Source organism: Lysobacter sp. H23M47 (genome assembly GCF_015209765.1).
GTDB classification, from domain to species: Bacteria; Pseudomonadota; Gammaproteobacteria; order Xanthomonadales; family Xanthomonadaceae; genus Novilysobacter; species Novilysobacter avium.
The window spans coordinates 230,001-287,292 of the sequence record NZ_CP063658.1; the positions used below are offsets into that span (position 1 = coordinate 230,001).

The following is a 57,292-nucleotide window of genomic DNA, read 5'->3' on the forward strand; positions in this document are numbered from 1 at the left end:
ACTTGATCCCCTAATATTTGAAGTGAGACGTTGTGTTCGCGCAACGTATGACTCTGAGGCGACTTGGGGTTATATGGTCAAGCGAATAAGCGCACACGGTGGATGCCTTGGCGGTCAGAGGCGATGAAGGACGTGACAGCCTGCGAAAAGCACGGGGGAGCTGGCAATAAGCATTGATCCCGTGATGTCCGAATGGGGAAACCCACTGCGCAAGCAGTATTGCATGGTGAATACATAGCCATGCAAGGCGAACCCGGTGAACTGAAATATCTAAGTAACCGGAGGAAAAGAAATCAACCGAGATTCCCTGAGTAGTGACGAGCGAACGGGGAACAGCCCTTAAGTTGATTGAGTTTTAGCAGAACAGCCTGGAAAGGTTGGCCATAGACGGTGACAGCCCGGTACGCGAAAAGGCTCTTTCAATGAAAACGAGTAGGGCGGGGCACGAGAAACCCTGTCTGAACATGGGGGGACCATCCTCCAAGGCTAAATACTACTGACCGACCGATAGTGAACCAGTACCGTGAGGGAAAGGCGAAAAGAACCCTGGTGAAGGGAGTGAAATAGACCCTGAAACCGTGTGCGTACAAGCAGTAGGAGCTCCTTCGTGGAGTGACTGCGTACCTTTTGTATAATGGGTCAGCGACTTACAGTTCGTGGCAAGCTTAACCGTATAGGGGAGGCGAAGGGAAACCGAGTCTGAATAGGGCGCATAGTCGCGGGCTGTAGACCCGAAACCGGGTGATCTAGTCATGCCCAGGGTGAAGGTACCGTAACAGGTACTGGAGGCCCGAACCCACTCCCGTTGCAAAGGTAGGGGATGAGGTGTGATTAGGAGTGAAAAGCTAATCGAACCCGGAGATAGCTGGTTCTCCTCGAAAGCTATTTAGGTAGCGCCTCGGACGAATACTGCTGGGGGTAGAGCACTGTTATGGCTAGGGGGTCATTGCGACTTACCAACCCATGGCAAACTCCGAATACCAGCACGTACTATCCGGGAGACACACGGCGGGTGCTAACGTCCGTCGTGAAAAGGGAAACAACCCAGACCCACAGCTAAGGTCCCCAATCAGTGCTGAGTGGAAAACGATGTGGAAAGGCACAGACAGCCAGGAGGTTGGCTTAGAAGCAGCCATCCTTTAAAGAAAGCGTAATAGCTCACTGGTCGAGTCGGTCTGCGCGGAAGATTTAACGGGGCTAAGCATTGAACCGAAGCTTGGGGTGCATACTTTGTATGCGCGGTAGAGGAGCGTTCCGTAAGCCGTTGAAGGTGGATTGAGAAGTCTGCTGGAGGTATCGGAAGTGCGAATGCTGACATGAGTAACGATAATGCGGGTGAAAAACCCGCACGCCGAAAGCCCAAGGTTTCCTTGCGCAATGTTAATCAACGCAGGGTGAGTCGGCCCCTAAGGCGAGGCAGAAATGCGTAGTCGATGGGAAGCAGGTTAATATTCCTGCACCTCGCGTAAGTGCGATGGAGGGACGGAGAAGGTTAGGTATACCGGGCGTTGGTTGTCCCGGGGAAAGCAGGTAGGCGGATCCCTTAGGCAAATCCGGGGGGTCATCAACGCCGAGCAGCGAGACCAGTCCATTAGGACGAAGTTACCGATACCACGCTTCCAGGAAAAGCTCCTAAGCTTCAGCTTACGCAGACCGTACCGTAAACCGACACAGGTGGGCAGGATGAGAATTCTCAGGCGCTTGAGAGAACTCGGGTGAAGGAACTAGGCAACATGGCACCGTAACTTCGGGAGAAGGTGCACCCCTGATGGTGGCTCATGCGAGCTATAGCTGTCGGGGGTCGCAGTAACCAGGCCGCTGCGACTGTTTATCAAAAACACAGCACTCTGCAAACACGAAAGTGGACGTATAGGGTGTGACGCCTGCCCGGTGCTGGAAGGTTAATTGATGGGGTCAGCCGCAAGGCGAAGCTCTTGATCGAAGCCCCAGTAAACGGCGGCCGTAACTATAACGGTCCTAAGGTAGCGAAATTCCTTGTCGGGTAAGTTCCGACCTGCACGAATGGCGTAACGATGGCGGCGCTGTCTCCACCCGAGACTCAGTGAAATTGAAATCGCTGTGAAGATGCAGCGTTCCCGTGGCAAGACGGAAAGACCCCGTGAACCTTTACTATAGCTTTACACTGAACGTTGAGTTCGTCTGTGTAGGATAGGTGGGAGGCTGTGAAACCAGGACGCTAGTTCTGGTGGAGCCAACCTTGAAATACCACCCTGACGTGCTTGACGTTCTAACCTAGGTCCGTTATCCGGATCGGGGACCGTGTATGGTGGGTAGTTTGACTGGGGCGGTCTCCTCCTAAAGTGTAACGGAGGAGCTCGAAGGTACGCTCAGCGCGGTCGGACATCGCGCACTGTGTGCAAAGGCATAAGCGTGCTTGACTGCAAGATCGACGGATCAAGCAGGTAGGAAACTAGGACTTAGTGATCCGGTGGTTCTGTATGGAAGGGCCATCGCTCAACGGATAAAAGGTACTCCGGGGATAACAGGCTGATACCGCCCAAGAGTTCATATCGACGGCGGTGTTTGGCACCTCGATGTCGGCTCATCACATCCTGGGGCTGTAGTCGGTCCCAAGGGTATGGCTGTTCGCCATTTAAAGTGGTACGCGAGCTGGGTTCAGAACGTCGTGAGACAGTTCGGTCCCTATCTGCCATGGGCGTTGGAGATTTGAGAGGGGCTGCTCCTAGTACGAGAGGACCGGAGTGGACGAACCTCTGGTGTTCCGGTTGTCACGCCAGTGGCATTGCCGGGTAGCTATGTTCGGAAGCGATAACCGCTGAAAGCATCTAAGCGGGAAGCGCGCCTCAAGATGAGATCTCCCGGGAGCTTGACTCCCCTGAAGGAACCATCAAGACCAGGTGGTTGATAGGCAGGGTGTGTAAGTGCAGCAATGTATTGAGCTAACCTGTACTAATGATCCGTGTGGCTTGACCATATAACCTCAAGTGGCCTTGGACTCGACGACGCGTCGACGACATTCCAGACCAGAACAATCACTCGCTACGTCCCACCCTCTGCAAGCTGGCGCACCCGTGCGCTGCTTCACCCCCTTGCCCAGTGACAATAGCTGTGTGGCACCACCCGATCCCATCCCGAACTCGGAAGTGAAACGCACACGCGCCGATGGTAGTGTGGCTTAAGCCATGCAAGAGTAGGTCATCGCTGGGCATTTACACCAAACGCCGGATCCTGCAAGGGTCCGGCGTTTTTCTTTGTGCCCCAAACGGGCGAAACACCTGACGGGTCTTCTGCAAGCACACGCCGGGAGTCTTATGGCGAAGTTGCATTGATTCAAACAGGGGATCAGGCAAACAGTAGATCAGGCGTTCACCGCAGCTTGCACGAGCAGCACGATTACACAGACCAGCCCGGTGAACCAGACAGCGGTGCGCAGACTCGCTTTGTCGGTGACGTAGAAGATTCCGTGAAGAATCCTCGCAACGACAAAGATGAGCGCCAGCAGCGCGATTCGCGGATGTTCAACTCCGGCGAGCTGGGCAAGAATCACTGCCGCCGCAAATGCGGGGAAAGCTTCAAACGCATTCATTTGTGCCGCATTGGCACGCGAGCTGCGCGGATTATCCTGCCGGGCCAGCCACGCGCGGGGGTCGTTGTTGTCGAATCTTCCCCTGCCGGAAAGTTTGGCAACCACCGTCCAGACATAGGGCAGGATCGCTACAACGAGTACGCACCAATAGGCGGTGGAAAGGGTCATCGGCAGGTCTCTGGGGATGCTGGTGGCCAGCGTGGGTTTCAGACTATCGGAAATGACAACGGCACCGTGAGGCGCCGTTGTCATCGACTGATCTGGAGCGTTGCGACCGCGTGGGTGGTGCAGGGTTCTGCTATGCCGGACCCTCTTATCGAGCGTTCTTCTGCATCATGGCTTCACGCGCGGCGCCAAACGCATTGCCCTCGTACCAGTTGGGCCACTGGTCATTGCTCGCCAGGTCGCGGCCAACGCCATACAGCGCTTGCAGATCCTGGACCACGCCTTCCAGATTCCACGCCGGGTCGAACTCGTCGGCCGGCTGGTGGTAGCGGTTGAGCCCGTAATCCCGTGCGGCCGCCTTGCCCGCTTCCACGCCGCCATCGACCAGATCGTCGCCGCCGCTGGCATACAGCGCCGGCACACCCGCCTTGGCGAAGTTGAAGTGGTCGGAGCGGAAGTAGAAGCCGCTTTCCGGAGTCGCCTCGGCGGTCAGGGTCCGACCCTGGGCGTCGGCGTGCCGGCCGAGGATGTCCTCCAGCTCAGAACTGCCCTTGCCTACCACAGTCATGTCCCGCGAGGGTCCGGCGACCGACATCGCGTCGATATTGATGACAGCGACCGTCTTCTCCAGCGGGACGCTTGGATGGGCAACGTAGTACTTGGAGCCCAGCAGACCGGACTCCTCCAGGGTGACGGCCAGGAACAACACGGAGCGCTCTGGTGCAGGCTCCTGGGCGACGAAGGCCTGGGCAATGCCGAGAATGCCAGCCACCCCGGTGGCATTGTCGATCGCCCCGTTGTAGATCGTGTCCACTGCCGGGTCGGTGCCCTCCTCACGGTGGTCGCCCAGGTGGTCCCAGTGCGCCATGTAGACGATGGCCTCGTCTGGTCGGCTGCTCCCGGGGAGCAGGGCCATGACGTTTTTCGACGATTTCCTGGTCACCGTGCTGGTCAGGTCCACCGTCATCGACGCATCCAGCGGGATCGCCTTGAAGCCGGGCGTGTTCGCCGCGGTGTAGAGCGCTTCCAGATCCTGCCCGGTGTCGGCCAGCAGGCTGCGCGCGATGTCCGCGGTGATCCAGCCCTGCGCCGGCAGGCGCGGCTCGGGATCGTCGGCCGCAGCCAGGTCGAACTGCGGGCCGGACCAGGAGTTCTTGACCACGTCCCAGCCGTAGGAGGCGCCATCGCTGTCGTGGATGATCAGCGCCGCCGCGGCACCTTGGCGTGCGGCCTCTTCGTACTTGTAGGTCCAGCGGCCGTAATAGGTCATCCGCTTGCCTTCAAACAGCGCCGGATCGTCGGTATGGAAACCGGGGTCGTTGATGAACATGACCACGGTCTTGCCCTTTACGTCGACTCCCGCGTAGTCGTTCCAGCCAAGCTCGGGCGCGTTGACGCCGTAACCGACAAACACCAGATCGCTGTCGTTGATCTCCACCCGGGTTTCGCCGCTGCGGGTGCCGATCACCATGTCGCTGCCAAACGCCAGCTCACGTGCCTTGCCGGCGACCTGCAGTTCCAGCTTGGTGGACTCGTCAGCGGTGGTCTCCACCATTGGCACGTCCTGGAAGTAGCTCTCGCCGTTGCCCGGCTTCAGGCCCAGGCTGCGGAACTGCTCTTCCAGCCATGCGACGGTCTTCTCCTCACCGGCGCTGCCGGGCGCACGACCGCCGAATTCATCCGAGGACAACACCTTGACCCGCTCGGCGAAGTCCGCAGCAGAGATGGCGCCGGCATCGGCCTGGACGACCGTTTGCCCGGTGGTGGCGGGCGCTGGCGTGTCGTCGGCTTTGTTGCATGCCGCCAGGACCAGCGCGGCGGCGACCAGCGAGGTCGCTGGCAGGAGTGGGATACGGGACATGCGGACTCCGGATCGAACGGGACACCCGATACTATCAGCCCGGTTCCGGTGCATTCCCACGCCCATCACGGACCTCAATGTCCGTCGCGGCTTAGTCCTTCGGCGGCGGTTCGCTTCCCGACCAGGCCTTCGCAGTCGCCCCGGTCACCTTGCCGATGCGCGCACTCGCGTGGACGTACAGTTCCACCTCGCGCTCGAACACCATGGCACCTTCCACCTGCGCTGCCGGACCCACGACGACACGTGGCGCCTTGTTGCCCAGGCTGAACCACTGGAAGCCGGGCTTGTCGTAGTGGATACCGCCAATCACGTGCGAGTCGGCGCCCACGGTCAGGTCGCCGTTGACCATTTCTATCCCGCCTTCGACCCGCGTCCCGACCAGGCCGATCGCCCCGTTGACGGTACTGACGTTGCCCCCGACGTCGCTGCCGCGGTCAATGAAGATCTGTCCGTTCACCGTCGAGACCGAGCCAGTGCGGGTCTCGCGGCCGGCACGGATGGAGCCGTTGACGGTCGAGAGCTGGCCAGCGTGCACGCCATTGGCCAGCTTGATGCTGCCATTCACGGTCGCCACGTTGCCGACGTTCGCGTCGGCGCTGATATCCACATTTCCGTTTACGGTGTTGATGCTGCCCATGTGGGCGCCCGCTTCCACCTTGATACTGCCAGTGACCTTGCTGAGGTTGTCTTGCGCCGCCTGGGCAGGCAGAGGCGAGCCGTTGCCGACAGCGACGGACAGGCCAAGGGCGAGGACGATGGTCAAGGAACGGGATTGCATGGCGTTCTCCCAGAGGGGATGAAGGATTCTGAAAAGCGGGTGGTGCGGCAATGCCTGTGAACCCCGATGCGGCCGTGAGCAGGCCAGGCGCGGCGCAGTCCCTTCGCTACAATCGTCCACTGCCCATCGTAACCGGACCGAACCCGTGCCCGTAACCGCGCCCAACGCACTCCGCCCCGTCGTGCTGCTGATCCTGGATGGCTGGGGGCATCGGGAGGAGCGTGAAGACAACGCGCTGGCCCAGGCGCACCTGCCGCATTGGCATGCGTTGCTGGCCGATTCGCCGCACACGCTGATCCACACCGAGGGTCGGCACGTGGGCTTGCCCGATGGTCAGATGGGCAACTCCGAGGTGGGCCACATGAACCTGGGCGCCGGCCGGGTGGTGTACCAGGACCTGACCCGGATCGACGCCGCGATCGAGGATGGCAGCTTTTTCCGCAACGCCGAACTGCTGGCCGCCTGCGCCGCGGCGCGCGACAACGCGACCACGCTGCATTTGCTGGGCCTGCTGTCGCCGGGGGGCGTCCACAGCCACGAGGATCACCTGTTTGCAATGATCGACCTGGCCCGTCGTGAGGGCGTGGCTCGGGTGGCAGTGCACGCCTTTCTGGACGGGCGCGACATGCCGCCGCGCTCGGCCGGTCCAAGCCTCGCGAGGCTGCAGAACGCGTGCGACCAGGCGGGCAATGCGCGCATAGCGAGTGTCTCGGGCCGCTACTACGCAATGGACCGGGATCGCCGCTGGGACCGCATGCGCAAGGCGTGGGACGCGATCGTCGAAGGTCAGGCGACCCAGCATGCCGACGACGCCGAAGCGGCGCTCGCCGCAGCCTACGCGCGTGGCGAGAACGACGAGTTTGTCGAGCCGACCGTCATCGGGCCGCCATCGCCGATCATGGATGGCGATGCGGTGGTGTTCATGAACTACCGCGCCGACCGTGCACGGCAGCTGACGGCGGCATTCGTGGACCCGGATTTCGACGGCTTTCCGGTTCGCCGGCCCGCGCTGTCGCGTTTCGTCTGCCTGACCGAGTACGACGCCAGCCTGCCCGCGAAGGTGGCCTTCGGACCGGAGGAGCTGAACAACACGCTGGGCGAGGTGCTCGCCCATAACGGCCTGCGCCAGTTGCGCATCGCCGAGACCGAGAAGTACGCGCACGTCACCTTCTTCTTCAGCGGCGGCCGCGAGGCGCCCTACCCGGGCGAAAGCCGCATCCTGATTCCCAGCCCGGACGTGGCCACCTACGACCTGCAGCCGGAGATGAGCTGCCCCGAGGTGACCCGCGAATTGGTTGCCGCGATTCGTTCCGGCGAGATCGACGTGGCCATCTGCAATATCGCCAACCCGGACATGGTCGGCCACAGCGGCAAGCTGGAGGCGGCGATCAAGGCGGTGGAGGCGGTGGACGTGGCAATCGGGGCGATCGTGGCGGCGGTGCGCGAGGTCGGCGGGGCACTCCTGGTGACGGCTGATCACGGCAACGTGGAGATGATGCGCGACGCGGCCACCGGTCAGCCGCACACCTCGCACACCGTCGGGCCGGTTCCGCTGGTGTATGTCGGCGCGCGACCCGCGGGCCTGCGCTCGGGCGGCTCGCTGCGAGATATCGCTCCGACCCTGCTCGACCTGCTGGGCTTGCCACGACCGGCGGAGATGACCGGTCGCAGCCTGCTGACGGACGGGCGCGCGGACTGATGCGCAACGCGTGCGCGAGCACCACCTTCGCACTGGCGTTGGCGCTGCTGTGCCTGCTGCCGGCGCCGGGACATGCGCAGGATCGCAACGAGGCCGAGCGCAAACTGCAATCGGCGAAGAAGGAGCTGAAGGCGGTCGCCAGTGAACGCCGGGAAGTCGAAGCCCGGCGGGGCGCCGCGACGCGCGAGCTGCGCCAGGCCGACGAACGGGTCGCGGCCGCCAACCGCCGCCTGGTGGAAACCCGCCAGTCGCTGCAGGCGAGCAACCAACGGATGGAAGAACTGCAGACCCGGCGCGCCCACATGCAGGAGAAGCTGGCGGGCCGCCGGGACGAACTCGCTCGCCTGCTGCGCGCCGCGTACGCGCAGGGCGACGCCGCGCCGCTGAAGGTGCTGCTGGCCCAGGACCGGGTCGCCGATGCCAACCGGCTGCTCGCCTACCACCGCTATCTGCAGGCGGACCGTGCGGCCCGGATCAAGGAACTGGGCGATCAAATGGCCGGGCTGGATGAGGTGGAGCGCGAGATTGTCCAGCGGCGCGCCGAGCTGGACGCGCAGATCGCCCAGCAGGCGCAGCAGGTCGCCGAACTGGAAAAGGAGCGCAAGGATCGCGGCACCCTGGTCGCGACCCTGGACAAGACCTACAAGGATCGTCAGAGCCGCGAAAAGGCTCTGGGTCGCGATGTGCAGGGGCTGGAGCACGTGCTCAAGCAGCTGCGGGCCGCCGCCGCGCGCGCCGAAGCCCAACGCAAGGCCGCCGCGGCGAAGGCCGAACGCGAAGCCCGTGAAGCGCGCGAGCAGGCCAAACGGGCCGGCCAACCGGCGCCGCCCAGAGCGCCCACGCGACCGGTCGCCACCGCCAGCGGTCCCAGCGTGGGCGGCGCCGGATGGCCGCTGAGCGGCAGCCTCCTCGCCGGCTACGGCGGCAAGCTTCCCGACGGCCGCCCCAGCCAGGGCATGCTGATCGGAGCCAACGCCGGCACCTCGGTGCAGGCGGTAGCGGACGGCACCGTGGTGTATGCCGAATGGATGAGCGGCTTCGGCCTGATCCTGATCATCGACCACGGCAACGGTTACATGAGCCTGTACGCGCACAATGACGCGGTGTTGCGCGACGCCGGGGATGCGGTGCGCCGCGGCGACCCGGTATCCACCGTGGGCACATCGGGCGGCCACGGCCGGCCGGCCCTGTATTTCGAACTGCGGCGGAACGGCGATCCTGTCAACCCCGATGTCTGGCTGAAGCGCTGAGCGCGGCGGCTCGCCCCTTAACCGAATCCAGGCACCCACGGACTACCGTGTTCTCCATTGGCCAGTCGCATCGTTGCTAGCAACCAAGCGTTTTTTCCGGAGTTTGTTCATGTCCAAGCGCCACCTGAGTCCGCTCGTCCTTGCCATCGCCCTGGCGCTGTTCCATATCGCAGCCGCTGCTCCGGTTGGCGTGCCCCAGGATCCGGCACTTGAGCGGAGCCCGCCCGACACGGTTGCGCAACCGGCGACGAAGGACGCGCGCACCGACCAGAGCAGCGATTCCAAGGTGCCGCTGGATGAGATCCGCCGCTACGTCGCTGTGTACAAGGCGGTTAAGGCCGCCTACGTCGAGCCGGTGGATGACCACGAGCTGATGCAGTCCGCGATCCGCGGCCTGTTGCTGGACCTGGACCCGCACAGCGCCTATCTGGAAGGCGACGCGGCGGAGAATTTCAACGAGCAGTCGCGTGGCAATTACGAGGGTATCGGTGTCGAGATCCAGCGCCAGCCCGACGGCACCCTGCGCGTGATCGCACCGATCGACGACACGCCTGCCGCTCGCGCCGGCATCAAGTCCGGCGACCTGATCGTGGCCGTGGATGGCGCTCCGCTGACGCCTTCCGACGAGGCGGCCAGTTCCCTGCGCGGCGAGGCCGGCACCACCCTGGAGCTGACAGTCATCCGCGACGGTGAAACCGAGCCGCTGAGCATCAAGGTCGAACGCCAGGTGATCCGCATCGCCAGCGTGCGCACCCGGATGCTCGAGCCGGGATACGGCTATGTGCGGGTGAGCGCGTTCCAGGCCGACACCGCGGCGGAGTTCGAGCGCCAGCTCGAAGAGCTCAAGCAGCGGGCGGGCGGCAAACTGCGCGGCCTTGTGCTGGACCTGCGCAGCAATCCCGGCGGTCTGCTGACTGCCGCGGTACAGATTGCCGACTCGCTGCTGGACGAGGGCACGATCGTCAGCACCCGGGGCCGGATCGCCATCAGTGATGCGGTGTTCGGCGCCACTCCGGGCGACCGCCTGGGCGGCGCCCCTGTGGTGGTCCTGGTGGATGCGGGCTCTGCCAGCGCATCGGAGGTATTGGCCGGCGCGCTGGCCGACAACCGCCGCGCGCTGGTGATGGGCAGCCGCACCTTCGGCAAGGGCTCGGTGCAAACACTCCTGCCGCTGGACAACGGCGACTCGGTCAAGCTCACCACCGCCCGGTATTACACGCCCAGCGGCAAGTCGATCCAGGCGCTGGGCATCGTTCCCGACATTCTGCTGAAACCGGATGTGGACGCAGGCGACGGCGGCCGCAAGGGCTACACAGAAGCCAGCCTGCCGGGTCACCTGGGCGGCGAAGGAGAGGCCTCAGAGGAAGCGTTGGAAGGCGAGGTGCTCGAAGGCGACGGTTACATCGACCTGGCGCTGGCGGAGCTCAGGAAACTTCCCGCTGAGCCGGTGCCGAAGCCGGCGGCGAAGAGCGCCAAGGGCGCTAAAGTTCCCGCTCAGTAGCCGCGGCGGCGGCGCAGACGGCGGGCAATACCCGCCCTGGCAATCAACGCGAACGCACCGCCGAAGGCGAAGCCGGCGACGTGCGCCGACCACGCGACGGCGCCGAAGGCCGGACCGATATAGGTGAACACGATCTGCAGCAGTGCCCACACGCTGATCAGCAGGGGCGCTGGCATCTTCACGAACTGCAGGAACAGACCCAGCGGTACGACCACGCCCAGGCGTGCTCCCGGGAACAGCGCGAGATACGCGCCAATCAGCGCCGACACCGCTCCGCTGGCGCCGATGATCAGGCGGTCGGGGGTGGAAATCGCCAGCACTGCCGCCAGATTCGCCACCGCGCCCCCCAGCAGGAACAGCAGCATGAAACGCCACGGACCCATGGCCCGCTCCGCAGGCAGGCCGAAGATCAGCAGGAACACCAGGTTGCCCAGCAGGTGGGCCCAGTCGGCGTGCAGGAAGAGCGCGCTCACCAGACGAACGAGGTTGCCGTCGGCCAATGCCTCGCGCCACGCCAGTGGCGTGGTCAGCCCACCCGAAAGTGCTCCCCACTCCAGCAGCAACGCGTGCTGCTCGCTTGCCGGCAGCAGGGTGCCCCAGGTGAAGCACAGCCACAGACCCGCGAACAGCAACGGGGTGGCCCATCGCAGCGGAGGCTTCTGGCGTGAGGGAATGGCAATGAACACGGGCGGCTCCGGCACCGGGAGGCTGGATGATACGGGTCACCCGCCCGCACCCTCGGAGGTGAATGCGCGGCGGCGACATACCGTGACGTACGTCATTGTTAGCGTAAGGTTAATTGCCACGTTATAGTGCGGACGGCGCCGTATGGCGGCAACCCCGGCGCCTGCCGGAAACCGGCCCCCGCCGGCGGTCCAGGCGGGCGCGAAAACCATGGTTCTGGAGAGAAATCGCATGCAGCACGTACACAGCATCACCCGCCTTTCGGCACTGGTTATCGGCATCGCCGGGGCCCTGGCGATGGGTCACGCACACGGCGCCGCGTTCCAACTCAAGGAGAACAGTGCCAAGGGTCTGGGCCGCGCTTTCGCCGGTTCCACCAGCGCCGCCGGCGACGCGTCGGTCGTTGCGACCAACCCGGCCGCGATGCGCCAATTGGACGGCCGCCAGATCCAGGCCGACCTGAGCGCGATCAGCTTCTCGGCCGATTTTGACGGTAGTGGCCGTCACGTCGGTCCCACCGGACCGGGCACCGGGATGCCGGTTTCGGGTGGCAACGGCGGCGACGCGGGCATGATCGCTCCGGTTCCGGCGGCGTATTTCCATATGCCGATGGGCGAGAGCGCACACTTCGGTGTGTCGCTGACCGCACCTTTCGGCTTCAAGACCGACTACGACCGCAACTGGGTCGGTCGTTACCACGCCGTCACCACCGACCTGAAGGCTATCGATCTTGGGCTGTCGGCCTCCTACGACATCAACCCGTACCTGTCCTTCGGCGCGTCGGTGTTCGTTGAGCACCTGACGATCGAGTTGAGCAACGCAATCGACTTCGGCACTGCCATTTACGCCCAGGGCGGCGGCGCGGCGGGCTTTGCCCCGGGCAATGCCGACGGTTTCGTGACCATCGAAGGCGACAACAACGCCGTGGGTTACACCATCGGCGGCCTGTTCAGCCCGAGCGAGAACACCCATATTGCCCTGAGCTACCGCTCCAAGGTCAAGCACAAGATCACCGGCGGCGACGCCGACTTCACCGTGCCGGCCAATGCCGCGGCGTTCCTCTCGGTCTATGCACCCGGTCAGTATGTCGACACCAAGGGCCGCGCGGAGCTCACCCTGCCGGCATCCGCCACCCTCAGCGTCACCCACAACGTCAACGACCGCTGGTCGGTGATGGGCGACGTGTCGCGCACCGCGTGGAAGACCTCGTTTGACAGCGTGACGGTTGACTTTGATTCGGCCCAGGCCGACAACGTCCTCGCGTTCCGCTATGACGACACCACGTTCGTCTCGCTTGGCACCGAGTACCGTTTGAACGACACCGTGACCCTGCGTGGCGGTGTTGCCTACGACGAGACCCCGACCAGCGATGCGCACCGCGATGTCCGCGTGCCGGACGTGACCCGCAAGTGGCTGTCGCTGGGCGTGGGCTGGACCCCGTCGGAGCGGATGGAGTTCAACGTCGGCTACACGCACCTGTTCACCAAGGACCCGACCATCAACAGCGTCTCGGCTACCGCCAGTACCCTGTCCGGCAGCTATGACGTCGGTGGGGACATCCTTGCCGCGTCGATCAACTACAAGTTCTGATCGAGCTACCCGTTGGATGAAAACCCCGCTCCGGCGGGGTTTTTTTTCGCCATCCAGAAATCAGCATTCGATTGCCGACGCGTTGCCGGCAAGCTGGCCGCGCGCTAGGCTGATCACCCGGTTTCATGGACGAGAATAGGATTATGCGGATACCAGCGGCAGTGCTGGCCATCGCGATGATGTGCCTCGGTCCTGTGGCGGCGAAGGAAAAGCCGGCGCCTGTCTACGAACTGCAGGCGACGGGGACAATCGAGATTGGGGCCGATGGGAAGGTCGCCGACTACCATCTGGACAAGGGGCAGCCGGCGGCGATCGAAAACGCACTGGGCCGCAACATCGCCCAGTGGCGTTTCGAGCCCATCGTGGTGGACGGCAAGCCGGTGATTGCTAAAACCCGGATGCGGCTTTCCCTTGAGGCGCTGCCGACGCCGGGCGAGGACTACCAGTTGCGCGTGAGCGGGGTGTCGTTTGGCGAGCCCACCCGCGACCGCCACCATGTGGCTCCCCCACGATATCCGGAAGGGCTGGCGAGGGCCGGCATCGGAGCCAAGGCGGTACTGGTGTTGAAGCTGAACGCCGACGGCAGCGTGCAACAGGTCCATGCCCAGCAGGTCAGCCTGAGCCAGAATTCCGGTACCGACTCGCAGGCGGACCGTTGGCGCGACGTGTTTGCAAAGGCGAGCGTTGCCGCTGCCAGGAAATGGAAGTTCGACATCAGCGAGACCGTTGCCGGGGCGCCCATCGGAACCACGATCAAGGTACCCGTCGAGTACTTTTTGAACGGATCCGCCGCGCGGACGAAAGAACCTGGCGCCAACGAGTGGCGCCGTTACATCCCGGGCCCGGTGATCCGTGCGCCCTGGCTCGATGCGGCGCCCATCGCCGACCACGATGCAGATCAGCTCAAGGATGGCGAGGTGCGATCGCTCGCGTCCCGGTTCAAGTTGAGGGACGAGGTGGTCGGACGTCTTCTCTAGTCGGGCGCCTGAAGTCGCATCGGGAGGCGCAAGTTCCGGAGCTGCGCACCTGATGCCATTTGCTCACAGAATCCAATAAAAAACGCCCCGCAATGCGGGGCGTTTTTGTATCCGCGACGCGCCTGGATCAGCGCTTCATCGAGGAGAAGAACTCGTCATTGGACTTGGAGCTCTTCATCTTGTCGAGCAGGAACTCCATCGCGCCGATCTCGTCCATGCCGTGCAGCAGCTTGCGCAGAATCCAGATCTTCTGCAGCAGCTCGGGCTCGATCAGATAATCCTCGCGGCGGGTGCCGGAGCGGTTGATGTCGATCGCGGGGTACACGCGCTTCTCGGCGATGCGGCGGCTCAGGTGCACCTCGGAGTTGCCGGTGCCCTTGAACTCCTCGTAAATCACCTCGTCCATCTTGCTGCCGGTATCGACCAGCGCGGTGGCGATGATCGTCAGGCTGCCGCCTTCCTCGACGTTGCGCGCCGCGCCGAAGAACCGCTTCGGGCGGTGCAGGGCGTTGGCGTCGACGCCGCCGGACAGCACCTTGCCCGAGCTGGGCAGGACGTTGTTGTACGCACGGGCCAGACGGGTGATGGAGTCGAGCAGGATCACCACGTCCTTCTTGTGCTCGACCAGGCGCTTGGCCCGCTCGATCACCATCTCGGCGACCTGCACGTGGCGCGCCGCCGGCTCGTCGAAGGTCGAGGAGATGACCTCGCCGCGCACGGTGCGCTGCATCTCGGTAACTTCCTCGGGCCGCTCATCGATCAGCAGCACGATCATGTGCACGTCGGGATGGTTGTGGCTGATCGCGGTGGCGATCTGCTGCATCATCATCGTCTTGCCGGCCTTGGGCGGGCTGACGATCAGCGCGCGCTGGCCCTTGCCCTGCGGCGCCATCAGGTCGAGGATCCGGCCGGTGATGTCCTCGGTGGAACCGTCGCCGCGCTCCAGCTGGAACTTGCGGCGCGGGAACAGCGCCGTCAGGTTCTCGAACAGGACCTTGTTCTTGGACGCTTCCAGCGGCTCGCCGTTGATCGTGTCCACGATCGAGAGGGCGAAATAGCGCTCACCGTCCTTCGGGAACCGGATCCGGCCCGATAGATGGTCGCCGGTGCGCAGGTTGAAGCGGCGGATCTGGCTGGGCGAGATGTAGGTATCGTCGGGGCCGGCCAGATAAGAGGCTTCGGCGGCTCGCAGGAAACCGAACCCGTCGGGCAGGATCTCCAGCACGCCATCGGCGGCGACGCCCTCGCCGTGGCGCGTGAGCACCTTGAGCACGGCGAAGATGACGTCCTGCTTGCGGGCGCGGGCGACACCTTCGGAGATGTTCAGCTGCTCGGCGATTTCCAGCAACTTGTGCGCCGGCATGCGCTTGAGGTCGCCCAGCGAATAGGTGGGGAAGCCCTCGGGCACCTGCGGGTTGGAGCGAGGAATGAACGGCTCGTTGCCGCCGTCGTCGCTGGGCAGGCCATCGCGCGGGCCGCCCCTGCCACCGCCGCCGCCACCACCACCGCCGCGCTCGCGCTTGCTGCGGAACCGCTCGCGGCGGTTGTTGCTGCGGCCGCCGTCCTGGTCACGGTGCTGGCCGTCACGGGGCGGGCGCGGGTTGCCGTCGCCGCCGGAACCGCCGTTCTCCTGGCCCTTGCCGTGCTGCTCGCCGCTGTCCTGGCGGGCAGCATCGCCGCCGCCGGAGGCGTGTGCCGCAGCGGGGGCCGCATCCCTGGGCTTGCTGGCCGGCGTGGTGTCACCGCTTGGCGCCGCCGATTCCGGCTTCGCAGCGGGCTTGGGAGCCGGTTTGTCTGCCTGCGCCGCGGGGGCCGCGTCGGCCTTGGGTGCGGTCGGCGCGGACGCGGGAGCGGCCGGGGCCGCAGGCGCGGGTTTCGCGACCTCGGGCTTGGCGGCCGGCGCCACCGGCTTATCGCTCTGCGGCGAATCGGCCTTGGCGGCCGTGGTTTTGCTCACGCGCGTCTTGCGCACGCGCTTTTCGGCGATGTCGCCGGCGTCGGGGGTGTTTTCGGACAAGCGGGTATTCCTCGCTAAGCGGCGAGCGCCCGCGAAAGGCGGGCGAAGCGTCAGGGACGTTGGATTCGGTAAACAGGTGCGGCGGGGAACCGACTTCAGCAGGCCGTTATGGCTGGCAGGCGGAGGTCGTTCAGGCACCGGGTCCTGCGAAACTAGCACTGCCACGGGCCCGGCTGCAAGCCTTGCGGGCAAATGCCGCGGCTCATTGGTTCAGCTGCGGGCGGCCCCTGGCGGAGCCCGCCCGCGAAAAGGCGCTCAGAGCGCCTTGTCGATCATCTGCGCCAGCTGTCCCTTGCCGACCGCACCGATCTGCGTCTCCTGGATCTGGCCGTCCTTGAACAGCAGCAGCATCGGGATGGATCGCACGTGGTACTTGAGCGCGGTGGCCTGGTTGTGGTCGACGTTGATCTTGGCGATCTTGACCCGGCCGGCATAGGTCTCGGCCAACTCGTCCAGCGCCGGAGCGATCATCTTGCACGGGCCGCACCACTCCGCCCAGAAGTCGACCAGGACCGGCTCGGTGGATTGCAGCACGACGGATTCGAAGTCGGCGTCGCCGACCTGGATGGTTTTCTCGCTCACGGATGACTCCTGGGTGGGGTGGGTGCCGGCGCATGGGCGGCCGGGCTGGTGATGGCGTGTGATGGAAGCACGTCCGGCAAGCGTAGCGCGGCGTGCGCGACGCTGTTGTCAGCGTGCATGCGTTAAACTGGGGTGTTTGGCGGGCGCTATCAAGCCCGCACGCTGCGGTCAGGGATGAAACTGGCCGACCCCGGCAGTCTGCAAGCCAGCTGCCATCCACGCAAGCGCAGCTCCCTGCGCGCGATCTCCCGGACCCCTATGACCGACCGCCCGAGCGACAAGCCACTTACCGACATCACCTTTGACTCATTCGACCTGCATCCGCGCCTGCTCGCCGGACTGGAGCTGGCCGGATTCACCCGCTGCACCCCGATCCAGGCGATGAGCCTGCCCGTCGCGCTCAAGGGCGGGGACGTTGCCGGCCAGGCGCAGACCGGCACCGGCAAGACCCTGGCGTTCCTGGTCGCCACCATCAACCGCCTGCTGACCAAGCCGGCCCTTGCCGACCGCAAGCCCGGCGACCCGCGCGCGCTGATCCTTGCGCCGACCCGCGAGCTGGCGATCCAGATCCACAAAGATGCCGTCAAGCTGGGCCCCGAGGTCGGACTGACCTTCGCCCTGGTCTATGGCGGCGTGGATTACGACAAGCAGCGCGAACTGCTGCAGCAGGGCGTGGACGTGATCATCGCCACCCCGGGCCGGCTGATCGACTACGTCAAGCAGCACAAGGTGGTGAGCCTGCACGCCTGCGAGGTGTGCGTGCTGGACGAGGCCGACCGGATGTTCGACCTGGGCTTCATCAAGGACATCCGCTTCCTGCTGCGGCGGATGCCGGCCTGCACCGAGCGCCAGACCCTGCTGTTCTCGGCCACGCTCAGCCACCGCGTGCTGGAGCTGGCCTACGAGCACATGAACGAGCCGGAAAAGCTGGTGGTGGAGTCGGAATACATCACCGCCTCGCAGGTCCGCCAGCTGCTGTATTTTCCCGCCGACGAGGAGAAGATCCCGCTGCTGCTGGGCCTGCTGTCGCGCAGCGAAGGCGCGCGCACGATGGTGTTCGTCAACACCAAGGTGTGGGTCGAGCGCGTTGCGCGCGCGCTGGAGAAGGGCGGTTACCGGGTCGGCGTGCTCTCGGGCGACGTGCCGCAGAAGAAGCGCGAGTCGCTGCTGGCCAAGTTCCAGAAGGGCCAGCTCGAAGTCCTGGTCGCCACCGACGTGGCCGCGCGTGGCCTGCATATCGACGGCATCAAGTACGTCTACAACTACGACCTGCCCTTCGACGCCGAGGACTACGTCCACCGCATCGGCCGTACCGCACGGCTGGGCGAGGAGGGCGACGCGATCAGCTTCGCCTGTGAGCGCTACGCGATCGGCCTGCCGGATATCGAGGCCTACATCGAACAGAAGATCCCCAGCGCCCGCGTCGAGCCGGAGCTCCTGATACCGCTGCCGCGGCCGGTGCGTGAAAAGGTCGCCGGTGAGGAAGAGGAGAGTGTCGGCGCGATCTTCAAGGAAGCGCGCGAGGCGCGTGCGGCCGAGGAAGAGCGTCGTGGCGGCGGTCGCAGCCGCAGCGGCGAGGGCGGAGGGCGCGGAAGTGCCGGGCGTCGCGAAGGCGGCCCGGCGACGCCGCGACGTCCGCGCAGGGAGCATCCGCAGGGCAGCGGTGCGGCGCCGGCTCCAGCCGCTGGCGACAACGTCGCGGCCGCCGCTGCCACCGTGCCGGCACAGGCCGCTGCCGTCACCGCCGCTTCGAGCAGCGGGACGGCAGCGCCAGGCACCGAAGCGGGTGCCGGCACCGGCAGCGAACCTGCGCGTGCGCCGCGCAAGCGTCGCCGGCGTCGGGGTGGCCGCAAGATCGAGGGGCAGCCGGGCGAGGCTGGCCAGCAGGCGCAAGGATCGACCGGCCCGGCCAAGGCGCCGCGCGCGCAGTCGCAACCCTCGCAGCGATCAGACCGATCGCAGCCATCCGTCGCTGCTGCCACTGCCGCCCGGCCGGCTGGCTCGGCCCCGCCGGCACAGCCCAAGCCGGCAGTGCCCAACGGCGAGCGCAAGCTGCACCAGGTGCCGGCCAACAAGGCTGTACCGAGGCCGGGCGCCGCCGCAGGCAGTGCGCCCAAGCCGGGCCTGCTGGGTCGCATCGGAAAGCGCCTGAAGTCGCTGGTCGGCGGCGACTCCTGAGCCGGAACTGATCACCGGACTGCGCGCGGCGTTTGCACGCGCGTGCAGATCCGGGTGCGGACACCGCGCGGTGCTGGCCATCGCGGGGTGCGGCGTCGATACTTGCCAACGATGAACCGGATGGGGCCGCGATGAGCGTTCTGCGCTTCGACAATGTCAGCAAGCACTACGACGGCGGCCGCAAGGCGCTGGAGGATGTCAGCTTCGAGGTTGCCGCAGGCGAGATGCTGTTCCTCACCGGCCACTCCGGCGCCGGCAAGAGCACGCTGCTGAAACTGATCCATCTGGCCGAGCGGCCCACCCGCGGGACGGTGCTGTTTGGCGAGCGCAACCTGCAGCGCGTGCGCGGACGCAAGGTCGCGCTGCATCGTCGCGGCGTCGGCGTGGTCTTCCAGGACCACCGGCTGCTCGCCGATCGCAGCGTGGCCGACAACGTCGCCCTGCCGCTCCTGCTGCAGGGCCTGCGCCGGCAGGAAATCGTCAAGCGCGTGCGCGCCGTGCTCGACCGGGTGAGCCTGGGCGCCCGGGCGCAGGCGCTGCCCTCGCAACTGTCCGCCGGAGAGCAGCAGCGTGTCGGCATCGCGCGTGCCATCGTCGGCGAGCCGCCGCTGCTGGTGGCCGACGAGCCGACCGGCAACCTGGATCCGACCCTGTCGGCGGAAATCATGACTTTGTTCGAATCGCTGCCCGAGCGCGGCACCAGCGTGCTGGTCGCCAGTCACGACCTGGCCCTGGTCAAGCGGATGCGCAAGCGCGTGCTGGTGCTCAACCAGGGCCAGCTGGTGGACGACATCGATCCGGAGGACCTGGCCGAATGAGCACATCGATCGCCAGCCCGATGCCGGTGCGCCGCAGCGGCCCGGGCGCCTGGTTTGACCATCACGTCTACAGCCTGCTGGCCAGCCTCGGCCGGATGGCGCGCAAGCCATGGTCGACCGCGTTGACCATCGGCGTGATGGCGTTGGCCCTCGCCCTGCCGCTGGGGCTGTGGTCGGCCTTGGCCAACGTCGAGCGCTTCGCCGGTGACGTGCAGGAAGCCCGGCAGATCAGCGTTTTCCTCAAGACCGGTACCAGCGAGGCGGATGCCGGCGCGCTGGCCGAATCCCTGCGCTCGCGCGCCGACGTGGCGGCGCTGGACTGGCGCAGCCCCGATCAGGGCCTGACGGAGCTGCGTGGCGTGCCCGGCCTGGGCGAGACCATCGATGCACTGGACGCCAACCCGCTGCCGCACCTGCTGGTGATCACCCCGGCGCAGGACGAAGTCGCGCTGGCCGCGGCGCTGGCGCAGATGCCACAGACCGACCTGGTCCAGCACGACGCCGCCTGGCGCGAGCGACTGGACGGCTGGCTGCGCTTTGGCGGGCGGCTGGCGTTGGTGCTGGCGGCCATGCTCGGGCTGGGCGCGCTGCTGGTGGTCGGCAACACCGTGCGGCTGGACATTCAGCAGCGCACCGGCGAGATCGGCATCCTGCAACTGCTCGGCGCGACCGATGGCTTCATCCGCCGTCCATTCCTCTACCTCGGGCTGGGCTACGGATTGCTGGCCGGCGCGTTCGCCCTGGCAATGCTGACCGCCGCCGACGCCGCCCTGCGCCCCCCGCTGGCGGAACTGGCACGCAGCTACGGCAGCGACTTCGCCCTGCGCGGCTTCACGGCCCTCGAGGCCGGCGGAGTGCTGGTCTGCGCCGCGATCCTGGGTTGGCTCGGCGCGTGGCTGGTGACCGGTCACTACCTGCGCCAGACCCGGCCGACCGACACATGAGCGTCCCAGGCGCCCCGGCCGATGTGGACAAGCTGCGGCACATGGCGGGAACCGCGCCGCGGGTCATGGTGGTCGACGGCTCGCGGGTCGTGCGCCGCCTGATCGGCGATGTCCTGAGCCGCGAGTTGCCCGATGTCCGCGTGGTGCCTTGCGCGGGTATCGCCGAGGCGACCCGGGCGCTGGCCGAAGGTCCGGTGGACCTGGTCACCACCTCGCTCGCGCTGCCCGATGGCGACGGCATCGACCTGGCGCGCGCGGTCCGCGACGCGGCCGGGCAGAGCTACGTTCCGGTGATCGTGGTGTCCGGCGACGCCCAGTCGCACCTGGAATCGCGCCAGTTCACCGAGGACGTCACCGACTACTTCGACAAGTCGCTCGGTCACGCCGCGCTGGCGACTTTCATCCGCGGCTACGTGCAGCCCGAACCGGTACCCGGCGCCCGCGTCCTCTACGTCGAGGACAGCCGCGTGGTCGCGTTGGCGACCAAGCGAATGCTTGAGCGCCAGCAGCTGGAAGTGACCCATTTCACCGGGGTGGAGGAGGCGCTGGAGTATTTGGAGGCGCACCGCGGCCACGCCGATCCGGGCACCAACCTAGTGCTGACCGACGTCTACCTGAAAGGCGAGCTGGAGGGCAGCGACCTGCTTGACCGGATCCGCAACGACTTCGGCTACGGCAAGCGCCGGCTGCCGGTGCTGGTGATGACCGGCGATGCAAACGCCGACAACCAGAGCGCGCTGCTACGCGCGGGTGCGAACGACCTGGTGCTCAAGCCCATCGAGGAGCGCCTGCTGATCACCAAGACCCTGTTCCAGCTGCGGTTGGCGAAACTGGCCTGAGGCTTCGGCTGTGGTTCAGCGAAATCACGATCGACTCATGCCGGCGATGCAAAGATTTCCGGCATGCAGAAAGCCAATTCCGCACAGCCAAAATTCGTCCAGCGCGAACGCCTGACGACCCACCAATCACACCCGAACTGGGACATCCTCATCGGCGACGGCCCGGTGATTGCCACCGCGATCCATGACGGCCATGCGATGCGTCCCTCGCTGGAGCCGCACCTGGCCCTGGGCGCCGAGGACCGGCGGCGCGAAGAAGACCCGCTCACCGGCGTACTGACCTCGGTCGGCGACGTGCGCATCCGGGTGGACACCTCGCGCTTCCAGGTCGACCTCAACCGCCCGCGCGACAAGGCGGTGTCGAATGATCCGGCCGATACCTGGGGCCTGCAGGTCTGGCACGCGCCCTTGCCCGCGCACGAAATGCAACGTTCGCTGGCCGGCCACGATGAGTTCTACGCCACCGTGACCGAGCTGATCGACCGCATGCTGGAGCGCTGGGACGCGCTGCTGCTGATCGACATCCACAGCTACAACCACCGCCGCGACGGCGCCGACGCGCCGCCCGCGCCGCAGGCCGGCAATCCCGACATCGAGCTGGGCGTGACCACCCTGGACCCCGACCGCTGGGGCCACGTGGCCGACCGATTCGCCGAAGTGCTGCGCCAGCACCCGATCGCCGGGCGCGAGCCGGACGTGCGCGAGAACGTGCGCTTCCCCACCGGCGGGCATTTCCCCGAATGGGTGTATGCCACCTGGGGCGAACGGGTCTGCACCATCTCGCCGGAATACAAGAAGCACTACATGGACGAGTGGACCGGCCTGGCCGACATCGCCGTGTTGGAGCAGTGCCGCCGCGGCTTGGCCAAGGCCGTCGCCGCGGTGCGGCCGGAGTTCCTAGCATGCCGGTGAGCGCAGCAGCCAAGCGACCCGAGCCGGTCCCGATGCGACCCCTGCCGCCGATCGCCGCCCGGGTCGATGCCGCGCTGGCGCGTATGGACGGCGAGGTCGACTGGCTTCTGGCGCTGTCGCCGATCGGCAACGACGCGCTATGGGAGGCGTTCCAGGACAGCGGTCGCACGCAGATACCCCCGCTTCAGTACATCGATCTGGAAACCGACCTCGCCGCCGCGCGCGCGCGGCTGCAGGCGCTGCCGGTGCAGGACATCGAGTCGCCACTGCTGTCGGGCCTGCTGGCGGAGAAGCAACGCGAACTGGAGCGCCAGATCGAGCTGGTTCGGCTGCGCGGCACCGACGGTTTCATCAACGCCAGCCTGGACCTGTTCGGCGGCGTGGAGCCGCGGCTGCTGAAGCTGGCCAACCAGATCCTCGAGGAGGTCGAGCTGGGCGAGGGCCTGCAGGCGGATGCCGGCATCGACGAGGTCATGGCGGCGGTCGAGGACGAGCTGGCCTGGTATGCCGGACAGTCGTCCGATTTCCACGCCGACGTGGTGGTGGATACCGACCTCAACTCGCTGATGATGGTGTCCCACGGCACGTTCTACATCGACGGCAACCTGCGCATCCCGCGCGCGCGCATCCAGCCGCTGATCCAGCACGAGATCGGCACCCATGTGGTGACGCGACACAACGGTCGTCGCCAGCCCCTGAAGCAGCTGGAGGTCGGCCTGGCCCAGTACGACCCGCTGCAGGAAGGCCTGGGCGTGCTGGCCGAATACATGGCCGGCTACCTGCCCGCCGAGCGCCTGCGGGTGCTCGCCGCGCGCGTGGTCGCGACCGACATGGCGATCCACGGCGAAGGCGTGCCGGCGATCTTCGACCTGCTCCACAACACCCACGGCATGCCCACCGACGACGCCTTCGACGTCGCCGTGCGTGCGCTGCGTGGCGGTGGCCTGACCAAGGACGCGGTGTACCTGGGCGGGCTGCGCGACCTTCTCGATTACCTGCACGACGGCGGCGCCTTCGAGCCCCTTTTCATCGGCAAGTTCGCCCTGTCGCACCGCGTGGTGCTGGACCAGCTGGTCGAGGCGGGATGGGCGTGCGCGCCGGACCTGCTGCCGCGTTACACCACGTGGCCGGACGCCGAAGCGCGCCTGGTGCGTTGCCGCAAACTTCCCGTAAACCAGCTTTTCCAGAAGGAACCCGCCGCATGACTCCCCCGCTCAACCAGATCAAGCTCGGCTTCGTGGTCAACGACGTGGCTACCGAACAGAACAACTACACGACCATCCGCCTGGCCCGCACCGCGATCAATCGCGGCCACGAGGTCGCCCTGATCGGGCTGGGCAATTTCATCTACGACGCCAACGGCACCATCCGCGCGATCGCCCACGTGCCGCAGCACAAGCACTACGAAGACGACGACGCGCTGCTGGCCGACCTGCAGGGTCCGGATGCGCAGACCGAGCGCATCTCGGTGGAGGAGCTCGACGTCCTGCTGCTGCGCAGCGATCCGGCCGAGGAGCTCACCGACCGCCCGTGGGCCCCCAACAGCGGCCTGCTGTTCGCCCAGCTGGTCACCCTGCGCCACGTGATCGTGCTCAACGACCCGGCCCACCTCACCGATGCGTCCAACAAGACCTATTTCCAGCACTTTCCCGAAGAGGTCCGCCCGGTGACCTGCATCACCCTGGACGCCGACGAGGTCAAGGCCTTCATCGCAGCCCACGACGGCTACGGCGTGATCAAGCCGCTGCAGGGCTCCGGTGGCCAGAGCGTGTTCGTGGTGACGCCCGAGAGCGCCGGCAACCTCAACCAGATGATCGACGCGGTGACCCGCGACGGCTACGCGATCGTGCAGGAGTATCTGCCCAAGGCGGTCGACGGCGATCTGCGCCTGCTGACGCTCAACGGCCGGCCGCTGCAGGTTGACGGCCACTACGCCTGCTTCCGCCGCTTCAACGACAGCGGCGACGCGCGCAGCAACATCAGCGCCGGCGGCAAGATCGAGATGGCCGTGCCGGACGCCGATGCCCTGCGCCTGGCCGAGATCGTCGGCCCCAAGCTGATGCGCGATGGCATGTACCTGGCCGGCCTGGACATCGTCGGCGACAAGATGATGGAAGTGAACGTGGACACCCCCGGCGGCATCAACATGGCCGAGGAACTGACCGGCGCGGACTTCAGCGGCTTTATCATCGAGGATCTCGAACGCAAGGTCCGGCTGCGCGACCAGTACAAGCGCACCCTGACCAACACCGAACTGGCGATGATGTAACTCACCCAAGGCATGGAAAAGGACAATCCGATCCGGCTGGAGACCTCGTGGCGCGAGCGCGTCGGCGAGTACCTGTCGCGCGAGGACATGCAGGCGCTGGCGGCCTTCCTGCGTGAGCGGCAGGACGCGGGGGCACGGATCCATCCGCCGCCGCGGGAGATGTTCGCCGGCTTCGATGCCACGCCGTTCGACGACGTCCGCGTGGTCATTCTCGGCCAGGATCCGTACCACGGTCCCGACCAGGCCCATGGCCTGAGCTTCTCCGTCCGCCCGGGCGTGGCGGTGCCGCCCTCGCTGCGCAACATCTACAAGGAGCTGGAGCGTGACCTGGGCTTGGCGATGCCGGCCCACGGCTGCCTGTTGCCGTGGGCGAAGCGCGGCGTTCTGCTGCTCAACGCGGTATTGAGTGTGGAGGAGGCGAGCGCCGGTGCGCATGTGGGCAAGGGCTGGGAGGGCTTTACTGATCACGTCGTTGCCACGCTGGACCGCGAGCGCGACGGCCTGGTGTTCCTGCTGTGGGGTGCCTACGCGCAGAAGAAGGGTGCGATCATCGACCGTCAGCGGCACAAGATCCTGCGCGCACCGCATCCCTCGCCGCTGTCGGCCCATCGTGGATTCATCGGCTGCGGCCACTTCTCGGCAGCCAACGAGTACCTGGTCCGCCGCGGCGGGGCGCCGATCGACTGGTCGCTGCCCGACGTCGTGTCATTCGGTGCATCCGAACGCGGGGATTAAACGTATAAAGCTGTATCAAGCAGCCGCTCACCGTCCTGCCAGCAGGATGCTGCGAACTTAACGGCGGTTTAGTTGTCCTACCTTGCAACTGCTAAAATAGGCGCCATGACCCAGATGACCACTGCCAACGCACTTATTCCCAACAGCCTGCCGGTTCCCAGCGCGCTGGGATCGCTTGATGCCTATATCGGGGCGGTCTACCGCATCCCGGTGCTCAGCGTGGAAGATGAGCAGGCTCTGGCACGCCGTTTTCTCGCCGAGGAAGACCTCAACGCCGCCCGCGAGCTGGTGCATTCTCACCTGCGCTTCGTGGTGCACGTGGCCCGCGGTTACAACGGTTACGGGCTGCCGCTGGGTGATCTGATCCAGGAAGGCAACATCGGCCTGATGAAGGCGGTCAAGCGTTTCGACCCCGACCAGGGCGTGCGCCTGGTCAGCTTCGCCGTGCACTGGATCCGTGCCGAGATGCACGAGTTCATCCTCAAGAACTGGCGGATCGTCAAGGTCGCCACGACCAAGGCGCAGCGCAAGCTGTTCTTCAACCTGCGCCGCAGCAAGAAGCGCCTGGGCTGGATGAACGCCGAAGAGGTCCGCGTGGTCGCCAACGACCTGAACGTCTCCGAGCGTGAGGTGCTGGAGATGGAGTCGCGCCTGTCCGGTCGCGATATCGGCTTCGACGCCCCCGAGGGCGATGACGACGATCGCGCGCCGCCGTCGCCGGTCGCCTACCTGCGCACGCACGACGAGGACCCCTCGCAGATCTACGAGCGCGAGAGCGTGGAAGACCATCAGGTTGGGCTGCTGCACGAAGGCCTGGCCAAGCTGGACGAGCGCTCACGCGACATCGTTGCCCGCCGCTGGCTCGGCAACGAGAACAAGGTCACGCTGCAGGAGTTGGCCAACGAATACGGCGTGTCGGCCGAGCGCATCCGCCAGATCGAGGCCAACGCGCTGAAGAAGATGCGGGTGCTGTTCGCCGCATAACGCGTCGCAGCCGTTTGCTTGCCCTATCGCCACGGCCCGGGAAACCGGGCCGTTCGCGTTGCATTCCACTGATTGGTGACAGACGCATGGCACGTATGGGCGGCGCTGGCGCGCGGAAGCCGCCCGGACCGAAGCTGCGCTACGCTTGCAACAGACTTTCCTGGAGCAAGCCATGGCGATGATTTCCGATGAGCGGCGCATCGCGCTGCTGGTGGACGCCGACAACGCGCCGGCGGCGAAAATCGACGTCATCCTGGCCGAGGTCGCCCGCCACGGCGCGGCCAACGTGCGTCGCGCCTACGGCAACTGGAAGAGCCCGCACCTGAAGGGCTGGGAAGCGTGCCTGCACGAGTACGCGATCCGGCCGATCCAGCAGTTCGCCTATTCCACCGGCAAGAACGCGTCCGACATGGCGATGGTGATCGACGCCATGGACCTGCTGTATGCCGGCACCCTGGACGGCTTCGCGATCGTCTCCTCGGATGCCGACTTCACCCCGCTGGTGATGCGCCTGCTGACCGACGGCGTGAAGGTCTATGGTTTCGGCGAGAAGAAGACCCCGCTGCCCTTCGTCAACGCCTGCTCGGTGTTCACCTACGTCGAAGCGCTGGGGCCGCAGGACGATGCCGCCGATGCCGACGACCAGCCCGTGCGCGCGCGCAAGGACCGCGCCGAGTTGCGCCAGGACACCCGTCTGGTGCAGATGCTGCGCAGTGCTGTCAGCGCGGTCGCGGGTGACGACGGCTGGGCGCACCTGGGCCCGGTGGGGAGCCAGATCAACAACCAGGCCTCGTTTGACCCGCGCAACTATGGTTACTCCAAGTTGAGCGAGCTGGTGGCGGCGACCGACCTGTTCGAGGTCAAAAAGGAAGGGCTGACCCTGTATGTGCGCGCGCTGCCCAGCGGCGGTGGCGGCGGCAACGGCAACGGCAACAAGCCGGGCGCGGGCAAGGGTTGAATCACCGGTTGGCCGCGCGGTCCCCGCAGCGGCCATCGATCAATGCGGTGGCGGCTCAGTAAAGGTCCACTGGATCCACGTCCAGTGACCAGCGCACCTTGCGCGCTGCGGGGCTCGCGCGGATGACCGGCAGGGCCGCCTGCAGAACCCGGTGCAGCCGAGCTCGCGCGGTCGCTGACAGCAGCAACTGGCTGCGCTGGTAGCCCGCACGCCGCGGCATCGGCGCCGGCAAGGGGCCGCTGAGTTCCAGCGCCGGTGCGTCGGCGCGCGAAGCGCGGTCCGCATCCTCCAGTGCGCGGCGCACCACCAACAGGAAGGCATCGGCCACCTCCACCTGTTTGGCTTCGGCACGGAACATGGCCAGATGCGCGAACGGCGGAAACACCGCGGCCTCGCGCTGCTCCAGCTCGATGGCGGCGAAGGCGCCGTAGCCGCCGTTCAAAAGGCTGTCCAGCAGCGGGTGCTCCGGGTGGTGGGTCTGCAACACGACCTGGCCGGCACGGTCGGCGCGGCCGGCCCGGCCGGCGACCTGGATCAACAACTGGGCGAGTTTCTCCGGCGCGCGGAAATCGGCACTGAACAGGCCCTCATCGATGCCCACCACCGCGACCAGGGTCAGGTTGGGGAGGTCGTGGCCCTTGGCCAGCATCTGGGTACCGACCAGGATGCCGCGGGTATCACCGAACTGTGCCAAATGCGTTTCCAGCGCGTCGCGCCGGCTGGTGGTGCCACGGTCGATGCGCAGCACAGGGACGTCGGGGAACCGCTCGCGCAGGAGCTCCTCGATGCGCTCGGTGCCCGCGCCCTGGGACTGCAGGGCCAGCCCGCCGCAGTCGGGGCAGGCGTTGGGCGTCGGCCGGCGCGCGCCGCAGTGGTGGCACTGGAGACGCCGACCGCCGGCGTGGACGGTCATCGCGGCATCGCACTGGCGGCACTGCGCGCTCCACCCACAGTCGTGGCACAGCAGTACGGGCGCGTAACCGCGGCGGTTCTTGAACACCAGGACCTGGCCATCCTTGGCCAGCGCCGCGGCCACGGCGTCGAGCAACTCCGGTGACAGCCCCGCCTGCAGCGGTCGCTTGCGCACGTCCAGCACGCGCACCGCGGGCGGCTGCGCGTTGCCGGCACGGCGCGTCAGGCGCAGGTGCGCGTAGCGGCCGCAGACCGCGTTCTGCAGTGACTCCAGTGACGGCGTGGCGCTGCCCAGCAGGATCGGCACGTCCAGCGCCCGGGCGCGCACCAGGGCGAAATCGCGGGCGTGGTAGCGGATGCCGTCCAGCTGCTTGAAGCTGCCGTCGTGCTCCTCGTCGATGACGATCAGGCCGGCGTCGGGCAGCGGCAGGAACACCGCCGAGCGTGTCCCGACCACGACGCGCGCCTCGCCGCGCAGGCACGCCGCCCATGTCCTCGCGCGCTCGCCGTCCGACAGGACGGAATGCAGCGCGTGCACGGGCACACCGAGGCGGGCGCGGAAACGCGCGAGCAGCTGCGGTGTCAGTCCGATTTCCGGCACCAGCACGAGCGCCTGCTTGCCGCGGGCCAGACAGTCCGCGATCGCGTGCAGGTAGACCTCGGTCTTGCCGCTGCCGGTCACGCCGTTCAGCAGGAACGGCGCGAAGTGCTCCCGCGCGGCGAGGACCGCATCCACCGCGAACTGCTGTTCTGCGTTCAGTTCGGGTCCCTGGCGGGGCGCCGGGGCGGATTGCGACGGCGGCACCGCGATCCGCTCCGCCAGACCACGCTGGACGAGGGTTCGCGCCGCAGCGCGCCAGACGCCCGCCCCGGTGGCCGTGGCTTCCGCCTCGTCCGGATCGAGCTCCGCCTCGTTCACCGCGCCATCCTGCAGCCGCTCGGCCAACATGCGCGGCCGGCCCGCGCGCATGTCGGCTAGCCCGGCGTGGCCGGCGCGGGTCAGCCGCCACGCCCAGTCGTGGGTGGCGGGCAGGGGCTCGCCGCGACGCAGCGGTCCCGGCAGCGCCGTCGCGAAGATCTCTCCCAGTGGCGCATGGGTATAGCGGCCCAGCCACTGCAGCGATTCGAACAGTTCCCCTGCAAACAGCGGCTGATCATCAAGGATCTGCAGCGCCGGCTTCAGGCTCGCGGTATCGATATTGGCGATCGCCGGGAGTTCCACCACCACTCCCACCACCTCCCGCGAGCCGAATGGCACCCTGACCCGGCTCCCGACCTGGACCACTTCGCCGTCATCGGCTGGCAGGTAGTCGAACAGGCGCGGCAGCGGCACGGGTACGGCGACGCGCAAAATACGGTTTTCGGGACGGCGATCGGGCATCGCGCCAGTCTATCGGGCGACCCCGACCTTGGTGCCGGAAAGCTGGGGTCGAGTTGCAGGCCATTGCTGCCCGGAAAATCACGAAGTGTGCGCAAGTCACGGTTTTTGCAGGAGATTGATCCTTATCCACATCTGCTGTGGATAAGTCTGTGCATGGACGCTTGGCAAACGTGCGTGAGGCTGAGCCCACAAGCCCTCGCCTTGCGTTGGCCAAAAAAGTACCAAACGACAAAAATCGATAGAAATCAAACTCTTGGCCGTGAAACATTGCAATGCCGACGCTGGATATGGCAGCCAAATCCTGTCTCTGGCCCGCCATCGCGCTGCTGTGCACAACCGATTCGCCCCGCAACCCGCGTCACGCTTTGTTCACGGGCTGTTTATCGAATTGTCAAGCGTCCGGGGAGGGGTCTTGGATCGTTATCATGGCGCCATGCCAAGGCCCTTTCGATGACAGATCCAAGCGCCGTGCCGGGTGCCCGTTCAGTCTCCGCAGTGACGCCGGGCGCCCGTGCTCCGGCGGCGCTGGCCGCCTTCCTGCGCGGTGTCGAGCGGCGCGGCGCTGTGCTGGCCGAGTTGCAGTGCGGCGATGCCACCACCGGCGATGCCGCGCTGGCCGACGCGATGCGCCAGTTCCGCCACCAGGCCGGGGCGACCGTCATGGACGACTGGCCACGCCAGTTCTGGGCGGTGCTGTTGGCCCAGCCGGCGCTGAAGCAACGCACCCCCGTCGCCATCGCGGTGGACGCCACCGATCGCCTCGGTGAGCTGGGCAGTGGGCCACGGGCGGCACTGCTGTTGCGACTGGCGGCCGGGCTGGACGAGGCGGGCGCAGCTGCGGTCCTGGGCGTTCGCACCCAGACCTACCGGCTGGCCCTGCAGCGCAGCCTCCCTCATCACCCCGATGGTCGCGCCGATCCGCACGCCTGGCAGGCGCTGCGGGAGCAGGTGCACCGCCGCATCAAGACGCTTCCGGGCGGACGGCTGGATCGTCTTGCCAAGGCACGCGAGGCCGCGCTGAGCGGCGGTTCGACTGCGACCGCCGCCGCTGTCGGCAGCCACAGGCCAGCAGCAATGCACGCGCGTCCCGCCTGGCTGATGCCGTTGCTGTGGTCGCTGCTTGCCTTGTGTGTTCTTGCGATGGCGCTGAGCTTTCTACCGTCGTCGCTGAAGCCAGGCGGCGCAGCGCGCTCCACCGATGCGAGTGGCGCACTGGACGAGCAGCCACCCGCGTCGCGCTACAGCGAGGAAGCCGCGGCGGTAATGCATCGGGATTTTGACCTGCTGGCCGATCCGCAGGGTGTGGCGGCGGCGGTCGACCTTCCGTTCCACGCCTGGCTTGCCGCCCACGCGGAGGAAATGCCGGCTTCCTATCCGGTGCAAGCCGAAGCCGAAGCCGGCGCTGAGGCGATGGTCGACGACGTGATCGAAACGGCTGGCGGGGAGACTTCCGATGAGATCGACTAGCCGTCTTGCGTGGTGGGGCCGTCTGGCCATGGCGGCATTCACCGTGCAGGCTGCGAACCCGGCACTGGATGAGGTTTCCGGCGTGCTGCCACGGCTGCAACCCGATGCGCGCGCCGCACTGGAGCGGCGCGCTGCACAATGGGCCGAATGGAACCCCGGCCAGCGCGAGTCGTTCCAGCAACGCATGCAGGCGTGGGACGACCTCGCCCGCGGCGAGCGCGACGCCATCCGCGAGGGCTACCTGGCGTGGCAGGCGCTCCCGGCCAGCGAACGCGCCAGCATCGCGGCCGCGGCGAGCCGCTACCAGGCGTTGCCGGCCGGGGAACGCCTGGCCCTGCGCGATACCTACGAGGCGCTGGATGGCAGCGAGCGTCGCGGATGGATGTTGGGACCCGTACTGGGAAGCGACTATCCGGCCCTGCAGCCGTTGCTGGCGCAGGTGCCGGTCGAAGAGCACGCCGCGCTGCTGACGGCGTTGCGCGCGATGACCGCGCAGCAACGCCGTGACCTGGCCGTGTTGGTGCAGCGCAGTTCGCCGCAGGAGCGCGAGCGCCTGCGCAGTGAGCTGGCGACGCTGGAACCGGGTGGCATCGCCGCCTGGCTGTGGGAGCGGCTCGACCGCTGAGGCCCGCAGATCGTGTCGTTATCTCCCGATGCAATCCCCGTTGCAGCCTTGCCGTCGGCGCGCCTTGCGACCGAGGTCGGCCGCACCGGCCTGCTGGCCGCGCCGCTGGTGCTGGGCCATGTCTCCACCGGCCTGATCGGCTTCGTTGACAGCGTGATCGCCGGCCACCACGGCACCGCCACTCTCGCCGCGGTCTCGGTCGGCACGGCGCTGTTCTGGCTGCCGATGATGGTGCCGATGGGGACCTTGATGTCGCTGCCGCCGGCGGTCTCGCAGCTGGACGGCAGCGGTCGTCGTGACGAGATTGGCGCCCTGTTCCGACAGGCCTTGTGGCTGGCCCTGGGTCTGGGGCTGGCACTGTTCGCATTTCTCAGCGTCGCCGGGCTCGCCCTGGAACCGATGGGGATCGCTCCCGGCATCCGCGATGGCGCGCGCGACTTCCTCCACGGCATCCGCTGGGGCGTACCGGCGCTGACGTTCTACCTGTGCATGCGCTACCTCTGCGACGGCCTGCACTGGACCCTGCCGACGATGCTGTTCGGCTTCGGCGGACTGGTACTGCTGGTGCCGTTGGGCTTCGCCCTGACCTACGGCGTTGGCGGAATGCCGGGCCGCGGCGCGGGCGGGCTGGGAGTGGCATCGGCGCTGATGATGTGGGCCCAGGCGCTGGCGTTCATGCTCTACCTGCGGCGTGCGCGCCGTTTCGCCGGCTTGCGTCTGTTCGCCCGCTGGGACGCCCCGCAGTGGGTACCGATCCGCAGCCTGCTGCACACGGGCCTGCCGATCGGAGTCACCGTGGCGATGGAAGGCGGCCTGTTCATCACCACCGCGCTGCTGATCGGCCGACTCGGCGAGGTGCCCGTGGCGGCGCACCAGATCGCGATCAATGTTGCGAGTCTCTGCTACATGATTCCGCTGGGCCTGGCCGAGGCGACCACCGTCCGGGTCGGACACGCGGTGGGCCGCGGCGATCCGAGCGCCGTGCGCCGCGCGGCCTGGGCGGGTTTCATCATCGTGCTGGGCACCCAGGCGCTGTCGGCGCTCGCCCTGCTGCTGGGCAACCAGGTGGTGGTGGGCTTCTATACCGGCGATGCTCAGGTCGCGGCGCTGGCAGCCGCGCTGCTGCTGTACGCCGCGGCGTTCCAGTTCCCCGATGGCATCCAGGTCATTGCAGCCGGTGCGCTGCGCGGTCTGCGTGATACCCGGGTGCCGATGCTGATCGCCGCGTTCGCGTACTGGGGCGTGGGCATGCCGCTGGGCGCGGTGCTGGGCCTGGGCGTCGGCGGGCTGACCCCTGCGATGGGCCCGCGCGGGATGTGGCTGGGTCTGATCGGCGGGCTCTGCGTGGCCTCGGTACTGATGGGCTGGCGCTTCTGGCGGTCCAGCCGCGACCGTCACCTGCGCGCCCTGTTGCCGGTCGCGACTACGTTGCCGGGGTGACCAATGGTGGATGTATACCGCCGCCCCAGCGGTTACCCTCGCAAAATCGTCATGGAGTGTCTGCAATGAACCAGGTCCAGCGCCGCGGCCCGATCGCGCGTTTCTTCATCGGCTTGTGGGACGCGATGAATTTCACCCGCCGGTTGATCTTCAACCTGCTTTTTTTCGCCTTGCTGTTCATTATCCTGGCAGCCATCGGCAGCGGCGATCGCACCGAGCCGCTGCTGGAGCGCACCACCCTGGTGATCGCGCCGGAAGGCCGGCTGGTGGAGCAGTTCAGTGCCGACCAGGCTACCCGCGCCTTTCTCAAGGCGATGGGTTCCAAGGGCGGTGAGATCCAGCTGCGTGACGTGGTCCGGACCCTGGACAGGGCCGGGGAAGACAAGCGCATCGAGCGCGTGGTCCTGCAGCTGGACCGGCTGTCCGGCGGCGGCATGGCCTCGCGCCGGGAAATCGCCGCCGCGGTGGCGCGCGTGCGCGCCGGCGGCAAGCAGGTGGTCGCCTTCTCCGAAGGCATGGACCAGTCCAACTACCTGATCGCCGCGGAGGCCGACGAGATCTACCTGGACCCGATGGGCGGGCTGTTGCTGGAGGGGCTGGGACGCTACCGCCAGTACTACCGCGAGGGGCTGCAGGACAAGCTTGGCGTGGACGTCCACCTGTTCAAGGTCGGCGAGTTCAAGTCGGCCGCCGAACCGTATGTGCTGGATGCCGCCTCGCCGGAGTCCAAGGAAGCCGACCTGTACTGGATGAACGACCTCTGGCAGCGCTTCCTGGCCGACGTCGGCCGCGCGCGCAAGCAGGATCCGGCGGCGATCGCCGCCGACATCAACCTGCTGCCCGAAGGCATCGCCGCGGTGAATGGCGACCTGGCGCAGTACGCGCTGCAGCACAAGCTGGTGGACGGCCTGAAGACGCGCGAGCAGGTGCAGGACGAGCTGGTTGAACGCGGCGTGGCCGACGCCGACGCCGAGGGCGGCTTCCGCCGCGTCTCGATGGACGGCTACCTTGCCCATCTGGACACCGCGCGCAAGCTTTCGCCGGACCGGCGCCCGAAGGTGGCCGTCGTGGTGGCTGCCGGTTCGATCACCGGTGGCGACCAGCCCCCCGGCACGATCGGTGGCGATTCGACCTCCGCGCTGCTGCGCAAGGCGCGCGACGACGATGAGGTGAAGTCGGTTGTGCTGCGGGTCAACTCGCCCGGCGGCGAGGTGTTCGCCTCCGAGCAGATCCGCCGCGAGGTCGTGGCCCTCCAGGCCGCCAGCAAGCCGGTGGTGGTCTCGATGGGCGACCTGGCCGCTTCCGGTGGCTACTGGATCAGCATGAACGCCGACCGCATCTACGCCGACGCCTCCACGATCAGCGGCTCGATCGGCATCTTCGGCATGATCCCGACGATCCCGCGCGCGTTGGACAAGATCGGCATCCACACCGACGGCGTCGGCACCACGCCGCTGGCAGGGGCGTTCGATATCAGCCGCCCGCTGGACCCGGCGGTCGGCCAGGTCATCCAGTCGGTCATCGAGAAGGGCTATCGCGATTTCATCGGCAAGGTCGCCGACGCGCGGGGCAAGCCGGTCGATGGCGTCGACGAGATCGCCCGTGGCCGCGTCTGGAGCGGTGCCCAGGCGAAGGACCGTGGCCTGGTGGACGAGCTGGGCGACCTGAAGTCGGCCATCGTGGACGCGGCCAAGCGGGTCGAGCTGGACGAGGGTGACTACGCGGTCACCTACGTCGAGAAGACCGGCAGTCCTTTCGAGCAGTGGTTCGGTGGGTTTGCCGAGAGCCGCCTGGGAAGCCTGATGCTGCGCGATTCCGACCTCGCCCGCGGGCTGGTGGCGCGCGCACTGCCTGCCTCCCAGGCCGACCTGAAACTGCTGGAAGACGCCATCACCCCGACTGCGGGCGTGCCGGTGAAGGCGCTCGCCTACTGCTTCTGCGCGCTGGAGTAACCGATTCTGCCGTCAGGGCGGCTGTCGGCGGACCGTTCGGATCGTCGACGGCCTGAGTGGATTTGACCGCCGCCGTAGCGGCGGCTGAGCGACGGCCTGTCAGCCGCCCGCTGCCTCGATCGCCTGACGTTGTGCTTCGACCGCCTTCAAAGTGGCGTCTTCCACCGCCTTGGCCTTGTCCAGCGGTTCATGCAGCGCGCGGCTGGCCGCGCTGTGGCCCGCGGCCCTGGGCTCCGGCGGCTGGTCCGGTTCCGGCACCGGCGGCCGGTTGCACGCGGCCAGCAACAGCATCGTCGCGCAGCTTGAAAGCAGGATGGTCGGCTTGTCCCGCATCGTCGTGTCCTCCTGGGGCCCGGGGGTTATCCTAGCGCGCCGGGTCGAGGGTCGCGGCTGGCGGCCACAGGAGCACACACATGGATCCCAAGCGATGGCGCCTTGACGGGCAGCTGGCACTGGTCACCGGCGGCAGTGCCGGCATCGGCCGGGCGATCGCCCGCGAGTTGCTGGGCCTGGGCGCCGACGTGCTGCTCGCCGCGCGCGATGGCGGCGCCCTGGACGATGCCCGCAGCGAGCTGCTGGAGGACTTTCCGCAGCGCGACGTGCAGGTATTCGCCGGTGACGTGGGCATCGACGAGGATCGTCGTGAGCTGCTGGAGTGGGTCGAGCAGGAAGACGATGGCGGGCTGCACATCCTGATCAACAACGCCGGCACCAACGTCAGCCGCCTGGCCGCGGACTACGACGATGCGGAGTGGCGGGCGATCTTCGAGGTCAACGTGTTCGCCGCCTTCGAGCTCTCGCGCCACCTGCACCCGCTGCTGACCCGGCACGCCGCGTCCAGCATCGTCAACGTGGGCAGCGTGTCGGGGCTGACCCACGTGCGCACCGGGGCGCCCTACGGCATGAGCAAGGCCGCGATGCACCAGATGACCCGCAACCTGGCGGTGGAATGGGCCGAGGACGGCATCCGGGTCAACGCGGTCGCCCCCTGGTACATCCGCACCCGCCGCACCTCCGGCGCGCTGGCCGATGCGGACTACCTGGACGAGGTGCTCGAGCGCACGCCGCTGGGCCGGATCGGCGAGCCCGAGGAGGTCGCCGCCGCCGTCGCCTTCCTGTGCCTGCCCGCGGCCAGTTACGTCACCGGCGAGTGCATCGCCGTGGACGGCGGGTTCTTGCGTTACGGGTTCTGAGCCGGGATACGCGTGTCGGCGATTCAGCCGTCCAGCGGGAGGGTCAGCGTCTCCTTGACCTCCTCCATGACGATGTAGCTCTTGGAGTCGCGCACATGTGGCATGGTCAGCAGGGTGCTGCCCAGCAGCTTGCGGTACGACGCCATTTCCGAAATGCGCGCCTTGATCAGGTAGTCGAAGTCGCCTGACACCAGGTGGCACTCCAGCACGTTGGGCAGACGCAGCGCGGCGTTGCGGAACTCCTCGAACACGTCGCCGGACTTGTAGGCCAGGCTGATCTCCACGAACACCAGCAGGTCCGCGCCCACCAGATGGGGATCCAGGCGCGCGTGGTAGCCGGTGATGACGCCGTCGCGCTCCAGCCGGCGGACGCGCTCGGTGCACGGACTGGTCGACAACCCGACGCGCTCGCCCAGCTCGGTGAAGGAGATCCGCCCGTCCTGTTGCAGCACGCGCAGGATCTTGCGGTCGATTTTGTCCAGTTGCCGCGCATCTGCAGCCATGGGCTTCCCGTTGGAAGGGTGAATGGCAGTGATTCTGCCTGTATGTGGCCAAAATTACAGGCAACATGCCCGGCGCTTCGTTCCTATACTCCCCGCCTGGGATCCCGCCCCCGTCGGCGGGCAGGCGGCTGGGTGGACGAGCGGACATGCGGGTACTGATTCTGGGCAGTGGCGTCATCGGGACATGCAGCGCGTGGTATCTCGCGCAGGCGGGTTTCGAGGTGACGGTCGTCGATCGCGAGCCCGCGCCCGCGCAGGAGACCAGCTTCGCCAACGCGGGCCAGATCTCGCCGGGTTACGCCTCGCCGTGGGCCGCGCCGGGCATTCCGCTGAAGGCGTTCAAGTGGCTGTTCTCGCGTCACGCGCCGCTTGCCATCAAGCCGGGTCTGGATCCGCGCCAGTACGTGTGGATGCTGCAGATGCTGCGCAACTGCACCGCCGATCGGTACTCGGTCAACAAGGCGCGCATGGTGCGACTGTCGGAGTACAGCCGCGATTGCCTGGACGAGCTGCGCGCCAGCACCGGCATCGACTACGAAGGACGCCAGCTCGGCACGGTGCAGCTGTTCCGCAAGCAGACCCAACTCGATGACGCCGCCAAGGACATCGCGGTCCTGGAGGAATACGGCGTGCCCTACGAGTTGCTCGACCGCGACGGCATCGTGCGCGTGGAGCCGGCGCTGGCCGGAGTGGTCGACTCGCTGGTCGGCGCGCTGCGCCTGCCGCATGACGAGACCGGCGATTGCGAGCTGTTCACCCGCCGGCTGGCGGCGATGGCTGAGGACGCCGGGGTGGAGTTTCGCTTTGGCGCGACGGTTGACCGGATCGAGGCATCCGGCGGGACGGTGACCGGGGTGAGTATCGACGGCCGCATTGAGCGCGCGGATCGCTATGTCGTGGCGATGGGCAGCTATTCGACGCCAATGCTGGGCCCGCTGGGGATCGACCTGCCGGTCTACCCTCTGAAGGGTTACTCGCTGACCCTGCCGATCACCGATGCCGCGATGTCGCCGACCTCGACCGTGTTGGACGAGAGCTACAAGGTTGCCATCACCCGTTTTGATGAGCGCATCCGGGTGGGCGGGATGGCGGAGCTGGCCGGGTTCGACCTGAGCCTCAATCCGCGCCGCCGGCGGACGCTGGAGAAGGTCGTCAACGATCTCTACCCGCATGGCGGCGACCTGGCCCGGGCGGAGTTCTGGACCGGCCTGCGCCCGGCGACGCCCGACGGCACCCCGGTGGTCGGGCCCAGCGCCCTGGACAACCTGTACCTCAATACCGGCCACGGCACCCTGGGCTGGACGATGGCCTGCGGTTCGGGGCGCTACCTGGCCGATCTGATGGCGGACCAGGCGCCACGCATCAGCAGCGAAGGTCTGGACATCTCGCGCTACGGGCGTAGCCGCGTGGCCCCGTCCGGAGCACGCGCCTGATGCGTCCGGCACGCGCTTTCATCGACCTGGATGCGCTGCGCCACAACTACCGGCTGGCGCGAGAGCTGGGCGGGCACAAGGCGCTCGCCGTGGTCAAGGCCGATGCCTACGGGCACGGCGCCGTACGTTGTGCGCGTGCGCTGGAGCCGGAGGCCGACGGCTTCGGCGTAGCGTGCATCGAGGAGGCGCTGGAACTGCGAGAGGCCGGCATCCGGGCGCCGATCCTGCTGCTTGAGGGCTTCTTCGCCGCCGACGAGCTCGCCCTGATCGACCGCCACGATCTGTGGTGTGTGGTCCAGGCGACATGGCAGATCGATGCCATCGAGCGCGCGCGCCTGACCCGGCCACTGACCGTGTGGCTGAAGCTGGATACCGGAATGCACCGGCTCGGCCTCGCGCCGGAGCAATACCGAGACTGCCTGCGCCGCCTGCAGGCCCTGCCGCAGGTCGCCGACGTGGTGGCGATGACGCACTTCGCGCGCGCCGACGAGCTCGACAGTGCGCGTACCGCGGAGCAACTCGCGACGTTCCAGCGGGTCATCTCGGGCCAGGGCGCCGGCGGCACGGAGCTGACGGCGAGTGTCGCCAACTCGCCGGCCCTGCTCGGCTGGCCGGCGACCCGCGCCCAGTTCGCCCGGCCCGGCCTGATGCTGTACGGCGCCTCGCCCTTCGCCAATCCGCATCCGGTGGCCGACCGTCTGCGACCGGTGATGACGCTGGAATCGGAAATCATCGCCGTGCGCGAGCTGGCGGCCGGCGAGCCGGTTGGCTACGGCGCGCGCTTCGTCACCGAACGCCCGACGCGCGTTGGCGTGGTCGCGATCGGCTATGCGGACGGCTACCCGCAGTTCGCGCCCAACGGGACCCCGGTGTGGATCGACGGCCGGCCCGGGCAGCTGATCGGCCGCGTGTCGATGGACATGCTGACCGTCGACCTGGAGGGCCATCCGGGGGCCGGCATGGGCAGCCGCGTCGAGCTGTGGGGCAACCACGTGCGTGCCAGCGACCTCACCGAGCGCGGCGCGACCAGCGCGTACCGGCTGCTGTGCGGCCTCAAGCGCGTGCCCCGGACCTACCTCGGCGAGTAAGGGCCGCGCCCTCAGTCTGCGCCGCGGCAGGTGCTGGCGTGGATGAGCGTCTCAATCCGCTCCAGGTCGATGCGGGTCGCCGCCGGATCCTCGGCGCGACCAAACAGCAACCTGGCCCGGGTGTCATGCGCGTGCTGATGCCACTGCTTGCATAGGCTGGCTTCGGGGACCGCGGCGCAGGTGTCGGTCACGTACTCGCAGGCCGCTGCCTGGCCACCTCCGGCGCTGCCGTCCAGCCCGGACACCCGCAGCGGCGCGCAGCGACGGGTCGGGACCGGGTCATCACTGAAATACTCCTGGCGGTCCCAGGTGCGGCAACTGAAGAGTGCGGGCGGTGGTTCGACGAGCGTGCCATCGGCGACCTCACCGGCGGCCCCGGGCGTGCCGCTGTAATTGGCCGCGACGTTGCCATCCTTTGGGTCAGGCAACGCGCCGGCCGAATCGGCGCCGGGCGACATGCCGTCAGGAAAGGACTCCGGCACCGCGGGCATGGCGACCAAAGCCGGCAAGACGGAACCGGTCGACGTTCGCGGTGCCGTTGGCGCGGGCGACGGCGGTGTCGGCGGCGCTGCCATTACAGGGCTGGAGGCCGGCGCGGCGGTCTCCATCACCCGGCGCTGCTGCTGGCTGCCCTTGGGGCAGGGGATGTCGTTCTGCACGCTGACCGCGCCTCCGGCATCGGTGCAGCGGTAGATCACCACCGCGTCCTGGGCCGTGGCGGGCGCCGCCGTCAAGGTGATCGTGCAGGCCACGCCGAGCACGAATGCAATCAGCCGCGCGCGGGTCACCGCCGGCACCCGCTGTCCAGGCGCTCATCGATGCGGCGCTTCTCGGCATCGATTAGCCGGCGCTCGCTTTGCAGCGCGCTGTTGTAGCGACGGGTCAGGGCCGTACGACGATCGCGGAGGTCCGCGCAGACCTCCGCCTGCGGGATCTGCACGCAGGCGTCGCGGATCCATGTGCCCGGTCCCTGGATGATGCCGCCCGTGGGCAGGCGGTCGGGCACGCCGGGTTGGCTGCTGGAGGGCAAGGGGGTGGGCCGACCGACACTGTCGAACTTGAATCGGGGACGCCCATCACCAGCGCTGGGGACGGTGGCGCTTCCGTAACCCGTGCCGGCGGCCGGCCTCACCGGCGGCGACGGGTAATATCCCGGCTGATGGCCGTAGCCGGGACCGACGAGCACCGGATAGCCCAGCGTCCACAGCGGCACCCAGCGCGGGTTTCCATCGGGCGAGTCGCTGGTGTATTGCTCGCCATCGGGCGTTACGCAGCGATAGACCGATGGCGGCGCTGACCGGGCGGGCGCCGGAGCCGGCTCGGGTCCGCGGGAGACGACAATGGTCGGCGGGGGCACCGCGGTCGCGCTGGGGGGTGGCGGTGGCGGGTCCTGCGGGCGTTGCATTCCCCGCATCTCCTGCTGCTCTCCGCGGCGGCAGGGGGAGTCGCGCAGGCTCAGCCGGCCTTGGGCGTCGGTGCAACGGTAGATGGTCACCTGCTCATCGCCGCCATCGGCACGTGCGCCTGTTGGCAGCGCGAGACCGGCCGCAAGCAGCAGCGCAAACAGCTGTGTACCGCGGGAGAGTGCAGCCGGCTTCATGGCCTCATCTTGCCCGCACGCGGTCCGCGGCGGAAGCGGCGTGCGTTCAGGCCCGCAGGATCGCGCCCGTGCGCGCGTCCCGGATCGTGCTGGGGCTCGCGCGGCCACCGACGTCGCCGGTGAGCACGCCGTCGATCCTGGCCAACAGCGCCGGGTCCAGTTGATCGATGCAAGTGGCGGGCGGTCGGCCGGCCAGGTTGGCACTGGTCGACACCAGCACGCCGCCCCACGCCGCGCACAGGGCCACGACCGTCGGGTGGGCACTGACACGGACGGCGACGCTGTCGTGATCGCCGGTGATCACCCGCGGGACGGAGGCGGTGGCGGGCACCACCCAGGTGTGCGGACCGGGCCAGCTGGCCCGCACCTCAACGCAGCGCTCCGCTGCCAACGCGGACCAGTCGACCAGTCCGTCCAGCTGCGCCAGTGCGCCGGCGATCAGGATCAGCCCCTTTGCGACCGGGCGCTGCTTGATATCGAGCAGCCTGACTACCGCCGCCTGGTTGAAGGGATCGCAGCCCAGCCCCCACACCGCTTCGGTCGGGTAGGCGATGACGCCGCCCTGGCGCAGGGCGCGCACGACGGACTGCAGGTCGCAGAGCGTGCCGGCAAAAGGGGCGGACACGTCTTCACCCATGCTCCGCCCCACGCATTGCGCCGATGATGCTCAAGCGCTGCTTACCCGGCCGTTGCGTCGGTGGTTCCCGCCGATTTGGCGTCCGATTTGCTCGCCGCCGTCCCGGTGGCCTTTTTGGCCGGGGCTTTCTTCACCGCCTTCTTCGTGGCCTTTTTCGCTACCTTCTTGGTGGCTTTCTTGGCAGCCTTCTTCGTCGCTTTCTTCGTCGGGGCCTTGGCCGCCGCCTTCTTGACCACCTTCTTGCCAAAGCCCTTGCGCATCGGCTTGCCGGTTTCCTCCATCAACTGGATCACCTCCTCCAGCGTCAGCGAGGCCGGCTCGCGATCCTTGGGGATCTTGCCGTTGAGCTTGCCGTCACTCAGGTACGGGCCGTAGCGGCCATTGAGCACCTGGATATCGCTGCCCTCGAACTCCTTGATGATCCGGTTGCGCGCGATCTCTTCCTTCTCCTCGATCAGGAACACCGCGCGCGCCAGGTCGACCTTGTACGGGTCGTCTTCCTTCTTCAGCGATGCGTAGACCGCGCCGCGCTTGGCGAACGGCCCGAAGCGGCCGATGCCGACGCTGACGTCCTCGCCCTTGTCCTGGCCCAGGTGGCGCGGCATCAGGAACAGCTCCAGCGCGTCCTCCAGGCTGATGGTGTGCATGCTCTGGCCGGGCCGGAGCGAGGCGAACTTGGGCTTGTCCTCGGCGTCCTCGGCGGTGCTGCCGATGGCGGCGTACGGCCCGTATCGACCCAGGCGCACGCTGACCGGCTTGCCGGTCTTGGGGTCGGTGCCCAGCTCGCGCGCGCCGGTGGCCTGACTGCGGTCGACCGACTCCATCTTGTCGTCGACCATTTCCTTGAACGGGGTCCAGAAGCGCTCCATCAGCGGCACCCAGTCCTGCTCACCGCGTGAAACGGCGTCCAGTTCGTCCTCCAGCTTGGCCGTGAAGTCATAGTCCACGTAGCGGGTGAAATGGCCGGAGAGGAAATTGCTGACCGCGCGGCCGACGTCGGTGGGACGGAAGCGGCGGCTTTCCAGCTCGACGTACTGGCGGAACAGCAGGGTCGCGATGATCGAGGCGTAGGTGGACGGCCGGCCGATGCCGTACTCCTCCAGGGTCTTCACCAGCGAGGCTTCCGAGAAACGCGGCGGTGGCTCGGTGAAGTGCTGGTTGGCATTGACCTGCTGCAGCGGGATGCGGTCGCCGGTCTTCATCGGCGGCAGCTTGCGGCCCTCGTCGTCGGCATCCTCGGCCTTGGTGTCCTTGCCTTCCTCGTACACGGCCAGGAAGCCAGGGTCGATCACGGTGGTGCCCGACACCCGGAAGCTGTGCTCGCCGCCCGCAGCCAGGTCGACCGAGACGGTGTTGAGCGTGGCCGGGACCATCTGGCTGGCGACGGCGCGCTTCCAGATCAGCTCGTACAGGCGGCGCGCGTCATCCTCCAGGAAGCTGGCCATCTGCGCGGGCGTGCGCAGCGCGGAGGTCGGGCGCACCGCCTCATGGGCTTCCTGCGCGTTCTTGGCCTTGGATTTGTAGGTCACCGGCTGGTCGGGCACCGCGCCGATGCCGTAGTCGCGGGCAATCACGTCGCGGATCTCGGCGACCGCGTCCTGCGACAGGGCGACGGAGTCGGTACGCATGTAGCTGATCAGGCCGACCGTGCCTTCTTCGCCACCCAGGGCGACGCCCTCGTAGAGTTTCTGCGCGACCTGCATGGTGCGCTTGGTGGTGAAGCCGAGCTTGCGCGCGGCCTCCTGCTGCAGGGTCGAGGTCGTGAAGGGAGCGGCCGGGCGGCGCTTGCGCTCCTTGCTGACCACGTCGGTGACCTGCAGCGCGCCCCCGGCGGCGCCGACGATGCGCTGGCGAGCGGCCTCGGCGGTATCCCCGTCGGTGATCGTGAACTGCTCGAACTTCTTGCCGTCCAGCTTGATCAGGCGCGCGTTGAAGGCCTGCGAGGGGTGCAGGCAGTCGGCGACGATCGACCAGTACTCGCGCGCCTTGAACGCCTCGATCTCTTCCTCGCGCTCGACGATCATGCGCAGCGCCGGCGACTGCACACGTCCGGCGGACAGGCCGCGCTGGACCTTGCGCCACAGCACCGGGGACAGATTGAACCCGACCAGGTAATCCAGCGCGCGGCGCGCCTGCTGCGCATCGACCAGGTCGCTGGCGATGTCGCGCGGATTGGCCATCGCCTCGTTGATCGCCCGCGGGGTGATTTCGGTGAACACCACCCGCTTCAGCGGCTTGCCCTCCAGCAGCCCGCGCTCGCGCAGGATCTCGGCGATATGCCAGCTGATGGCCTCACCCTCGCGATCCGGATCGGTTGCCAGGAACACGGCCTCGGCCTTCCTGGCTTCCTTGGCGATGGCCTCGACGTGCTTCTGGTTCTTCTCGATCAGGTCGTAGCGCATCGCGAAGTTGGCATCGGGATCGACCGCGCCTTCTTTGGGGATCAGGTCACGCACGTGACCGTAGGAGGCCAGGACCATGAAGTCCTTGCCGAGGTATTTGTTGATCGTCTTGGCCTTGGCGGGCGATTCGACGATGAGGAGGTTCTTGGCCATCGCGGCAGAGCCTGTAGTGGGGGGCGGGTGCGCGCCGTGACGGCAGCGCCGGGGGAAGCACAAACAAGCAGACGCCCGCGGCTGGAGCACGGACGCCGGAATTGCGTTGCCAGTGAAATCACGCCGCGGGCGCTGCTGTCAAGCTTTGTCCGCGACAAACGGCCGGATCGGGGCCGGTCGTGGCGCGCACAGTATTAATGGTCGCGCCGCTCAATGCACGGGGTCGGGCTCTTCCTCGAACATCTGGGTTTCCATCCAGGCATACGCCGCCTCGCTTCCAGGCTGGTTGAACAGCACCATCAGGACCACCCATTTCAGGTCATCCAGGTCGATCTCGTGCTGGTCCAGCGCCATTGCGCGATCAATCACCAACTCACGCTGGCCCGCGTCGAGCACGCCGTGCTGCTCCAGAAACAGCAGGAAGCCGCGGCAATCGGTGTCCAGCCGGTCCAGCTCGGGCCCTGCGTAGACACGCGTCGGCCGATCGGCGCGCACGGGACTGGGCGCCGGCCGCTGTCGCGCCAATGCATCCAGCCACTCAAAGGCCTTGTTGATCTCGGCAGCGCTGAAGCCTGCCTGGCCGAGTTCCTCGAACAGCGGTCCGCTTTGCAGGTTTTCACGGTCGCGGACGAGGTCCGCATCTTCAGTGAAGTAGTGCTCGAACAGGTACAGCAGGACATCCAGAATGCTTTCTTTCATTTCCCCTCGGCCTGCGCCGCAGGCGGCGCGGTGGGTCAGGAGTTGCTTGGGACCGTCGAACCGTCACGCGACGGATCATCGATGGCGATGGAAGCGGCCGTGTTGCGCGACCACTCGACCCTCCAGCTCCAGCGGCAGCAGCATGGATGACAGGCGTGCGGGCGTCAATCCGGTGCGCTGAACAAGCTGATCCATATCTGTAGGGTCGTGACCGAGGGCCTGCCACAAAATGTGGTGGTCACCGTCGTTCTGGCTAGGTGGTGCGGGGTGGGCGGATTCGCGGCGGGAGGCCGGCGACGGTGACGGGTCGAGCGGGAGCTGCGTGTCGCGCGAACGGGGCGACTCCCCTGAACTGGGGGCGGCCAGACGTTCGCGCAAGTGGCTGGCCTGCGCGCTGATGGCGGGGGCCAACAGGTCGGCGACGTCCGACGGGCTCTCGATCAGGCAGGCGCCGTCGCGGATCAGGCGGTGGCAGCCGCGCGCCAACGGGTTGTGGATCGACCCGGGAACGGCCATCACCTCGCGCCCGCATTCGGCCGACAGACGGGCGGTGATCAGTGCGCCGGAGCGGTAGGCGGCCTCGATCACCAGCGTCCCCAGGCAGAGCCCAGCGAGGATCCGGTTGCGGCTGGGGAAATGCTCGCGGCGCACGCCGGTACCGGGAAGGTGCTCGCTGACCACCGCGCCGTTCGTGGCGATGCGCGCATGCAGCGCGGTGTTGGCGCGCGGATAGGGAACGTCCGGACCGGTCCCCAGCACGGCCACGGTGTCGCCGCCCGCCCCCAGGGTCGACTCGTGGACGGCGGTATCGACCCCGGCGGCCATGCCGCTGGCGATCATCAGGCCCTGGCCGGCCAATACGCGGGCGAACTCGCGTGCATTGTCCGCCCCGCCCGGCGTCGGCGAGCGGCTGCCGACGATGGCGACGGCGGGCAGCCAGAGCAGGGCGGGGTCGCCGGCGACGAACAGGGCGAGGGGTGGGTTCTGCGCGTGCCGCAGCAATGGCGGATAGTCCGGATCGTCCCAGCCGATCAGGTGATGGTCCGGCGCCGCCAGCCAGTCCATCGAGCGACCTACCGCGTCGGCGGGCGGCATCTGCAGCTGCGCAACTTGCCGGGCCTGCAACCCGACCGCCCGCCACAACGAGGGTCCGGCGGCCAGTGCGTTCTCCGGCGACGCCTGGGTCAGCAGGTTGCGCCGGGCCGCGGCGGGACCGGCGCAATCCAGCAACCGGAGCAGGGCGTGGTTGCGCGCGCCGTCATTGCGGTCGACCGGCGTGGAAGGGGCGGCAGCGGAATCGAGGGCAGCGGAATCGTCCATCCCGCGAGCATCGGGCGGAAACGACGACGGCACCCTCGGGTGCCGTCGTTGATCGCGGTAGGGAATCCCCTCGCGCGCGGGTCGGTGCTGGTGGATCAGTACGGCGCGTCGGGGTGCTTCAGTTCGTGCCCGACCTGGATCGGGCGGATGCCCTCCATCACCAGTGCGTAGCTGACCTTGTCGAAGGTCCGGAACACCATCAGGTGGCCGGCGAACTCGTCTGGCAGGCGCACGCGATTGGCGCGCCCGAAGCTGTCCTCGCTGCGGTCCCAGCCGCTGCCGGTGCTCATGCGGTCGACCACTTCGCTGCCGACGCGCCAGCCGGAGAACACGGTGCCGTTGTCCACGCCGTCACGGGCGCCGACCGACAGGGCGACCACGTCGCGGGGCCCACCGGTGCGCAGCATGTCCGCCACGGCCAACACGCGGGCACGGCCGTACTCGAACTGCTGGCGCGGCGGGTGCGGGAAGAACTGCAGGTCATACGGCTGCGCCGCGACCGGGATCAGGCGATCGCCGATGCGCACTTCGCGGCCGCTGTCGTCCAGCACCATGGTGGTGGCTTCGATGCCGCCCACTTCGCCGCGGGTAACCGTGCCGGTCGCCTGCTGCATTAGTTCGTAGCCGAGGATTTCCGATCCGTGGTCGGGCACGACCACGTTGGTCCAGTGGCGCTCGAAATCGATCGTGCGCCGGCCGCGGTTGTCCAGGTCGGCGGCATCGAAGATGTCGCAGCACATGGTCCGGTCCAGGCGGGCGTAGCGCTGGGTCGGACGCACCACCGCATAGCGCTGGCCGGCGACGGCGCCCGGCAGGCCCTTGATGTAGACGACCTGGCCCTTGGCGCTGCGCAGGCGGTCCTCTTCCAGGCCGACGACGTGCGGAAGGCTGTCGATTTCATCGACGACCCGCAGGTCCTTCAGGAACGGCTCGATCTGCGACAGCGGAACGCCGGTGACCGGGGCCAGCTGGCGCGGGCCGGGTTGGGCGGTGACGCGGTTCAGGTACGCCAGCGACAATACGTCGCCGGGATAGATGAGGTGCGGATTCTCCACCTGCGGATTGGCCTGCCAGATTTCCGGCCACAGCCAGGGTTTCTGGAGGAAGGTTCCGGCGATGTCCCACAAGGTGTCACCCTTCTTGACCACATAGGTGTCGGGGTGATCCCCGCGCAACCCTGCGGCCATGGCAAAGGTGGCAATTGTCAGCAACGCAGCGGTAGCGACCGTGCGGATCGGCTTCAACATAATAGGTATACCTGATTCCCCATGCAGGTGCGCCCGGGCGTCATAAAGCGACGCGGGCGGCTCACTATATCCCAGATGAATGGCGTCATTGCAAGCAAAAGCACCGCCACGGCCGCGTTATAATGACCCGGTATCTTGTGGATGTGATCCACGCCCCCATTTATAGAGCCATGGCCCAGTTACCGATCCTCGAATTTCCCGATCCGCGCCTGCGCACCGTCGCGACCGACGTCGATCCGTCGCAGATCGGATCGCCGGAATTCCAGCGCCTGCTCGATGACATGTTCGAGACCATGTACGACGCACCCGGCATCGGGCTGGCGGCGAGCCAGGTGGATGTCCACCAGCGCTTCATGGTGATTGATGTGTCGGAGGAAAACGACACGCCGATGGTGTTCATCAACCCGCAGATCCTCGCCAGCGAAGGCGAAGAGGTGCACGAGGAGGGTTGCCTGTCGGTGCCCGGGATCTTTGCCGAGGTGACCCGCGCCGAGCGGATCACGGTCAAGGCACTGGATCGCGAGGGCGAGTCCTTCGAGCTGGACTGCGACGGCCTGCTGGCGGTCTGCGTCCAGCACGAGATGGACCATCTGCTGGGCAAGCTGTTCGTGGACTACCTGTCTCCGCTGAAGCGCGAGATGGTGCGCAAGAAGCTGGCCAAGGCGCGCCGCAACGCCGCCTGAGTCCCCGGCCGGCTGACCAGGCCGGATGACCAGGCCGGGGTGCAGGCATGCCCGGTCGCAGGCACCCCCGGCTGTAAGATGGCCCGATGAGAATCGTCTTTGCCGGTACCCCGGATTTCGCCGTGCCCAGTCTGCGCGCAGCGGCCAAGCGCAACGAAGTCGTCGCCGTCTACACCCAGCCCGACCGGCGTGCCGGCCGCGGCCGTGGGCTGGCGCCCTCCCCGGTGAAGCGGGTGGCGCAGGAATTAGGGATCCCGGTCTACCAGCCGGAGAACTTCCGCAGCGCCGCTGCGCGCGACGAACTGGCCGCATTGGAGCCCGATCTGCTGGTGGTGGTGGCCTACGGCCTTATCCTGCCGCAGTCAGTGCTGGATATCCCCGTCGAGGGGTGCTGGAACGTGCACGCCTCGCTGCTGCCGCGCTGGCGCGGTGCGGCGCCGATCCAGCGCGCCATCCAGGCGGCCGACACCCGCACCGGCGTGTGCCTGATGCGCATGGAGAAGGGCCTCGACACCGGTCCAGTGCTGCTGTCGCAGGCCATCGACATCCGCGCCGATGAAACCGGCGGCCAGTTGCACGACCGGCTGGCGGAGCTGGGCGCGCAGGTGTTGGCTGACGGCCTGGGCCTGCTGCGTGGCGGGTTGCGTCCGCAAGCGCAGCCGCAGCCCGAGAGCGGCGTCACCTACGCGCACAAGCTCGACAAGGCCGAGGCCAAGCTCGACTGGAATCGCCCGGCAATCGAGCTGGCCAACAAGGTGCGCGCGTTCAATCCGTGGCCGATGGCGGAGGCGGTGATCGGCGGCGAGCGTCTGCGCCTGCACGCCGCGGTCGCCGTGCCGCGAGAGCAGCACGCGGAGCCGGGCACCGTCCTCGCCGCGGGTCGCGACGGCATCGACGTGGCGTGCGGCGAAGGCAGCCTGCGCGTGCGCGTGCTGCAGCGCGACGGCGGCAAGGCGATCACCGCGGCCGACTATCTCAATGGGCGCCGCGACCTGGTCATCGGCGGTTGATGCGTCCATGACCGTCACCCCGGGCAGCCAGCCGCGCATTGCCGCCACCCGCGTGCTGGACGCCGTCCTGCATCACGGACGCTCGCTGAAGGCCGAGCTGGCGGGCGCGCAGCAGGAACTGGAAGACCCGCGCGACCGCGCGCTGGTGGAGGCAATCTGCCTGGCGGTCCTGCGCCAGCCGGCGCGGTTCGACGCGGCACTGGCGGCGTGGATGCCGCGGCCGCTGGCGCGTCGCGACCGCGAGCTGCGGGCGCTGCTGCTGGTCGGTTTCGCCCAGCTCGACCCGATGGGCCTGCCGGCACACGCGGCGGTCGCGGCGACGGTTGAGGCGGCGCGAGGACTTGGTCGCGACCACCAGGCCGGGACGGTCAACGCCCTGTTGCGCCGCGCCCTGCGCGAAGGCCTGCCTGCTTCGGAATCCCACGCGCACTGGCCGGCCTGGCTGCGCACGCGCATCGAGGCCGACTGGCCCGCAGACGCCGCCGCGATTCTGGACGCAAGCGAGCAGGCGCCGCCGATGTGGCTGCGGGTCAATCGCCAACAGGGCGCTCGCGATGCGTATCGCGACGAGCTGGCCGCAGCGGGAATCGAAGGCGCCGTGGTGGAAGGGCTGGACGACGCCCTGCGCCTCGACGCGCCGGTGCCCGTCGCCGGCTTGCCCGGCTTTGCCGAAGGCCGGGTGTCGGTGCAGGACGGCGCCGCGCAGCGCGTGATCGACGCGATGACGGTGCGGGGCCGGATGCGGGTGCTGGACGCCTGCGCCGCGCCCGGTGGCAAGGCCGCCCATCTGCTGGAACGTGAACCGGGCATCGAACTGACTGCGCTGGACATCGACCGGCGCCGCCTGCGCCATGTCCGGGCGACGCTTGACCGCGTACAACTGGGCGCGGATGCCACGCTGCTGGCGGCCGACGCCACCGATCTGGCGGCGTGGTGGGACGGCGTGCCATTTGATGCCATCGTGCTGGACGCGCCTTGCTCGGCGACCGGCATCATCCGCCGCCAACCCGACGTGCTGCTGCACCGGCGCGAGTCCGACATCGACAACCTGGTCGCGCTGCAGGGCCGGCTGCTGGACGCGTTGTGGCAAACCGTGGCGCCGGGTGGAGCTCTGGTCTACACGACCTGCTCGATCCTTCGCGACGAGAACGACCGCCAGATCGCCGGCTTCCTTGCCCGCACCACCGATGCGCACGCCGAGCCGCTGGACGAAAGCTTCGGCCGCGCGCCGGTCAGGGAAACCCACGGCCGGCAACGCCTGCCCGGCGAGGACGGCATGGACGGGTTCTTCTATGCGCGACTGCGCAAGGCGCCGGCTTCACTCGGCGGCGAGTAGCTCGCGGTACACCGCCTCGGTGCCGTCCACGAAGCGATCAATGCCGAATTCCTCCAGCGCATGGGCGCGTGCCGCCTCGCCCATGGCCGGCAAGGTGGCGCGCTGCTCCAGCAGCATCTGGATTGCCGCGGCGATCCCCGGCACGTCACGCACCGGCGTGACCCAGCCATCCACACCGAGGCGGATATTTTCCGGCAGGCCGGCGTAGTCGCTGACCAGCACCGGCTTGCCCATCGCCATCATCTCCCGGCAGGCGAAGGAGATCGTTTCCACATCCCAGGACAGCACGAAGCCGGCGTCGATCGCGGCGATCATCGGCCGGACATCGTCCAGCAGGCCGGCGAAATGCACCTGCCCGCGCAGCCCCAGCGCGTCCATCCGCGCCAGCGAGCCGGCCGACGGCGGACGCCCTGCCAGCAGCACGCGCACCTGTTCGCGCTGTGCCGCCGGGATCAGCGCGATGGCCTCCACCAGGTCCATCCAGCCCTTGTAGTCGGCGGTGCCGGCATTGCTGCCCAGCACCAGCGCGGGTGAATCGGCAAAGCGTGCGTCGCGTTCCGCGCGCGCGCGGTCGGCCGGCCATGGCGCGTAGTAGTCGGTATCGATGCCGTTGTGCACGGTGGCCAGGCGGCAGCGCGCGTAGGCGGTGTTGGCAAGGGCGCGGCGGGTGAAGTCGCTGACCGCGATCACCTGGTCGGTGCGGCGCGCGCGCCACCAGTGGCCGATGCCCTGCATCGGCTTGGAATTGTGTTTGGTCAGCAGCAGGCGGGGTCGTCTGGGCAACCGGCGCATCGCGGCCAGCACCAGCCGATGGTCGGCCGAGCCATTGACGTGGATGAGGTCGTACGCATGCTCGCGCAGATGCGCTGCCAGCGCCTCGCGGGCGCGGCGGATCGCCCCCAGCCGGCGCAAACCATTGGGGAAGGGCTGGGCCAGCGTGGCCACGCCGGGGATCGCGCCGGCCTCGCGCAGCAGGCGGCTTCCGGGTGGGGCGGCGACGCAGACGGAGACCTCCCGGCGCGGCGCAAGCCCCTTGGCCAGCGACGCCAGGTAGGTCGTATGACCGCCGCCGTCGCCGTCGTGGAAGTTGGTCAGCAGGAGCTTCATTGATCACCGGATGTCGTCGGCTTCCGGGCTCTGCGCTCATCCTGCGACTCGCACCACGCCTGGAACATCAGCACGCCCCAGAGGTGGGTGTGCCATTTGCGTTGGCCGGCGAGGAATTCGCGCCAGATCGCGCGGATCGGAGCGGGGTGGAAGTGGCCTTCCGCGCGCAGGCGGCGCTCGTCGAGCTGGGCCTCGGCCCAGTCGCGCAGCGGGCCGCGCAGCCAGTCGCCGACCGGCGCGCCGAAGCCGGATTTGGGACGGTAGACCAGGTCATTGGGCAGGTAGCGCGTGAGCAGACGCTTGGGAAGGTGCTTGAGCTCGCCGTCGTGCCACTTCATCGACAGCGGCAGGGACCAGGCGAACTCGGCGACCCGCCAGTCCAGCAGCGGCGCGCGGGTTTCCAGCGCGACCGCCATGCTGGCGCGGTCGACCTTGGTCAGGATGTCCTCGGCCAGGTAGCAGGCGAAATCCAGTTGCATCAGCGCGTCCGCGCCGGTGCCGACGCCGGGCATCGCGGCGGGATCGTCGTAGGCGGTGAGCAGGCGGCGCGCGCCGATCACCACGTCCTCCGGCCTGCGCCAGCGGGTCACCCGTTGCCGCGCCAGCCCCTGGAGGTCGCCGGCGGCGAGTTCCGCACGCAGTGCCGCCAGTCCGCCAAGACGCGCACGTTCGCCGGGATCGCCGGCGAGCCGGGCCAGCAGGCGACGCGGCAGGCGGGACAGGCGCTGCTCGTTGCGCAGCGCGCGCGCATAGCGGCCGTAGCCGAAGAACAGCTCGTCGCCGCCATCCCCCGACAGCGCGACGGTCACGTGCTCGCGGGCCAGCCGGCACAGCAGCGCCGTGGGCACCTGGGAGGAGTCGGCGAAGGGCTCGTCGAAGATCGTTGGCAACTCCGGCACCAGGGCGAGCGCGGCGGCGCCGTCGACGTGAAGCGGCGTGTGGTCGGTGCCCAGATGTCGGGCGACGGCGGCTGCGTAGCGGCTCTCGTCGTGGATGGCGTTGTCGAAGCCGATCGAGAAGCTGCGCACCGGGCGGCTGGACTGCGCCTGCATCAGCGCGGTGACCAGCGAGGAGTCGGTGCCGCCGGACAGGAACGCGCCCAGCGGGACGTCGGCCTCCATGCGCAGTGCGGTCGCGTCGCGGAGCAGCGCATCCAGCTCGGCCAGCGCCGCGGTCTCGTCGCCGGCGAAACCGCGCTGGATCGCCGCGCGCTGGCGGTCGCGGCTGCTCCACCAGCTGACCGGCCCGTTGATCGGGTCGAAGCTGCTGTTGCCGGCGCGCATCGTGCCCGCATCGATGCGCAGCAGGCGGCCGGCGGCGAGCTTGTGCACGCCGCGCAGGATCGCGTGCGGCACGGGGATGTAGTCCAGACGCAGCAGCAGGGCCAGCGCGTCCGGATCGACCTCGCCCGACAGCGCCGGATGCGCGCGCAGCGCCGCCAGTTCGCTGCCGAACACGAAGCTGCCGTCATCGGCCCAGCCGTAGTACAGCGGCTTCTTGCCGACCCGGTCGCGGGCCAGCCACAGCACTTTTTCGTGGCGGTCCCAGGCGGCCAGCGCGAGCATGCCGTTGCCGCGCTCCAGCGCCGCCTGCACGCCCCACTGGGCAATGGCGGCAAGCAGGACCTCGGTATCGGAGTGGCCGCGGAAGCGGTGACCCAGCGCCCCCAACTCCGCGCGCAGCTCGCGGTGGTTGTAGATCTCGCCGTTGAAGGCGATCACCCAGCGCTCGTCCGCGGACACCATCGGCTGGTGGCCTTCCGGGCTCAGGTCGACGATCGCCAGGCGGCGGTGCGAGAGCACCAGACCGGACGCGGGGTCGGTCCAGACGCCGGCGTCGTCCGGGCCGCGATGGGCGATGGCGCTGCCCATGCGGGTGCCCAGCGCAGCCAAGTCCTCGGCACTGTCACGCGGGGCGGGCGTCCAGGCGCCGGCGATACCGCACATGGGCCGCCCTCAGCCTTCCGCGCGCGGCGGGTGGGGGGCGCGGGGCGTCAGGTCGTCAGCGACGGCGCGCGTCGCGGCAACGTCGGAGGCGGCCGCAGAGTTCGACGCAATGGAGGAGGCCGGGACACGTCCGTCGCCCTCTTCAACGGTATCTGCGACCGCCTGGCCGTTCTGCAGCAGCCACAACATGATGGTCTTCTGGCGGACATAGTTGGCCCGCACGTAGGCGTAGACCAGCCCGTGCCAGCCGTCGAGGAACCCCGCCCGCAGGAGGTAGCCGCGCCAGAACCGCCACGCCGGCGACAGCACCAGCTTGGCCAGCGAGGCGCGCTTGCCGCGGGCGAAATCGTGCTCGGCCATCATCCTCGCGTAGCGCTGGGTCTTGGCCAGTTGCTGCTCCAGCGAGCGATAGGGGTAGTGGATCAGGTCGCCGGCAAGCGTCAGGACCGGGCCATCGACGCTGGCGGCCTCGTGGATCTCCCGCTTGCCCCGCCAGCCGCCGCGACGGCGGTCGAACAGGCGCAGGATCCGGTCGGGGTAGGCGTTCCCGTGGCGCAGGAAGCGGCCGAAATAGTTGTCCAGACGGGCGAAGCGGTAACCCGCCGCGCCGTCAAAGCCGCCGTCACGCGCCGCCAGGATCGACCCGCGCAGGCCGTCGCTGACCCGCTCGTCCGCGTCCACGCACAGCACCCAGTCGTGCCGCGCCTGCTCGACCGCAAACGCCTTCTGGCTGCGGAACCCGGTGAACGGCCGTTGCAGCACGCGCGCGCCGAACGACTCGGCGATCCGCACCGTCGCGTCGGTCGACTGCGAGTCCACCACCACGATCTCGTCGCAGAACGCCAGCGAGGTGAGGCAGTCGCCGATGCGGGCGGCCTCGTTGAACGTGATAATGCAGGCCGATATCGCTGGCACCGCGGGTGCTGGACGGGTGGGTGACGGAGCCGGGGAAGCGTTGATGGCGGAATACCTGTTGTTCGCGACCGAGCGCTACGCGCTGCCCATCCTGCAGCCGCTGGCGCGCGCGCTGCAAGCCGGCGGCCATGGCGTGAGTGCGTGGCTGGTCGACGGCGCGGCGGGGGCCGAATTGCCGGCGCCGGTGCGCATGGTAGACGACGTCCGCGCCGCAGTGGCGCTGCGTCCGCGCGCGGTGTTCAGTGCGGCCAACTGGGTGCCGCCGTTCGTGGCCGGGGCCAAGGTGCAGCTGTTCCACGGCTTCAACGTGGAAAAACGCGATGCCGCGCGTGGCCACTTCCGGGTGCGCGGGCTGTTCGACCTGTATTGCACGCAGGGCCCGGCGACGACGACGCCGTTCCGCGAGCTGGCCGCTTCCGCCGGCCACTTCAAGGTGGTCGAAACCGGTTGGCCCAAGCTCGATCCACTCTTCGGCGAACCCGACCCGCTGGCGCGGCAGCTGCGCGAGGCGGCCGGCGGGCGGCCGGTGGTGATGTTCGCCTCCACCTTCACCGAGCGGCTGAGCGCGGCGCCGCACCTGCTGGCCGCGATCAGCGCCGAGATCGCGCGCGGCGAGTGCTACTGGATCCTGACCCTGCACCCCAAGTGCGCGCCGGACCTGTTCGAGCGCTACCGCTCCCTGGTCGGGGCGAACGCCTGTTTCGTGGAGACGGAGCAGCTGGTCAGCGCCCAGCGCGCGGCCGACGTGCTGCTCGCCGACACCACCTCGGTGGTCAGCGAGTTCGTGGTCCAGCGCAAACCGGTGGTGACCTTCCGCAACCGCGCGCCCAAGCCGCACATGATCGACTTCGACGATCCCGCCGCGCTGCCGGCGATGCTCGCGCGCGCCTTCGACCCGGCCCTGGCGCCGCTGGCGGCGATCGCCGCGTACGCCGATGCGATCCATCCGTACCGCGACGGGCAGTCCTCGCAACGCGTCATCGCCGCCACCGATGCGTTGCTGGCCGGTGAGCTGGGTCCGCTGGGGCGCAAGCCGCTGGGCGCGCTGACCCGCGGCCTGCAGATCCGCCGGCAGCTGGGTTACTGGGGACGCAGCGCGCGCTGATTGGTGCCCGGATATGGGCCGGGGCCGAGCGCGACCGTCCGCGGTCTACGCGGGCAACCCGATTACCAGCGCAGAGGCCGCCGCGCGAGTTTCGATGACAACCGTCGGTACACCGCGTCGGCGCTCGCGTACGGCAGGTAGCGGATGCACAACTGGGGCGATCGGGCGCCGGCGCCGGCGGTGTCCAGCCACAGCGTGGCGGTGTCGAAGTGCCGGTCCAGCGGCGAGCGGGTCAGGCGCAGCGCTTGTAGCTTGTCGACCTCGGCGAAGCGCCAGTAGCGCTGCCACCAGCCCTCGCGGACCGCAACCAGCTCCTCGCCCAGTGTCCAGCCGGCGCGGCGCGCCTCGGCACGCGCCTGCACCGCCGCCCACGGCAGCCAGGCCAGTGCCAGCAGGCCCCACCCGCCAAGGCGGACGGACAGCGCTACGGTCACCAGCACGATCCACGGCAGCGTCGACAGCATCCGTCGCCACCAGCCACGCATCGGCACGGACTGCCATTCCAGCGCGTGCCAGCGCGCCTGGGGCAGCAATTCCCCGATCAGCCGGTCGCAGTCCTCGCGCGGGGCGATTGGCGCCAGTTCGTGCAGGGTCCGGGCCTGGCCTTCCTGCTGGCTGGCGGCCGTGTCGACCTCCAGCGTGCGCTGCTTCAGCCACCGGTGCAGCAGGCCTTCGGTCAGCGTCCACGCCTGGATCCGTCGCCGCGACGCGCTGGTGCGCCACCGGGTCAGCAGTCCGCGCTCGACCGTCAGGCGGCGGCCGTCGCGACTGAGCACGAAACCGTAGTACTGCAGCACCGCCAGCAGCAGCGACAGCAGACGCAGGACCAACAGGATCGCCGCCAACATCGCCAGCCCACCCGCCAGCCACTGCCAGATGGGCCAATGGTTGGCGCCGTACCAGGTCTCCCAGGTGCCGCCGAGGCGCTCGAACAGGTTCGACCACAGCCGGCCGCCGGTCTGCGAGAACGCGGCCACGCCCGCGCCGACCAGGATCATGCCGCGGTTGGACACCACGCCCAGCCGCAGCAGGTCCATGGTGCCCATGCGAAGCAGGGGCTCGGGTGCGGTGGTCGCTGCGGCGTGGGTGGCCTGGTCCGGGCCAACGCCATCGTCCGCTACTGCCATCGCCGGACCCGGCGCCCTCGTGGACGCAGAGCCCGCCCGTCCGCGCCGCCGCACCAGCGTCTCCAGCTCCAGCGCGTCGGCCAGTGTCAACACGCGCATCGTCGCCTCCGGCTTGCTGCCGCCGGCCGATTCCAGGCGCACCTCGGCCACACCGAACACACGGTGCAGCACCGATTGCTCAACGGCAACGTTGTGGATCCGCGAGAACGGGATCACCCGCAGGCGCCGCTCCAGCAGCCCGCTGCGCACCACCAGCGCATCTTCCGCGACCGCATAGCGGTAGGTGAAGTACTGCCAGAGCGAACCGATCGCGAGCACGCCCACGCCGATCAATGGCCACAGCCCGCCCTCGTCGCGGCGGCCAAAAAGAAACAGCGCGATCAGCGGGACGATGAACTGCTTGAGCTGCGCCACCAGCACGAACAGCCACGACATCGGATGCAGCCGGTGTTCGGGCTCGGCCGGTGCGGCGGCGTCAGTCGTCATGGTCGAGATCGATCTGCCGGCCGAGGCGGTCGCGCAGGAACTGGGCGTCGTCGAAGTCGATGTTGGGCACCACGACAGAACTGTTGCGGGTGCCCGCGGTGTGCACGACCAGCGTTGCCAGGCCCCGACGACGCTGCAGCGGGCCGCGCTTCAGGTCCAGATGCTGCACGCGCGTGACCGGCACCCGGGTCTCGCGCAGCCACATGCGACCGCGAC

Annotated in this window: 45 protein-coding genes, 2 rRNA genes and 2 pseudogenes (1 of these 49 running past the window's edge); 28 read left to right on the forward strand and 21 right to left on the reverse strand. The window is 67.9% G+C overall.

Going from position 1 to position 57,292, the window contains the following annotated elements; translation table 11 throughout:
* Positions 1 to 75 precede the first annotated feature (75 nt).
* Positions 76 to 2,956: ribosomal RNA gene (locus INQ43_RS01005) — 23S ribosomal RNA — on the forward strand.
* 118 nt (positions 2,957 to 3,074) lie between these two features.
* Positions 3,075 to 3,189, forward strand: a 5S ribosomal RNA gene (rrf, locus tag INQ43_RS01010).
* A gap of 151 nt (positions 3,190 to 3,340) precedes the next feature.
* On the opposite strand, the gene INQ43_RS01015 is transcribed toward rrf, so the two are convergent.
* The 3 genes from INQ43_RS01015 to INQ43_RS01025 form a co-directional block, all read right to left on the reverse strand.
* Entirely contained in the window at positions 3,341 to 3,736 is a 396-nt protein-coding gene (locus tag INQ43_RS01015; RefSeq protein WP_194034753.1) for an MAPEG family protein, read from the reverse strand.
* A gap of 145 nt (positions 3,737 to 3,881) precedes the next feature.
* Entirely contained in the window at positions 3,882 to 5,594 is a 1,713-nt protein-coding gene (locus tag INQ43_RS01020; protein WP_194036829.1) for a M28 family metallopeptidase, read from the reverse strand.
* Between the two features lie 91 nt (positions 5,595 to 5,685).
* Positions 5,686 to 6,372, reverse strand: coding sequence for a hypothetical protein (locus tag INQ43_RS01025; protein WP_194036830.1), 687 nt, complete (start codon positions 6,370 to 6,372; stop codon positions 5,686 to 5,688).
* A gap of 145 nt (positions 6,373 to 6,517) precedes the next feature.
* Between INQ43_RS01025 and gpmI the strand changes: the two genes are divergently transcribed.
* From gpmI to INQ43_RS01040, 3 genes are all read left to right on the forward strand, one after another.
* Positions 6,518 to 8,071 carry a 2,3-bisphosphoglycerate-independent phosphoglycerate mutase gene (gene gpmI, locus INQ43_RS01030; RefSeq protein ID WP_194036831.1) on the forward strand — a complete coding sequence of 518 codons (1,554 nt, stop codon included), beginning with the start codon at positions 6,518 to 6,520 and terminating at the stop codon, positions 8,069 to 8,071.
* The gene (locus tag INQ43_RS01035) at positions 8,071 to 9,321 is read left to right on the forward strand and encodes a peptidoglycan DD-metalloendopeptidase family protein (RefSeq protein ID WP_194034757.1); all 1,251 of its coding nucleotides are present in this window, start codon (positions 8,071 to 8,073) and stop codon (positions 9,319 to 9,321) included. Before gpmI ends, INQ43_RS01035 begins: the two co-directional genes overlap by 1 nt.
* Before the next feature lie 109 nt (positions 9,322 to 9,430).
* Entirely contained in the window at positions 9,431 to 10,822 is a 1,392-nt protein-coding gene (locus INQ43_RS01040) for a S41 family peptidase (RefSeq protein ID WP_194034758.1), read from the forward strand.
* Here the strand turns inward: INQ43_RS01040 and INQ43_RS01045 are convergent.
* The gene (locus INQ43_RS01045; RefSeq protein WP_194034759.1) at positions 10,816 to 11,508 is read right to left on the reverse strand and encodes a rhomboid family intramembrane serine protease; all 693 of its coding nucleotides are present in this window, start codon (positions 11,506 to 11,508) and stop codon (positions 10,816 to 10,818) included. The two genes, INQ43_RS01040 and INQ43_RS01045, sit on opposite strands and share 7 nt — an antisense overlap.
* A gap of 229 nt (positions 11,509 to 11,737) precedes the next feature.
* Here INQ43_RS01045 and INQ43_RS01050 point away from each other — a divergent pair, with 229 nt between their 5' ends.
* A complete protein-coding gene (locus tag INQ43_RS01050) occupies positions 11,738 to 13,096 on the forward strand; it encodes an outer membrane protein transport protein (protein WP_194036832.1) in 1,359 nt (452 codons plus the stop codon).
* Between the two features lie 143 nt (positions 13,097 to 13,239).
* A complete protein-coding gene (locus tag INQ43_RS01055) occupies positions 13,240 to 14,073 on the forward strand; it encodes a hypothetical protein (protein ID WP_194036833.1) in 834 nt (277 codons plus the stop codon).
* 127 nt (positions 14,074 to 14,200) lie between these two features.
* On the opposite strand, the gene rho is transcribed toward INQ43_RS01055, so the two are convergent.
* Both rho and trxA read right to left on the reverse strand, forming a co-directional pair.
* A complete protein-coding gene (gene rho / locus INQ43_RS01060) occupies positions 14,201 to 16,090 on the reverse strand; it encodes a transcription termination factor Rho (protein WP_194036834.1) in 1,890 nt (629 codons plus the stop codon).
* Positions 16,091 to 16,345: 255 nt separating this feature from the next.
* Positions 16,346 to 16,672 carry a thioredoxin gene (gene trxA, locus INQ43_RS01065; protein WP_193985436.1) on the reverse strand — a complete coding sequence of 109 codons (327 nt, stop codon included), beginning with the start codon at positions 16,670 to 16,672 and terminating at the stop codon, positions 16,346 to 16,348.
* A gap of 258 nt (positions 16,673 to 16,930) precedes the next feature.
* Here trxA and rhlB point away from each other — a divergent pair.
* The 10 genes and pseudogenes from rhlB to INQ43_RS01115 all read left to right on the forward strand — a co-directional run.
* A pseudogene (rhlB, locus tag INQ43_RS01070) lies at positions 16,931 to 18,616 on the forward strand (ATP-dependent RNA helicase RhlB); the annotation flags it as partial.
* Between the two features lie 365 nt (positions 18,617 to 18,981).
* Entirely contained in the window at positions 18,982 to 19,668 is a 687-nt protein-coding gene (gene ftsE, locus INQ43_RS01075) for a cell division ATP-binding protein FtsE (RefSeq protein ID WP_194034764.1), read from the forward strand.
* A gap of 20 nt (positions 19,669 to 19,688) precedes the next feature.
* Positions 19,689 to 20,612, forward strand: a complete 924-nt coding sequence (gene ftsX, locus INQ43_RS01080) for a permease-like cell division protein FtsX (RefSeq protein WP_194037505.1) — start codon at positions 19,689 to 19,691, stop codon at positions 20,610 to 20,612.
* Positions 20,609 to 21,451, forward strand: coding sequence for a response regulator (locus INQ43_RS01085; protein WP_194036836.1), 843 nt, complete (start codon positions 20,609 to 20,611; stop codon positions 21,449 to 21,451). Before ftsX ends, INQ43_RS01085 begins: the two co-directional genes overlap by 4 nt.
* A 63-nt stretch (positions 21,452 to 21,514) precedes the next feature.
* Positions 21,515 to 22,363 carry an N-formylglutamate amidohydrolase gene (locus INQ43_RS01090; RefSeq protein WP_194036837.1) on the forward strand — a complete coding sequence of 283 codons (849 nt, stop codon included), beginning with the start codon at positions 21,515 to 21,517 and terminating at the stop codon, positions 22,361 to 22,363.
* 32 nt (positions 22,364 to 22,395) lie between these two features.
* Positions 22,396 to 23,568, forward strand: coding sequence for a tyrosine/phenylalanine carboxypeptidase domain-containing protein (locus INQ43_RS01095; protein WP_194034768.1), 1,173 nt, complete (start codon positions 22,396 to 22,398; stop codon positions 23,566 to 23,568).
* Positions 23,565 to 24,632 carry a hypothetical protein gene (locus INQ43_RS01100; protein WP_228062570.1) on the forward strand — a complete coding sequence of 356 codons (1,068 nt, stop codon included), beginning with the start codon at positions 23,565 to 23,567 and terminating at the stop codon, positions 24,630 to 24,632. The genes INQ43_RS01095 and INQ43_RS01100 overlap by 4 nt, the downstream gene beginning before the upstream one ends.
* 12 nt (positions 24,633 to 24,644) lie before the next feature.
* Entirely contained in the window at positions 24,645 to 25,367 is a 723-nt protein-coding gene (ung, locus tag INQ43_RS01105; RefSeq protein WP_194036839.1) for a uracil-DNA glycosylase, read from the forward strand.
* A 105-nt stretch (positions 25,368 to 25,472) separates the two neighbouring features.
* Positions 25,473 to 26,351 (forward strand): RNA polymerase sigma factor RpoH, encoded by an 879-nt coding sequence (rpoH, locus tag INQ43_RS01110; protein WP_193985451.1) that lies wholly within the window; start codon positions 25,473 to 25,475, stop codon positions 26,349 to 26,351.
* 172 nt (positions 26,352 to 26,523) lie between these two features.
* On the forward strand, positions 26,524 to 27,309 hold the full coding sequence (locus INQ43_RS01115) for an NYN domain-containing protein (protein ID WP_194036840.1): 786 nt from the start codon (positions 26,524 to 26,526) through the stop codon (positions 27,307 to 27,309).
* A 55-nt stretch (positions 27,310 to 27,364) separates the two neighbouring features.
* On the opposite strand, the gene INQ43_RS01120 is transcribed toward INQ43_RS01115, so the two are convergent.
* Positions 27,365 to 29,602 carry a primosomal protein N' gene (locus tag INQ43_RS01120; protein ID WP_194036841.1) on the reverse strand — a complete coding sequence of 746 codons (2,238 nt, stop codon included), beginning with the start codon at positions 29,600 to 29,602 and terminating at the stop codon, positions 27,365 to 27,367.
* A 450-nt stretch (positions 29,603 to 30,052) separates the two neighbouring features.
* Between INQ43_RS01120 and INQ43_RS01125 the strand changes: the two genes are divergently transcribed.
* The 4 genes from INQ43_RS01125 (at position 30,053) to sppA (ending at position 35,086) form a co-directional block, all read left to right on the forward strand.
* Positions 30,053 to 31,069: a hypothetical protein gene (locus tag INQ43_RS01125; RefSeq protein WP_194036842.1), complete on the forward strand. Its 1,017-nt coding sequence runs from the start codon at positions 30,053 to 30,055 to the stop codon at positions 31,067 to 31,069.
* On the forward strand, positions 31,056 to 31,694 hold the full coding sequence (locus INQ43_RS01130) for a DUF3106 domain-containing protein (RefSeq protein ID WP_194036843.1): 639 nt from the start codon (positions 31,056 to 31,058) through the stop codon (positions 31,692 to 31,694). The genes INQ43_RS01125 and INQ43_RS01130 overlap by 14 nt, the downstream gene beginning before the upstream one ends.
* A 33-nt stretch (positions 31,695 to 31,727) precedes the next feature.
* Positions 31,728 to 33,134: an MATE family efflux transporter gene (locus INQ43_RS01135; protein WP_228062649.1), complete on the forward strand. Its 1,407-nt coding sequence runs from the start codon at positions 31,728 to 31,730 to the stop codon at positions 33,132 to 33,134.
* A 65-nt stretch (positions 33,135 to 33,199) separates the two neighbouring features.
* Complete coding sequence (gene sppA, locus INQ43_RS01140) at positions 33,200 to 35,086, forward strand: signal peptide peptidase SppA (protein WP_194036844.1); 1,887 nt, start codon at positions 33,200 to 33,202, stop codon at positions 35,084 to 35,086.
* Between the two features lie 99 nt (positions 35,087 to 35,185).
* On the opposite strand, the gene INQ43_RS01145 is transcribed toward sppA, so the two are convergent.
* Positions 35,186 to 35,419, reverse strand: a complete 234-nt coding sequence (locus INQ43_RS01145; RefSeq protein WP_228062571.1) for a hypothetical protein — start codon at positions 35,417 to 35,419, stop codon at positions 35,186 to 35,188.
* Positions 35,420 to 35,499: 80 nt separating this feature from the next.
* Between INQ43_RS01145 and INQ43_RS01150 the strand changes: the two genes are divergently transcribed.
* Positions 35,500 to 36,279, forward strand: a complete 780-nt coding sequence (locus INQ43_RS01150; RefSeq protein ID WP_194036845.1) for an SDR family oxidoreductase — start codon at positions 35,500 to 35,502, stop codon at positions 36,277 to 36,279.
* A 23-nt stretch (positions 36,280 to 36,302) separates the two neighbouring features.
* Here INQ43_RS01150 and INQ43_RS01155 read toward each other — a convergent pair whose 3' ends face one another.
* On the reverse strand, positions 36,303 to 36,782 hold the full coding sequence (locus INQ43_RS01155; protein ID WP_194034777.1) for a winged helix-turn-helix transcriptional regulator: 480 nt from the start codon (positions 36,780 to 36,782) through the stop codon (positions 36,303 to 36,305).
* A 146-nt stretch (positions 36,783 to 36,928) separates the two neighbouring features.
* Between INQ43_RS01155 and INQ43_RS01160 the strand changes: the two genes are divergently transcribed.
* Positions 36,929 to 38,215, forward strand: a complete 1,287-nt coding sequence (locus INQ43_RS01160; protein ID WP_194036846.1) for a D-amino acid dehydrogenase — start codon at positions 36,929 to 36,931, stop codon at positions 38,213 to 38,215.
* The gene (alr, locus tag INQ43_RS01165) at positions 38,215 to 39,303 is read left to right on the forward strand and encodes an alanine racemase (RefSeq protein ID WP_194034779.1); all 1,089 of its coding nucleotides are present in this window, start codon (positions 38,215 to 38,217) and stop codon (positions 39,301 to 39,303) included. Before INQ43_RS01160 ends, alr begins: the two co-directional genes overlap by 1 nt.
* A gap of 11 nt (positions 39,304 to 39,314) precedes the next feature.
* Here the strand turns inward: alr and INQ43_RS01170 are convergent, their stop codons facing one another.
* The 7 genes from INQ43_RS01170 to INQ43_RS01200 all read right to left on the reverse strand — a co-directional run bounded on the left by INQ43_RS01170 (position 39,315) and on the right by INQ43_RS01200 (position 47,361).
* On the reverse strand, positions 39,315 to 40,100 hold the full coding sequence (locus INQ43_RS01170; RefSeq protein ID WP_228062572.1) for a hypothetical protein: 786 nt from the start codon (positions 40,098 to 40,100) through the stop codon (positions 39,315 to 39,317).
* Positions 40,088 to 40,903: a DUF4124 domain-containing protein gene (locus INQ43_RS01175; RefSeq protein ID WP_194036848.1), complete on the reverse strand. Its 816-nt coding sequence runs from the start codon at positions 40,901 to 40,903 to the stop codon at positions 40,088 to 40,090. Before INQ43_RS01175 ends, INQ43_RS01170 begins: the two co-directional genes overlap by 13 nt.
* Positions 40,904 to 40,949: 46 nt before the next feature.
* Positions 40,950 to 41,540, reverse strand: a complete 591-nt coding sequence (locus INQ43_RS01180) for an L-threonylcarbamoyladenylate synthase (RefSeq protein WP_194036849.1) — start codon at positions 41,538 to 41,540, stop codon at positions 40,950 to 40,952.
* A 41-nt stretch (positions 41,541 to 41,581) separates the two neighbouring features.
* Positions 41,582 to 44,095, reverse strand: coding sequence for a DNA topoisomerase I (locus INQ43_RS01185; protein WP_194036850.1), 2,514 nt, complete (start codon positions 44,093 to 44,095; stop codon positions 41,582 to 41,584).
* 210 nt (positions 44,096 to 44,305) lie between these two features.
* On the reverse strand, positions 44,306 to 44,794 hold the full coding sequence (locus INQ43_RS01190) for a DUF494 family protein (RefSeq protein WP_043959646.1): 489 nt from the start codon (positions 44,792 to 44,794) through the stop codon (positions 44,306 to 44,308).
* A gap of 75 nt (positions 44,795 to 44,869) precedes the next feature.
* A complete protein-coding gene (dprA, locus tag INQ43_RS01195; RefSeq protein ID WP_194036851.1) occupies positions 44,870 to 46,114 on the reverse strand; it encodes a DNA-processing protein DprA in 1,245 nt (414 codons plus the stop codon).
* A 95-nt stretch (positions 46,115 to 46,209) separates the two neighbouring features.
* Positions 46,210 to 47,361: a LysM domain-containing protein gene (locus tag INQ43_RS01200; protein ID WP_194036852.1), complete on the reverse strand. Its 1,152-nt coding sequence runs from the start codon at positions 47,359 to 47,361 to the stop codon at positions 46,210 to 46,212.
* A gap of 170 nt (positions 47,362 to 47,531) precedes the next feature.
* On the opposite strand from INQ43_RS01200, the gene def reads away from it, so the two are divergent.
* The 3 genes from def (at position 47,532) to rsmB (ending at position 50,390) form a co-directional block, all read left to right on the forward strand.
* The gene (def, locus tag INQ43_RS01205; RefSeq protein ID WP_194035683.1) at positions 47,532 to 48,044 is read left to right on the forward strand and encodes a peptide deformylase; all 513 of its coding nucleotides are present in this window, start codon (positions 47,532 to 47,534) and stop codon (positions 48,042 to 48,044) included.
* Positions 48,045 to 48,130: 86 nt separating this feature from the next.
* Positions 48,131 to 49,054, forward strand: coding sequence for a methionyl-tRNA formyltransferase (fmt, locus tag INQ43_RS01210; protein WP_194036853.1), 924 nt, complete (start codon positions 48,131 to 48,133; stop codon positions 49,052 to 49,054).
* Positions 49,055 to 49,061: 7 nt separating this feature from the next.
* On the forward strand, positions 49,062 to 50,390 hold the full coding sequence (rsmB, locus tag INQ43_RS01215; RefSeq protein ID WP_194036854.1) for a 16S rRNA (cytosine(967)-C(5))-methyltransferase RsmB: 1,329 nt from the start codon (positions 49,062 to 49,064) through the stop codon (positions 50,388 to 50,390).
* Here the strand turns inward: rsmB and INQ43_RS01220 are convergent.
* From INQ43_RS01220 to INQ43_RS01230, 3 genes and pseudogenes are all read right to left on the reverse strand, one after another.
* Positions 50,373 to 51,497: a glycosyltransferase family 4 protein gene (locus tag INQ43_RS01220; protein WP_194036855.1), complete on the reverse strand. Its 1,125-nt coding sequence runs from the start codon at positions 51,495 to 51,497 to the stop codon at positions 50,373 to 50,375. The two genes, rsmB and INQ43_RS01220, sit on opposite strands and share 18 nt — an antisense overlap.
* On the reverse strand, positions 51,494 to 53,443 hold the full coding sequence (gene asnB / locus INQ43_RS01225; RefSeq protein WP_194036856.1) for an asparagine synthase (glutamine-hydrolyzing): 1,950 nt from the start codon (positions 53,441 to 53,443) through the stop codon (positions 51,494 to 51,496). The genes INQ43_RS01220 and asnB overlap by 4 nt, the downstream gene beginning before the upstream one ends.
* 168 nt (positions 53,444 to 53,611) lie before the next feature.
* Positions 53,612 to 54,358 (reverse strand): annotated as a pseudogene (locus tag INQ43_RS01230) (glycosyltransferase family 2 protein); the annotation flags it as partial.
* A gap of 40 nt (positions 54,359 to 54,398) precedes the next feature.
* Here INQ43_RS01230 and INQ43_RS01235 point away from each other — a divergent pair.
* Positions 54,399 to 55,463: a CDP-glycerol glycerophosphotransferase family protein gene (locus INQ43_RS01235; protein ID WP_194037509.1), complete on the forward strand. Its 1,065-nt coding sequence runs from the start codon at positions 54,399 to 54,401 to the stop codon at positions 55,461 to 55,463.
* 62 nt (positions 55,464 to 55,525) lie between these two features.
* Here the strand turns inward: INQ43_RS01235 and INQ43_RS01240 are convergent, their stop codons facing one another.
* Positions 55,526 to 57,076, reverse strand: a complete 1,551-nt coding sequence (locus INQ43_RS01240; protein ID WP_194036858.1) for a PH domain-containing protein — start codon at positions 57,074 to 57,076, stop codon at positions 55,526 to 55,528.
* On the reverse strand, positions 57,066 to 57,292 hold the 3' end of the coding sequence (locus tag INQ43_RS01245; protein WP_194036859.1) for a PH domain-containing protein. It continues 331 nt past the right edge of the window; 227 of the gene's 558 nt are visible here — the last part of the coding sequence; its start codon lies beyond the right edge, outside the window; its stop codon occupies positions 57,066 to 57,068. The genes INQ43_RS01240 and INQ43_RS01245 overlap by 11 nt, the downstream gene beginning before the upstream one ends.

What these genes read in the sequence shown, in the direction of transcription:
- INQ43_RS01015 (WP_194034753.1), bottom strand. Translation starts at nt 3,736, where the DNA reads ATGACCCTTTCCACCGCCTATTGGTGCGTACTCGTTGTAGCGATCCTG.
- INQ43_RS01020 (WP_194036829.1), bottom strand. Translation starts at nt 5,594, where the DNA reads ATGTCCCGTATCCCACTCCTGCCAGCGACCTCGCTGGTCGCCGCCGCG.
- INQ43_RS01025 (WP_194036830.1), bottom strand. Translation starts at nt 6,372, where the DNA reads ATGCAATCCCGTTCCTTGACCATCGTCCTCGCCCTTGGCCTGTCCGTC.
- INQ43_RS01035 (WP_194034757.1), top strand. Translation starts at nt 8,071, where the DNA reads ATGCGCAACGCGTGCGCGAGCACCACCTTCGCACTGGCGTTGGCGCTG.
- INQ43_RS01040 (WP_194034758.1), top strand. Translation starts at nt 9,431, where the DNA reads ATGTCCAAGCGCCACCTGAGTCCGCTCGTCCTTGCCATCGCCCTGGCG.
- INQ43_RS01050 (WP_194036832.1), top strand. Translation starts at nt 11,738, where the DNA reads ATGCAGCACGTACACAGCATCACCCGCCTTTCGGCACTGGTTATCGGC.
- INQ43_RS01055 (WP_194036833.1), top strand. Translation starts at nt 13,240, where the DNA reads ATGCGGATACCAGCGGCAGTGCTGGCCATCGCGATGATGTGCCTCGGT.
- ftsE (WP_194034764.1), top strand. Translation starts at nt 18,982, where the DNA reads ATGAGCGTTCTGCGCTTCGACAATGTCAGCAAGCACTACGACGGCGGC.
- ftsX (WP_194037505.1), top strand. Translation starts at nt 19,689, where the DNA reads ATGCCGGTGCGCCGCAGCGGCCCGGGCGCCTGGTTTGACCATCACGTC.
- INQ43_RS01085 (WP_194036836.1), top strand. Translation starts at nt 20,609, where the DNA reads ATGAGCGTCCCAGGCGCCCCGGCCGATGTGGACAAGCTGCGGCACATG.
- INQ43_RS01090 (WP_194036837.1), top strand. Translation starts at nt 21,515, where the DNA reads ATGCAGAAAGCCAATTCCGCACAGCCAAAATTCGTCCAGCGCGAACGC.
- INQ43_RS01095 (WP_194034768.1), top strand. Translation starts at nt 22,396, where the DNA reads ATGCGACCCCTGCCGCCGATCGCCGCCCGGGTCGATGCCGCGCTGGCG.
- INQ43_RS01100 (WP_228062570.1), top strand. Translation starts at nt 23,565, where the DNA reads ATGACTCCCCCGCTCAACCAGATCAAGCTCGGCTTCGTGGTCAACGAC.
- ung (WP_194036839.1), top strand. Translation starts at nt 24,645, where the DNA reads ATGGAAAAGGACAATCCGATCCGGCTGGAGACCTCGTGGCGCGAGCGC.
- rpoH (WP_193985451.1), top strand. Translation starts at nt 25,473, where the DNA reads ATGACCCAGATGACCACTGCCAACGCACTTATTCCCAACAGCCTGCCG.
- INQ43_RS01115 (WP_194036840.1), top strand. Translation starts at nt 26,524, where the DNA reads ATGGCGATGATTTCCGATGAGCGGCGCATCGCGCTGCTGGTGGACGCC.
- INQ43_RS01120 (WP_194036841.1), bottom strand. Translation starts at nt 29,602, where the DNA reads ATGCCCGATCGCCGTCCCGAAAACCGTATTTTGCGCGTCGCCGTACCC.
- INQ43_RS01125 (WP_194036842.1), top strand. Translation starts at nt 30,053, where the DNA reads ATGACAGATCCAAGCGCCGTGCCGGGTGCCCGTTCAGTCTCCGCAGTG.
- INQ43_RS01130 (WP_194036843.1), top strand. Translation starts at nt 31,056, where the DNA reads ATGAGATCGACTAGCCGTCTTGCGTGGTGGGGCCGTCTGGCCATGGCG.
- sppA (WP_194036844.1), top strand. Translation starts at nt 33,200, where the DNA reads ATGAACCAGGTCCAGCGCCGCGGCCCGATCGCGCGTTTCTTCATCGGC.
- INQ43_RS01145 (WP_228062571.1), bottom strand. Translation starts at nt 35,419, where the DNA reads ATGCGGGACAAGCCGACCATCCTGCTTTCAAGCTGCGCGACGATGCTG.
- INQ43_RS01150 (WP_194036845.1), top strand. Translation starts at nt 35,500, where the DNA reads ATGGATCCCAAGCGATGGCGCCTTGACGGGCAGCTGGCACTGGTCACC.
- INQ43_RS01155 (WP_194034777.1), bottom strand. Translation starts at nt 36,782, where the DNA reads ATGGCTGCAGATGCGCGGCAACTGGACAAAATCGACCGCAAGATCCTG.
- INQ43_RS01160 (WP_194036846.1), top strand. Translation starts at nt 36,929, where the DNA reads ATGCGGGTACTGATTCTGGGCAGTGGCGTCATCGGGACATGCAGCGCG.
- alr (WP_194034779.1), top strand. Translation starts at nt 38,215, where the DNA reads ATGCGTCCGGCACGCGCTTTCATCGACCTGGATGCGCTGCGCCACAAC.
- INQ43_RS01175 (WP_194036848.1), bottom strand. Translation starts at nt 40,903, where the DNA reads ATGAAGCCGGCTGCACTCTCCCGCGGTACACAGCTGTTTGCGCTGCTG.
- INQ43_RS01180 (WP_194036849.1), bottom strand. Translation starts at nt 41,540, where the DNA reads ATGGGTGAAGACGTGTCCGCCCCTTTTGCCGGCACGCTCTGCGACCTG.
- INQ43_RS01185 (WP_194036850.1), bottom strand. Translation starts at nt 44,095, where the DNA reads ATGGCCAAGAACCTCCTCATCGTCGAATCGCCCGCCAAGGCCAAGACG.
- INQ43_RS01190 (WP_043959646.1), bottom strand. Translation starts at nt 44,794, where the DNA reads ATGAAAGAAAGCATTCTGGATGTCCTGCTGTACCTGTTCGAGCACTAC.
- dprA (WP_194036851.1), bottom strand. Translation starts at nt 46,114, where the DNA reads ATGGACGATTCCGCTGCCCTCGATTCCGCTGCCGCCCCTTCCACGCCG.
- INQ43_RS01200 (WP_194036852.1), bottom strand. Translation starts at nt 47,361, where the DNA reads ATGTTGAAGCCGATCCGCACGGTCGCTACCGCTGCGTTGCTGACAATT.
- def (WP_194035683.1), top strand. Translation starts at nt 47,532, where the DNA reads ATGGCCCAGTTACCGATCCTCGAATTTCCCGATCCGCGCCTGCGCACC.
- fmt (WP_194036853.1), top strand. Translation starts at nt 48,131, where the DNA reads ATGAGAATCGTCTTTGCCGGTACCCCGGATTTCGCCGTGCCCAGTCTG.
- rsmB (WP_194036854.1), top strand. Translation starts at nt 49,062, where the DNA reads ATGACCGTCACCCCGGGCAGCCAGCCGCGCATTGCCGCCACCCGCGTG.
- INQ43_RS01220 (WP_194036855.1), bottom strand. Translation starts at nt 51,497, where the DNA reads ATGAAGCTCCTGCTGACCAACTTCCACGACGGCGACGGCGGCGGTCAT.
- asnB (WP_194036856.1), bottom strand. Translation starts at nt 53,443, where the DNA reads ATGTGCGGTATCGCCGGCGCCTGGACGCCCGCCCCGCGTGACAGTGCC.
- INQ43_RS01240 (WP_194036858.1), bottom strand. Translation starts at nt 57,076, where the DNA reads ATGACGACTGACGCCGCCGCACCGGCCGAGCCCGAACACCGGCTGCAT.